This window comes from Pseudarthrobacter sp. NPDC055928, assembly GCF_042270935.1.
GTDB lineage: Bacteria > Actinomycetota > Actinomycetes > Actinomycetales > Micrococcaceae > Arthrobacter.
Genome location: NZ_JBHJZH010000019.1, coordinates 1 through 57,671, shown reverse-complemented (window position 1 = coordinate 57,671; position 57,671 = coordinate 1). Strand labels below are relative to the sequence as shown.

Below are 57,671 nucleotides of genomic sequence, written 5' to 3'. Positions count from 1 at the left end.
CTGCGCCGGCCAGCACGGTTGAGAGCCGGCGGAGGTCGCGGCGGCCCAGGTCAGGGCGGTCGTAGATGCCGGTATATGCGGAGCCGACGGCGACATCCAGGACAGCAGGTCCGGAACCGTTTGAAGGCGTGCGGGCCGTCCAGCTGCTTCCCACCACGTTTTCCGCGAGTTTGGCCTTGCGCGGGCTCTTGAGCATTCGCCCGATGTCCAGCTGGTCGCCGGGCTGTACGCCCAGTGCCGTGGTCGCATCCGCGTGGGGATCGAGGTCCACCACCAATGTGGGGATGCCCGCGGCAAGCGCCGCAGACGCCAATCCTGTGGTGACGGAAGTCTTGCCGACTCCGCCCTTGAGGCTGCTGATGCTGACTACTTGCACTTGAGAGACCAAAACCTAACGCCGGCTGCCGTGTTGGGGGTAATGTTTGCTCCGGCAGTGCCGAAGCCGGACGGCTCCTGCCGCCCTACTCATCATATGTGGATGCGCCGGCGATTCCTGCTTTATCGGGCGTCGGCATGGCACCTCGGCATGATGGCAACAGCTGGGCCCGGCGATCCCGGTCAAAGCTCCCGGGACATGACGGTAAGTTCTGTGATGGTGGCCACAATGATTTGTATTTCTAAGCGCGGGTCTTAGACACTGTGACCACTTACCGATACACCCGCAATGATGCAGGAGAAGTATGTTTTCCAAGATTCTGGTGGCCAACCGCGGCGAAATCGCGATCAGGGCATTCCGCGCCGGCTACGAGCTGGGCGCCAAGACCGTTGCTGTTTTTCCGAACGAGGACCGTAACTCGATCCACCGCCAGAAGGCCGATGAGGCTTATCTGATCGGTGAGGAAGGCCATCCGGTCAGGGCTTACCTTGACGTGGCCGAAGTGGTCCGTGTGGCCAAGGAGTCCGGTGCTGACGCCATCTACCCTGGCTACGGATTCCTCTCCGAGAACCCGGACCTTGCCCGTGCCGCGAAGGAAGCGGGCATTACGTTCGTTGGTCCGCCGGCTGAAGTCCTGGAGCTCGCAGGCAACAAGGTTGCCGCCCTGGAAGCTGCCCGGAAGGCCGGCGTCCCGGTCCTGAAGTCCAGCCAGCCGTCCAAGGACCTCGATGAGCTCATCGCCGCGGCCGACGAAATCGGGTTCCCCATCTTCGCCAAGGCGGTCGCCGGCGGCGGCGGGCGCGGCATGCGCCGGGTGGACACGCGCGAAGCCCTTCCGGAAGCCCTGCAGTCCGCCATGCGCGAAGCGGATGCGGCGTTCGGTGATCCCACCATGTTCCTGGAGCAGGCCGTCCTGCGGCCGCGGCACATCGAGGTCCAGATCCTCGCCGATGCCGAGGGCAACGTCATGCACCTCTTTGAGCGTGACTGTTCCATCCAGCGCCGCCACCAGAAGGTTATTGAGATCGCCCCCGCGCCCAACCTGGACGAGGGGATCCGCCAGGCCCTGTACCGGGATGCGGTCAAGTTCGCGAAGGCACTGAACTACGTCAACGCCGGTACTGTCGAGTTCCTGGTCGATACCGTCGGCGAACGGGCCGGCCAGCACGTGTTCATTGAGATGAACCCGCGCATCCAGGTGGAGCACACTGTTACCGAAGAAGTCACGGACGTGGACCTGGTGCAGGCGCAGCTGCGGATCGCCTCCGGCGAAACGCTCGCGGACCTGGGACTCTCCCAGGAGACGGTCCAGCTCAAGGGCGCAGCCCTGCAGTGCCGCATCACCACCGAGGACCCTGCCAACGGGTTCCGGCCGGACGTCGGGAAGATCACCGGCTACCGCTCTGCCGGCGGCGCCGGTGTAAGGCTCGACGGCGGCACCGTGTACTCAGGTGCCGAAATCAGCCCGCACTTCGACTCCATGCTGGTGAAGCTCAGCTGCCGCGGCCGCGATTACCCTGCCGCCGTGGCCCGCGCCCGCCGTGCCCTTGCCGAGTTCCGAATCCGTGGCGTCTCCACCAACATTTCGTTCCTGCAGGCGGTCCTGGACGACCCCGACTTTATTGCCGGCAACGTGGCGACCAACTTCATCGACGAACGCCCCCAGCTCCTGAAAGCCCGGGTTTCCGCTGACCGCGGCACCAAGCTGCTGACCTGGCTGGCCGAGGTCACGGTGAACAAGCCGAACGGCGAGCTCACCGTCCACTCCAACCCCGCAGCCAAGCTGCCTTCGGTTGCAGGCACGCAACCTCAGCCGGGATCCCGCCAGCGGCTCCTGGAACTGGGCCCGGAGGGCTTCGCCAAGGCTCTTCGTGAGCAGACAGCGGTGGCTGTCACAGACACCACCTTCCGCGACGCCCACCAGTCCCTGCTCGCTACCAGGGTCCGGACCCGCGACCTGGTAGCTGCGGGCCCGGCCGTCACTGCCCTGCTCCCGGAATTGCTCTCCGTTGAGGCCTGGGGCGGCGCCACCTACGACGTCGCGCTGCGCTTCCTCGGCGAGGACCCGTGGGACCGCCTTGCCGCGCTCCGGAAGGCGCTGCCGAACGTCTGCCTGCAGATGCTGCTCCGTGGCCGGAACACCGTGGGCTACACCCCGTACCCCGAAGAGGTCACGGAGGCGTTTGTCAATGAGGCAGCCGCCACCGGCATCGACATCTTCCGGATTTTCGACGCCCTGAACGACGTCAACCAGATGGCCCCCGCAATCCGTGCAGTCCGGGCCACCGGCACCGCGGTCGCCGAGGTGGCCCTCTGCTACACGGGCGACCTCCTGAACCCGGATGAGAAGCTGTACACGCTCGAGTACTACCTCGAGCTGGCCCAGCGGATTGTGGACGCCGGCGCTCACATCCTTGCCATCAAGGACATGGCCGGCCTGCTCCGTCCAGCTGCCGCCGCGAAACTGGTGGCCGCACTCCGTGAGCGGTTCGACCTTCCGGTCCACCTGCACACCCACGACACCGCCGGAGGCCAACTGGCAACCCTGCTGGCAGCCGTGGACGCTGGTGTGGATGCGGTAGACGTGGCATCCGCCTCGCTGGCCGGAACCACCAGCCAGCCCTCGGCGTCGGCCCTGGTGGCGGCGCTGGCGCACACCCCGCGTGACACCGGGCTGAGCCTGGCAGCCGTGAGCTCCCTGGAGCCCTACTGGGAGGCTGTGCGGCGCGTCTATGCGCCGTTCGAATCGGGCCTGCCGGGCCCCACCGGCCGGGTTTACCAGCACGAAATCCCGGGCGGCCAGCTCTCCAACCTCCGCCAGCAGGCCATGGCACTGGGCCTGGGGGAGCGCTTCGAAGCCATCGAGGACATGTACACCGCGGCGGACCGTATCCTGGGCCGCCTGGTGAAGGTCACGCCCTCTTCGAAGGTGGTGGGCGACCTCGCGCTCCACCTCGTCGGGCTCAACGCCGACCCCGCGGACTTTAACGAGAACCCGCAGAACTACGACATCCCCGACTCCGTCATCGGCTTCCTGTCCGGTGAACTCGGCGACCCGCCCGGAGGCTGGCCGGAACCGTTCCGGACCAAGGCCCTCCAGGGCCGCAGCATCAAGGTCCGCGACGTGGAGCTCAGCCCCGAGGACAGCGCCGCACTGCAGGGCGATTCCAAGACCCGCCAGCACACGCTGAACCGGCTGCTCTTCGACGGTCCCACCAAGGACTACCTCAAGAGCGTGGAAACGTATGGCAACATCTCTGTGCTGGACACCAGGGATTACCTCTACGGCCTGCAGCGCGGGCAGGAGCACGAGATCCAGCTGGAAAAGGGCGTTCGCCTGATCGCCTCGCTGGAAGCAGTGTCCGAGCCGGACGAAAAGGGCATGCGCACGGTCATGTGCACGCTCAACGGGCAGTCCCGCCCTGTCGTCGTCCGTGACCGTTCAGTGGTAAGCAACGTCAAAGCCGCCGAGAAGGCGGACCCGGCCCAGCCTGGCCACGTCGCCGCGCCGTTCGCCGGTGCGGTGACTGTCACCGTCAAGGCCGGCGATACGGTCAACGCCGGTGACACCGTTGCCACTATCGAAGCGATGAAGATGGAAGCCTCGATTACGACGCCGGTGGGCGGCAAGGTTTCACGCCTCGCCATCTCCACTGTTGAGCAGGTCCAGGGCGGGGATCTGCTCCTGGTGGTCGAGTAACTGCCAGGGCTGAGGTTCCGCAGCAACCGCATTAACTGAAAAGGTCCTCCCGGCTCACGCCGGGAGGACCTTTTCAGTTTCGGTCAGTTTCGCATCAGTGCCGGGGCGCGGCGTACATCTCTTCGATGACGGTTTCGAAGTCCTTCATCACCTGGGCCCGCTTGACCTTCATGGACGGGGTCAGGTGGCCCGACGCTTCAGTGAAGTCGGCGGCAACGATCCGGAAGGACTTGATGGCCTCAGCCTGGGAAACAGAGTTGTTCGCGTGGGTGATGAGGTCCTGCACAGCGGCCTTGACTACGGGATTGTCCGCTGCCTCCTCAAGCGTTGTGGTGGCCGGCAGCCCGTGGCGCTGCAGCCATCCCGGCAATGCCTCCTGGTCCAGAGTCACCAGGGCACCGATGAATGGCCGGTTGTCTCCCACCACCAGGACCTGGGAAACCAGGGCATCGGCGCGGATCTGGTCCTCCAGCAGGGCGGGTATGACGTTCTTGCCGCCTGCGGTGACGATAATCTCCTTCTTACGGCCGGTGATCCAGACGAAGCCGTCTTCGTCGAGGCGGCCGATGTCGCCGGTGCGGAACCATCCGTCGGCAAAAGTCTCCGCCGTGAGGTCCTCCCGCTTGTAGTAGCCGCGCATCACGCAGACGCCCTTGGCCAGGATCTCGCCGTCCTCGGCAATCTTGACTGCGTTCCCCGGCAGCGGTTTGCCCACAGATCCGATCTTGATCAGCGAAGGTGTGTTGACCGAGATCGGGGCTGTTGTTTCGGTCAGGCCGTAGCCTTCGAGAACCTGCAGGCCGATGCCTTGGAAGAAGTGGCCCAGGCGCTCACCCAGCGGGCCGCCGCCAGATACTGCGTGGGCAACCTGGCCGCCCATGGCAGCCCGCAGTTTGCTGTACACCAGCTTGTCGAAGAGGGCATGCCGTAGCTTCAGGCCGAGGCCTACGCGCCCATTCTGGCGTGCCTTGGAGAAAGCTATGGCGGTGTCAGCGGCCTTGTGGAAGATGGCTCCCTTGCCGCCGTCCTCCGCTTTGGTCAGGGCTGAGTTGTAAACCTTTTCGAAGACACGGGGCACGGCGAGGATGAACGTGGGTTCGTAGCTCTGCAGGTCCGCCAGGAGCTTCTTGATGTCCGGAGTGTGGGCAACGGTGGTACCAGCTGCCATGGCAAGGACGGAGATAAAGCGCGCAAAAACGTGTGCCAAGGGCAGGAACATAATGGTCTTGGCGTTCTCATGGACGATCTCGCCGATGATCTCGAGGGCGTTCTCCGAGAGTTCGACAAAGTTCCCGTGGGTGAGTTCGCAGCCCTTGGGCCGGCCCGTGGTCCCTGACGTGTAGATAATCGTGGCGGTGTCGTCCAGATTGGCGGAACTGCGTCGGGTCTCGAGGTCGGCGTCGCTGACGTCCCGGCCTGCTTCACGGAGGGCGTCCAGGCCGTTGCCTTCGAGCTGCCACACATGCTGCAGGGCTGTCAGCCCTTCCGAGGTGGCCGCTTGCCGGATGATGTCCTCGTGGTGGGCGGCTTCGCCGAACGCGGCCACCGCGCCGGAGTCGCCAAGGTTCCAGGCAACCTGTGACGGGGACGAGGTCTCGTAAATGGGGACCGACACACCACCGGCGAACCAAATGGCAAAGTCCACCAAAGCCCACTCGTAACGGGTGCGGGACATGATTCCAACCCTGTCCCCGGCGTTGACACCGCTGGCCATTAGGCCTTTGGCCAGCGCCTGGACGTCAGCCAGGAAATCCTTTGCGGACACATCCTGCCAGGCGCCTGCTGCGTCCAGCCGCGAGAAAAGCGAGGGGTTGCTCGGCTTGGCTGCCTGTCGCAGCACAAGGTCTGTGATGTTGGTTTCAGGGGGGACAACAACCAGCGGCGGAACGCTGAATTCGCGCACTATAGCTCCTTTGATATCCGTAGGCCCGGACAGGGTATGTCTAACACTAGTACGCCTGTACCCGGCAGTGCAGTAATAAACCTACTGGCCAGTAACTTACGCGTCAACGCGAGGCGTTCCGTGGACCGTAGGGATAGCCGGGAGGGCGTGTCCATCGGCCTAGAATGAGGAACTATGTATGAACCGCCCCCCGGCGCCCAGGCCGGCCCCCTCCGACGCCCGGCACCCTGGAAGCGGCGGCCGCCCACGCTTCCAGCCCGGTCCCGGCCAGGGGCAACGTTCCGTGAGCACCTCCGGCTGGGCCGGAAGGGACTTGCCATCGGAATCGATATCGGCGGGACCAAGGTTGCTGCCGGCGTGGTGGATGCTGACGGCAGGATCCTGAGCGAAGCCCGGCGCTCAACCCCCGGCAGTGATCCCAGGGCTGTGGAGCGCGTCATCGTCGAACTTGTTGAAGAGCTGGGGGCGGGGCACCGCATCTGGTCGGTGGGGATCGGCGCGGCAGGATGGATGGACCTCGACGGCGGCACCGTCCTGTTCAGCCCCCACCTCGCCTGGCGCAACGAGCCGTTAAGGGAAAACCTCCAGCGACTCCTCCGCAGGCCGGTCCTGCTCACTAACGACGCCGATGCGGCGGCCTGGGCGGAATGGCGCTTTGGTGCCGGTCAGGGCGAGAGCAGGCTCGTCTGCATCACGCTGGGGACCGGCATCGGCGGCGCCATGGTGCTTGACGGACGGGTTGAGCGCGGACGTTTTGGCGTGGCAGGGGAGTTTGGCCACCAGATCATCATGCCCGGCGGCCACCGGTGCGAGTGCGGAAACCGCGGTTGCTGGGAACAGTATGCCTCCGGCAACGCCTTGGGGCGGGAAGCCCGGATTCTCGCGCAGGCAAATTCGCCCGTAGCACAGGAGCTAATCGCGGCCGTTGACGGACACCCCGGGGCTATCACCGGGGCGATCGTCACGGACCTTGCCCTGGCCGGCGACGCCGCGTCCCGGGAACTGCTTGACGAAGTCGGTGAATGGCTGGGGCTGGGACTTGCCAACCTGGCAGCGGCCCTGGATCCCGGCCTGTTTGTTATTGGTGGCGGCCTATGCTCTGCCGGAGACCTCTTGGTGGAGCCAGCGAGGAAGGCGTTCGCCAGGAACCTCACCGGCCGGGGTTTCCGCCCGGCGGCCGGCATTGAGCTTGCCGCGCTGGGACCCAACGCGGGGCTGATTGGGGCGGCAGACCTGTCCCGGGTCAGCAGCCGGATGCGCAGCTGAGGGCCCCTAAGGCCTAGACCCGGGCGCCGTCGTCGTTCTCATCCTTTTCCTGGGGGAGTTTCATGATCAGGTAGACCACCGCCAGGACAAACACTGCCACAATCCCCAGGATGGCCAGCAGCGGGGCAGAGCGCCAGAACATGGCGGAAAGGAGCAGCGCGACCGGTCCGCCCACCGCGCCCAGCCACGCGAGCATGGTCAGAGGGTCCGTCCCGGCCAGGCTGGGGGGTTCCTCCGGTACGAAGCTGCCGTCGTCGTCCTCCGCAGTGTAGTCCCGCGGGCCCTGCGCGGAGTCCTCACCGCTCTCCGGACTTCCAGGCGATGCGGCAGACAGCCGCTCTGCTGCCGACAGCTCGGCAGGGGCGGACGGTGCCAGCCCTAACGGGTCAAAATCCCGGAAGCTGGCCGAACCGCCAGGCTTTCCCGCGCCCTCCGTGCCGGAAGCTGGCCTTTCTGTGGAACGTTCTTCAGCCGCTTCCTCAGGTGCAGCGGCTTCGACCGGCCGGATTGGCACATCGGGGCCTGCCGGAGAACCTTCCAGGCGTGCCACCAGATCCAGCCATACGGCGTCGTCCTGGTTGGCGCTCGGGTCCGGGGAACCGGGATCGGGCCTAGTCATGGGCGGTGCCCTCCTGGCTGGCAGCCACCTGGTGGTCGGGTGCTGCGTGAGTGTTGCCGGCCGGCGCCGACGCCGGGATGATCGAACGGATGAACTCCACAGAACCCTCGAAGATCTGTTCGGCGTCGTTGTCCAGGGTTGCCACGTGGTAGCTGTTCTCGAGGCGGGTCAGCTGCAACGGCGCGTGCGTGAGGCCACGGCGTAAAGCGACGATGCTTGAGTCGGACACCACGTGGTCCACGCTGGAACGGAAAACACGCACTGGCGCGGTGACCCGGGGGAGCAGCCGGATGGTGTCCTTGAATAACTTGTTGAGTTCGTGGGCGGCAGCCACCGGGGTTCGGGGGTAGGCGCCCTCATCCATGCCGGGTTTCAGGATGTCGTTGGCGATGGCCGGCGTGCTTTTGAGCACCAGCTTCAGGATGCCGGCCAAGGGCGCACGTGGATCGTCGATGACCAGTCCCGGGTTGACCAGGATGACTCCGGCAACGGGTCTCGTGGCCGCTACGCGCAATGCCAAGGCACCACCCATGCTCAGGCCCGCAGAAAAGACGTGATCGCACTCTGCGTCCAGCTCCAGGTAAGCGTCGTCCAGGGCGCCGTACCATTGGGGCCAGCGTGTCCGCGCCAGTTCCTGCCAGGTGGTGCCGTGCCCGGGCAGCAGCGGCATCCGCACGGCGAAGCCTGCCTCAGCCAGGGCCGCGGCCCAGGCCCGCAGCCCATGAGGGCTGCCGGTGAAGCCATGGGAAAGCACCACGCCGATGCGTGGTCCGTCACCGCGGAAGGCACTGCGGAACGGGCTGTGGTCCGGAAGCGCTGTCATGAAGTCTCCGACGTAATGGGGCGGGTGGCGTGCTCAAGGAAGAACGCTGTGGATTTGGCAAGAATTTCGGGGGCGTCGGCATCCAGGGTAGCCACATGGCTGCTGTTCTGCAGGTCGACTACTTCCACCAGATGTCCGCCCAGCCGGCGCCTCAGCATGGCCAGCGACGATGGCGGAACGACGGCGTCCGTTGTTGATTTGAATACCTGTACGGGCGCAGATACCCGCGGAAGGCCCCGAATGGCAGCGCCGAAGAGTTTTTTCAGCTCGTGAACGGCGGCCAGGGGAGTCCGGGAATAGTCTCCGTCGTCTGTGACGGCGGCTGTGGACTGGTCCTCCTGGATGGGCAGCGTGGTCTGCTGGAAGTACTTCAGCACTCCGATGACCCGCACCCGGCGGTCATAGAAGCTCAGGCCGGGGTTGACCACGGAGACTCCTGCCACGGGGTGCCTGGAAGCAGTCAGGAGGGCGATGGCCCCGCCCATGGAGAGGCCTGCCACGAAGCAGGTGTCAGTGCGGGCGGCGAGGTCCACGTAAGCCGCTTCAAACGAGCGATGCCAGTCATGCCAGTTGCAGCGCGCCAGCTGCCTCCAGTCGGTCCCATGCCCTGGAAGAAGCGGCACGGAAACGGCGAAGCCCTGGGACGCGAGATGTTCAGCCCACGGCAGGACACTGAGGGGGCTCCCCGTGAAACCGTGGCAGATGGCGATTCCGGTCTTCGCATTTGGCCCGTGGCCGGGGTAGCTGAAAGCGGCAGGCCGGGGCGGGATGCTGCTTTCTGTCATGAGTCCATCGTGTCACTGTTCGGGACAAATCTCACTAGAGTAGGGTTGCAGTGGAATGCCGGCCCTGCCCGATTCAGTGCTAGCAGATTGAGTGCTGGCTGCCTTCCGGAGAGGTTAGTCACGTGTTCTATTGGGTCATGAAAAGGATCTTCCTGGGTCCGGTGCTGCGGCTCCTGTTCCGCCCTTGGGTCAAAGGCCTGGACAACGTTCCGGCGGAGGGCGCAGCCATCCTCGCCTCCAACCACCTGTCATTTTCCGATTCAATCTTTATGCCGCTCATGGTGCCCCGCCCGGTGATCTTCCTGGCCAAGTCCGAGTACTTCACCGGCACCGGACTCAAAGGCCGGCTCACGGCCCTGTTCTTCCGGCTGACCAACCAGCTCCCCATGGACAGGTCCGGCGGTGCCGCGTCGGCTGTTTCCCTCAACGCCGGCATGGACGTCCTGACCGGTGGCGGTCTGCTCGGGATCTACCCCGAAGGCACCCGCAGCCCGGACGCCCGCCTCTACAGGGGCAAGGTCGGTGTGGCAAAGCTTGCCCTGCAGGCCGGGGTTCCCGTTATTCCCGTGGCCATGATCGGGACGGACAAGGTCCAGCCCATCGGCAAGCGCCTGCCCCACATCCGCCGGATCGGTATGATCTTCGGCGAACCGCTGGACTTCAGCAGGTACCAGGGGCAAGCGGAAGACCGCGCGGTGCAACGCAAAGTGACCGACGAGATCATGTTCGAGCTGATGCGGCTTTCGGGCCAGGAGTACGTGGACGAATACGCCGCGGTGGTGAAGCTGCAGCTCGCGGGCAAGCAGTCCGAGCCGGCGGGCGACGCCGACACCGGCCCCGCCGAAAAGCCTGGTACCGGCCCCGGCGGCCCGTCTAATCCCGGGCCGCGGGACGACGACGGGACCCCTGCCGCGGGATGATGTGACGCCGGCCGCCCCCGCGCGTGACGGCCGGGTGTCCGGATGAGCCTCAGGGACACTAGTCTTAGAGGGTGACTGAGCTATCCGCAAAACCCGCCTTCTCGCTGTCCAGTACCGCCCAGAGCGGCGCCGCCAACTATCCGGGATTGGATGACTGGCGCGACCTCCCGATCTCCCAGCAGCCCAGCTGGCAGGACAAGGACGTATTCGACGCTTCGGTCAAGGAGCTGTCCGTGCTGCCGCCGCTGGTTTTCGCCGGCGAGGTGGACATCCTTCGCGAGCGGCTGGCAGCCGCGGCCCAGGGCAAAGCCTTCCTGCTTCAGGGCGGGGACTGCGCAGAGACCTTTGAAGCGGCTACGGCGGACAAGATCAGCGCCCGCGTCAAAACCATCCTCCAAATGGCCGTGGTACTCACCTACGGTGCAGCCATGCCCGTCATCAAGATGGGCCGGATGGCCGGCCAGTTTGCCAAGCCCCGCTCCTCGAATGATGAAACCCGCGACGGCGTGACGCTTCCCGCCTACCGCGGCGACATCGTCAACGGCTACGATTTCACGCCGGAATCCCGCGGCCACGACGCCTCCCGGATGCTGCGGGCCTACCACACCTCGGCATCCACCCTGAATCTCATCAGGGCCTTTACCCAGGGCGGGTTCGCGGACCTGCGTTCAGTGCATCAGTGGAACAAGGGCTTCACCGAAAACCCCGCCCATGCCCGCTACGAGTCCTTGGCCCGCGATATCGACCGTGCCATCAAGTTCATGGCCTCCTGCGGCGCCGACTTCGAAGCGCTCAAGCGAGTGGAGTTCTTCGCCAGCCATGAAGCCTTGCTCCTGGACTACGAGCGCGCGCTGACGCGCATCGACTCCCGCACAGGGTTCCCCTACGACACTTCGGCCCACTTCCTGTGGATCGGGGAGCGCACGCGCGAGCTGGACCACGCGCACATCGACTTCCTGTCCCGGGTGCGGAATCCGATTGGCGTGAAGCTCGGCCCCTCCACCACCGGCGATGACGCGCTGCGCCTCATCGACAAGCTGGACCCGGAGCGTGAGCCCGGACGGCTCACCTTCATCACGCGCATGGGTGCGAAGAACATCCGGGAGAAGCTCCCCGCCGTCGTCGAGAAAGTCACTGCCTCCGGCGCCCAGGTCCTGTGGGTAACCGATCCGATGCACGGCAACACCGTCACGTCGCCCAATGGCTACAAGACGCGCAACTTCGACGACGTCATTGACGAGGTCCGTGGATTCTTTGAAGTCCACCACGCCCTGGGCACGGTTCCTGGCGGCCTGCATGTTGAGATGACCGGTGACGACGTCGCCGAGTGCCTTGGCGGCGCCGATCCCATTGACCAGGAGGCGTTCCTGGACCGCTACGAGTCCGTCTGCGATCCGCGCCTGAACCACATGCAGTCGCTCGAAATGGCGTTCCTGGTCGCAGGGGCACTCGCCAAGCACTAGGCGCTCCACCCGCGCTTCAGCTGAAAAGGATGCCTCCCGGACTTTGAGTCACGGGAGGCATCCTTTTGCGTTTCCTGGAGCTGGGGGGCCGCGGATTCCAGGCGATGTTGCCACTGGGCGCAGCCGAACTGCGTGACGCTACACCACGGTCAGGGTGATGACGGAGCCCTCTGGAACCTCTTTATTAACCGGATCCTGGTCCCGGACGGTTCCGAAGAAGCCGCCAAGGATGTTGTTGACTTTCACGTCGAAGCCGAGCTGACGCAGTGCCTGTTCGGCTTCCTTGGCCTGTTTGCCCACGTAACTGGGAACCTTCACCATCTTCGGACCGTCGGAGATGGTGAGCGTGACTGTACCGCCGCGGGTGAGGGTGCCGTTGGGTGGCGACTGGGCGGCAACCGAACCTTTGGGCACGTTGCGGTCGTTGACCTTGTCCTTGGCGACGTCTGCCTTGAGGCCTGCCGCTTCGATGGCGTCAACGGCGTCGTCCTCATCCATCCCGACGACGGACGGAACCGGAATGGGCTCCGGTCCCTTGGAAACGGTCAAGGCCACTGGCGTTCCGTGCCGCGCCGGGGTCCCGGAGGCAGGGTCCTGAGCCAGGACCATGCCGGCAGCGATGCCTTCGTCGAATTTCTCGGTAACGGTGCCCAAGGCCATCTCTGCCTTGTTGAGCTCGGATTTGGCTTCGTCCAGTGTCATACCGGTCAGTTTCGGCAGTTCAAACAGCTGGGGGCCCTTGGAGACAAACAATGCCACCGGCTGAAATTTCCGGGTCTCCGTTCCGGCTACAGGATCCGTTCCCACTACAAGGCCGGACGGAACGTCGTCGTCGAAGACGTCGCGGGTGCTGGACTGGAACCCTGCCTCATTCAGCAGCTGCTGCGCCTGTGCCACCGTTTTGTTGGCGACCGCCGGGATTGTCCCTGGCGACCCCGGACCCATGCCGAAGAACCAGCCGGCTCCGGTGGCCAAGAGCGCGGCGATGATCAGGATGACCACCCACAGGGCACCGCGACGCCTGGGGTTGCCTTCGTGCAGGGACCGGAGCGGGGTTGCCGCGGCCCGCGACCTGGCCTTCTCGGCGTCCCTCTCTGCTTTGCGCCGGGCGCGCTTGGTCAGGGGAGCCGGCGAGGTATCCGGATAGGGGACATACGCGGCGGGAGGGGATGGGGCGGCGGGAACGACCGACGTGGCGTTGTCCCCGAACGAGGGGGGCGGAAACCGTGGCGGCCTTTCCGGAGGCGCAAGCGGTGACATCACTGTTGTGGGGTTGTTGGTACGGGCGATGACCTCAGTAGGGTTCTGGAGGCCGGCCTCCAGCGCCGCAGGCGGCTGCAGGTCCAGTTCGCGGTCGGTGAGGTTGGTCCGGATGTGGCGGAGTTCCTGGAGCAGGGCCATACCGTCCACGGGCCGGTTCTCGGGGTCGTTGGCGGTACACCACTGCACGAGCTCATCGACTTCCGCGGCAAGGCCCGGCACCAGCGCCGACGGCGGCCCCACTGTCCCGTTGACATGCTGGTACGCCACCTGGATGGGAACATCGCCGTCGAAAGGCTGCCGGCCGGTAAGCATTTCATACAGCATGATCCCGACAGAGTAGATGTCGCTCCGGGCATCGGCCTGCTTGCCCAGCACCAGTTCGGGGGAGAGATAGGCCACGGTGCCAATGAGTGCACCCGTACTGGTGGACGTGGTGACGGCCCGGGCGAGGCCGAAGTCGCCCACTTTGATCCTGCCGTCGTCGGCGATCAGGACGTTTTCGGGTTTGATGTCGCGGTGGATCATGCCGGCGGCGTGTGCCGCTCCGAGCCCCTCGACGACGGGATCAATGAGTGCGAGGGCGAGCCTGGGTGGCAACGCGCCCTTGGACGTGATGACGTCCCGCAGTGTGTGGCCTTTGATGTACTCCATCACGAGGTAGGCCGTCTGGCCGTCATTGCCTTGGTCGAGGACACCAACCACATGCGAATGGGAAAGCCTGGCCGCTGCCTTTGCCTCGCGGCCCAGCCTGCCGAGGAAGGTGTCGTCGCTGGCAAGGTGCGGGTGCAGTACTTTGAGGGCAACTTCGCGCTCAAGCCTGAGGTCTGTAGCGAGGTAGACGGTGGACATTCCGCCGCGCGCGAGCTTGGACTGGACGGCGTAGCGGTTGTCCACCAGCGTTCCAACAAGTCGGTCAGACACGTATTCCTGCACCCTACGATCCTAATCCCGCAATGAAACGGGCCCGAATCAACATGCGATCCGGACCCGTATCGTTATCCCGCCCGCCCTGGTCCCACCGGGACCGGGCTGGGCGTGGTGGTCTAGCCGAGGTTCTTTTCGTGCGCCTTGATCGCCTCCACGTAGGACTTGGTGTCGTCGTACATGCCGTACTTGCTCACTGAATACTGACCCTGGTAGTAGCCGGCGATTGCAGTGTCGCGGTCCTTGCTCGTGGCGATCAACTGGCGGATGATCGCCACACCAGCGGTGGCGTTGTCGTACGGATCCAGCAGGTTGAGTTTGCGCCCTACGAGGTCCGAGGCCCACTGGCCGGAGGAGGGAATCACCTGCATGGTGCCGATGGCGTTCGCCGGTGAAACGGCACGCTGGTCGAAGCCGGATTCCTGGTAGGCAAAAGCCAAGGCCAGTGCCGGTTCCACACCCATACGCCGTGCAGTATCCGCAACGATGGCCCGCATCTGGTCACGGGAGGGCACAGGGGAGGCGTTGAGCAGGGCCTTGTTCTCGTTGGCCGAGCTGACGACCGCCGCGGGGTAGGTGAATCCAAGGAAAGAGCTGGGCACCAGGGGAGTGACGTTTGCGGCGGGTTCGCTTGAGGCGGGCTGTATGGCAGCGCCCGGGATGACCAGTTTGTTGCCGGGGTAAATGATGCTGGACAGGCTCAGCTGGTTGGCGGAAAGGACGTCCGAGAGCTTGACGCCATGCTTGGAGGCAATCGCGCTGAGGGTGTCGCCGGCCTTGACGGTGTAGGAACCGCCAGGGGCGGCGGCAGGGGCCGGCGCCGCAGGGGCTGGTGCTGCGGGGGCGGAAGTCGGCTGCAGTGCAGTGGCAGGAGCTGCCGCAGGTGCGGTTCCGCCGTCGTTCACTTTGATCTTCTGGCCGGGGTAAATGATGGAACGCATATTCAAACCGTTCCAGCCGAAGATTTCCGACAATCCCACTCCGTGCCGGGAGGCAATGGCGCTGAGCGTGTCGCCCGCTTTGACAGTGTAGGTCGCTCCGGAGGTGGTTGCGGGAGCCGGTGGAGTAGCCGCGGGGGCTGCAACAGGAGCACTGCTGGAGCCTGAAAGCTTGATCTTCTGCCCGGGATAGATGATGGTGTTCGGCTGGAGGTTGTTCAGCTTAAGGACTTCGGAGGTGTCCAGGCCGTGCCTGCCGGCGATGCTGCTGATGGTGTCGCCTCGCGCGATGGTGTATTCGGCGGGTACAGACGGCTGCGTCGGCCGGAAGGCGGACGGGATGGTCGTCGAAACCGAGGCGGCCGGAATAACGGTTGCGGTTGCAGCTGCTGCTTGTGCCTTCATGGCCGCTGCGAGCGTGGCAGGGACGGCCCGGACAGGGGCAACAGCTGCAGCCGGTTGGGCGAGGGCCAGTGACGACAGGACAACCGCAGGCAGCGCCGCCGTGGTAGCGGCAATCATGGGCAGGCTCGGCCTGGGTGGTTGCTGTGGCGAGCGGGACGTCGTCATGGAAGGAATCCTCTTCTCAACTGCGAGTGCGGTGGCTGTTGCCTGTGTTAATGCTGCTACTAGTGTTACTTAAGTTATTGCTGTTACCAATGTGATCTATGTGAATCTCTCATGGATTGTCAATTAGCACAAGAATTCTTGAAAAGCTGCCAAGACTAATTTCGTGGAGTGTCGCCGCATATCGCCCCTGCGGCAAAAGCGGCGACTAGGCGTCAGGGTGCCGGTCATGGCAACCTTGATCCGTGAGTAACGTAGAAAGCCTTGTTGGCGAGTGGCTGCCCCTGCCTGATGTCGCCCAGTTGTTGGACGTTTCAATTACGAAAGTCCACAGTCTCCTTGATGAGCGTGCTTTGGCCGCGCTGCGGGTTGGAGAACGGCGGATCCGGTGCGTCCCTGCGGAATTTATCCAGGACGGACACGTGGTGGACAGCCTGAAGGGCACCATTGTGGTGCTCTCAGATGCCGGCTATTCCGACGAGGACCTGATTGTTTGGCTTTTCACCGCAGACGAATCACTGCGTGGGCGGCCCATTGATGCGCTCCGCGAAGGCCGCAAAACGGAGATCCGGCGCCGCGCCCAAACCCTGGCCTGGTAACCGGAATTTTCAGGACGCGCGGCTGACGGTGGCCTCGGCCAACCTGCGGAGCGCCGTTTTTGGCAATTCGTCGAGTTCCAGTTGGTCCAGGGCATCAAACGCCGCTGCTCCGAATTCGCCGATGAGGACCTCCGTTGCCTGAAGGGCTCCGGATTCCTCGATAATGCGGCGGATCTCGGTGATGTCTTTGTCGCCGAGATCGGGGCTGCCAAGCTTTGCGTCGATGAATGCCGATTCGTCCGCCGTCGCCTGGTCCAGCGCCAGCGCCACCAGAACGGTCCGCTTTCCTTCCCGGAGGTCGTCGCCAGCGGGCTTTCCCGTGGTGACCGGGTCCCCAAAGACGCCCAGGACGTCGTCGCGCAGTTGGAAGGCTTCACCCAGCGGAAGGGCGAAGGCCGAATAGCCGCGGAGAAGCTCGTTTGACGCTCCCGCCAGCGCGCCACCGAGGGCCAGCGGATGTTCCGTGGAGTATTTGGCGGACTTGAAACGGATGATGGACTGCGCCCTGGAAACAGCGCCGGCCCTGTCCCTGACCGGCCCGGCGACCTCTTCGAGGATGTCGAGGTACTGCCCGGCCATGACCTCGGCCCGCATGAGGTTGAAGATGAGCCGCGCTCGGCTGCCTGACGCGGCTTTTTCGCCGATGTCCGTGAACGCCTCTTCGCTGAAGGACAGGCACAGGTCGCCGGTCAGGATGGCGGCGGCGTGGCCGAAGCGTTCACTATCGAGAGCCCAGCCTTGGGCTGTGTGCAGCTGGCTGAAGCGGCGGTGGACGCTGGGCCCGCCGCGCCGGGTGTCGGAGCGGTCGATGATGTCGTCATGGATGAGCGCCGCGGCCTGGAAGAGCTCCAGCGCCGAGCCTGCAGCCACGATCTGCCTGGCTCCGGAATCACCGCCAGCGCCGCGCCACCCCCAGTAGCACATCAGGGCACGGAGCCGTTTGCCGCCGGTGACCAGGTTGGAGATGGAACCCATGATGGGATCGATGTCCGGGGAGATAGCCGACATCACCGCCTGACGCTCGGTCAGGAAGTCCGTCAGCTCGCCCGCGACGGCCGCCACGTATCCGGTCTGTTCAAGCCGCAGCTGCTCCGCGACCGTCACTTGGCTGACTCAGCTGCCACATTGGCGCCGATAGTGAACGTGGAAACGCCCGCAGCTTCCACGACCGCAAGGTTGACGGTCTCGTTGTCGCCCCGGACGAAGTCCTTTGATGCGACGGCGCCGACGGACTCTCCCGGCACGGCCTTGAAGCCCTGGGCTTCAAGGGCCTTGGTATAGAACTCGACGACGGCGCCGGGCTGGCCTGTGATGCTTGCCACCAAGGCGACTGTTGCCGGCGTCGCCGACTTGTCGAAGCTGCTGGAAACTACTGTGGCTCCCGGCATGAGCGGGAGAAGCTGCTGCGGGAAGCCGGCGACCAGCGCCCCGACGGTAGCCGAGGTGCCCGGTGACGCTGAGGGACTGGCAGACGCCGTAGCTGTGGGCTGGCCCGTGGACTGCGAGGAGGTGGCGGAGGACGGCGTGGTTACTCCTGGCGCCGCCGGGCTGCAGGCGGCGAGTGCCAGCGCTGCGACGGCCACGAGGGCGGCCGATCCTGCTGGCTTAAGATTTCCAATGACCGTCACAGGGACTTTCCTCCTGGTATTGATGCCGGATTCAGCCTCCAGTTTAGTCAGTACCAGCGGATAGGATTGTTTCGTGGGGGCCGGACGGGATGTAGACGGGATGAATCAGCACACCGAAGCGGGTCTTCGGGAGTTCCGGCGCACCCCCATCCTGCACGTGGATATGGACGCGTTCTTTGTATCGGTTGAGTTGCGTACACGACCAGAGCTTCGCGGCAAACCCGTCATTGTGGGCTATCCGGCAGACCGTTCCGTGGTGCTCTCGGCCTCTTATGAGGCCCGGAAATTTGGTGTGAAGTCCGCCATGCCCATGGTGGTTGCAGCACGGATGTGTCCCAGTGCGGTCATCATCGAACCGCGGCACAAGCTGTATTACGAGGTCTCGGCGCAGCTTATGGGAATTTTTGAATCCGTCACCGAACTGGTGGAGCCCCTGAGCGTGGACGAAGCCTTCCTTGATGTCGGCGGTGCCATCCGCCGGTTGGGCCCGCCCCAAGACATCGGCGAACTATTGAGGCGCCGCGTTGCCGCCGAGCTGGGCATCACCGCCTCCGTGGGCATCGCCGCGAGCAAGTTTGTGGCCAAGATCGCATCCACGCGGTGCAAGCCTGACGGACTGCTCCTGATTCGGCCGGAAGACACCGTCCCGTACTTGCACAGCCTGCCGGTTGGAGCTCTCTGGGGTGTGGGTGCCAAGACCACCGAGGTCTTGGCACGGATGGGGATCAGGACGGTGGCCGACCTCGCCGCCACGCCCTTGCCCACGCTGAAACGGACCCTTGGCGCCACGGGCGAGCACGTCTACCGGCTGTCCTGGGGGATCGACCCCCGACCCGTAACGCCGGTGCGGCTGGAGAAGAGCATCGGAGCCGAGGAAACCTTTGCCGTTGATACCGCCGACAACGCCGTCCTTCACCGGGAATTGCTGCGTCTGTCGCACCGTACGGCGGAGAGGCTGCGCAGTTCCGGAATGGTGGCCAGGACCGTGGCGTTGAAGCTGCGTTACGCGGACTTCTCCACCATCACCCGGAGCCGGACCGTTCACACGCCGGTGGACAGCACTCAGTTGATCTACGCCGTCGTCCTCCAGCTCCTGGAGTCACTCGGCGATCGAAGCATGACCGTAAGGCTGGTGGGAGTCCGTGCCGAACAGCTGGAAGAGGCGGCACAAACGTCCCTCCAGCTGAGCCTGGACCGCAGGGACGACAACTGGCGGGCAGCCGAGTTGGCGTTGGACAAAGTCAGCCGCAAATTTGGCAACAAATCAGTACTCCCGGCCCGCCTGCTGGATTCCGGAAAAAAATCCGGCTAGCCCGCAGTCACCTCTGTCTGCCGCGGCCGGAGGGCCTTGTGGAAAGTCATTGCTGTCTTTCAGAACGGCCCGCGACAAACTATCCTTATATATACATAGTTTTCGAACGACTGGACATAACGCTCCCGCCCGCCATCGTCGGTGGGGCGGGAACTTGAGCGGCATGCCGGTCGTTATCGGAGCAGAAGTACTGACTGGGCGCAGCCCGGACGTTGGCCTACTTAAGGAGGTCGTGATGCCGCTCTCGGAGCACGAACAGAAGCTGCTTGAACAGTTGGAAAAGCAGCTGCACGAGGACGATCCAAAATTCGCGAATTCCATGGGCTCGGATCCCGGACGCTCATGGTCCACGCGGCATGTGGTGATCGGGGTGCTGTGCGCCCTCGCCGGGATTTTCCTCCTGCTGGTTGGCGTCACGCTTCAAAACATCTTCGTCGGCGTTCTGGGCTTTGTGGTGATGGGAGCCGGGGTGTACTTCGCAACGATGCGCAGCTCGGCACCTGGCAAGTCCCGCAGCGGCCGTCCGGGTAAGCCAGGCAAGTCCAGGAGTTCCTTCATGAGCAATCTGGAAGAACGCTGGGACGAGAGGCGCCGCGGCGACTCCTGACGCAGCCGGACAACAGGCGCCGAAGCCCTCCATTCTGCACCACAGCATTCCACCGCGCGGGTTTTATCCCGTCCGTAAGTAATTTGTCACCAGGTATCCAGGCATAAAGACCCGCTACGGCGGGTCTTCTGCTTTTAACGGTCACCCTCGAAAAACCGCAACGCCCTCCCGGCGTCAAAAGCCCTCCACTTTCCACCACCGGCCGATTCGCCGGTTTTACGGGCCTCATTCCCTGAAGTGGGGGGAATCCGGCCTCATCCTGCGTTGACTGTGGGGGAAAGTGGAGTAATGTGGAGGACATAAGAGGGTAGTTGCAACACAGGGGATGTGCAGTTCCTGACAGCAGACAGGCGGTGGGCCAGTGTTTCTTGGCACCCACTCGCCGCGTTTGGATGAAAAGGGACGAATTATCCTCCCCGCGAAGTTCCGCGAGGAACTAGCCGGCGGCCTGGTACTCACGAGGGGCCAGGAGCGTTGCATCTACGTCTTCAGTGAGCAGGAATTTGCACGTGTGCACGAGCAAATGCGGGAGGCGCCCATTTCCTCCAAGCAGGCCCGGGACTACATTCGCGTCTTTCTCTCTGGAGCCTCGGATGAGGTACCTGACAAGCAGGGGCGCGTAACCATTCCGGCAGCGCTCCGGGAGTATGCAGGCCTCGGCAGGGAGCTGGCCGTCATCGGCGCAGGAACCCGGGCCGAGATCTGGGACGCCCAAGCCTGGAACGAGTACCTGGCAGAGAAGGAAACAGCCTTCTCTGAGACCGACGACGCCATTCCGGGGATTCTGTAATCACCGGTATGGAACAGGCGGAGAGCTTCTTGGACGAGATCTCCAGCCGCCCATCGGCCGGCCAACCTGGCTCACTTCCCCGGAGCCAGGCGGGCAGGACGACAGGCGCGGATGGGGATCTGGCTCAAGAAGCACAACCACGGCAACCACGGCAGGAAAGGACGACGGCATGAACGATCACCCGAAGCCGACGTCCGAACGCCATGTACCGGTCCTGCGGGACCGGTGCATCAATTTGTTGGCCCCGGGCTTCGAAGCAGCCAGGCTCAGGGGCGAAACTCCCATAGCCATCGATGCCACGCTCGGCATGGGCGGCCATTCCGAAGCGATGCTCCAGCGCTTTCCGGACCTGCACCTGATCGGCATCGACCGCGACGAGGAAGCGCTCGCCCTGGCCGGAGAACGGCTGGCGCCCTTCTCTGCACGGACTGACCTGGTCCACGCCGTCTACGACGAAATCGCTGACGTCCTTGAAGACCTCGGCATCAGCGAAGTCCACGGAATCCTGATGGATCTGGGCGTTTCCTCCCTGCAGCTGGACGAACGCGAACGCGGGTTCGCCTATTCCTTCGACGCCCCGCTGGACATGCGGATGGACACCAGCCGAGGGCAGACCGCCGCAGATGTTGTCAACAACTACTCCGAAGAGGACCTCGTTCGGATCATCCGCAAATGGGGCGAAGAGAAGTTTGCCGGACGCATCGCCAACAGAATTGTTGCCGCCCGCGCCCAGAAGCCTTTCGCCACCACCGGGGAACTCGTTGAACAGATCCGCGCAGTAGTTCCGGCCGCCGCCGCCAAGTCCGGCGGCCACCCCGCCAAACGGACTTTCCAGGCGCTCCGGATCGAGGTCAACGAAGAGCTTGATGTCCTGGAACGGGCTGTTCCGGCCGCGGTCAGGGCAACTTCCCTCGGTGGGCGGATTGTGGTCATGTCCTACCACTCGCTGGAGGACAAGATAGTCAAGAGCGTGTTCCAGGCAGGCTCAAAGTCTTCAGCCCCCCTCGGCTTCCCTGTCGAACTCGAGGAACACAAGGCCGAACTCAAGACCCTCACGAAGGGCACGGAGGTGCCCACCGCCGTCGAGATCGCAGAGAATCCGCGCGCTGCCTCAGCAAGGCTGCGGGCTGTGGAACGCATTAGAACCAGGAGAGCCGTATGAGCACCGCCGCCGTCAAGAACTTTCCTGTCGTCTCCGGCAGTGCCGCGCCCGCAATTGGACTTCCGGCGGGAACTCCGGGCCCCGGACGCAAAGCCCGCACGCCGCTTTCGGTAGTCCGATCCGCACCCAGGAAGCGCCGCGCGCCGTTCGTTGTCCTCTGCTTCACGCTGCTCGCCGTCGCGCTGGTTGCTGTCCTGGTGTTGAACATCTCGGTGTCCACGGCCCAGTACCAGCTCGTGGAACTCCGGGGCAAGCAAAGCACGCTGACCAAGCAGAACCAGGATCTGACACAGCAGGTTCAAAACTTCGAAGCTCCGCAGAACTTGGCAGCAAAGGCTACAGACTTGGGAATGGTGGCGTCCACGGTGAAAGGCCAGATCGACCTTTCAACCCTGGCAGTCACCGGCAAGGCGACACCGGCCGTTAAGGGCGGCGCTGCCGGGGCCGTCATCCCGGCACCGGCAGTTGCCGGACAGTTGAGCGTGGTCCCGCCCGCAAGCACCGGGGAGCCGCTGGCCAGCCGAAAGCCGGTGACTGAGGAGCCGGCAGCTGCAACGCCGCCGGCCGCCGCTGCGGCGGCTGTTGCTGCAGAGGCACCGGCCGCAGCCCCCGCCCCGGCTGTGGAATTGCACGGAGGCTCCGTGCCCGCACCGTTACAGAGGACGCCCGGGCAGTAACTGCCAGGACCTGACAGGCAACACAGCGAACAGCAAGGAAATCACGGTGGCGCAGAGGACCGGCAAGGCGAAGAGCGGCAAGGTACCCAACGCCACGAGGCGCCTGCGCCTTGGCCTGGGCATCATGCTCACCCTTCTCCTGGTGGTGGGCGGCAAGCTTTTCCTCGTTCAGGGCCTGGACGTTGGCGGCATGGCCGAGGCTGCGCTGAACAAGCGGATGACCCAGACTGTCCTGCCGGCCGAACGTGGCAGCATCCTGGACTCCAACGGCGTTGTGCTGGCCAACAGCCTCATCCGCTACAACTTGGTGGTGGATCAGGTAACGAACACAAAAACAGAGAAGTTTTGGCGCCTGGTGGAGGGTCAGGACAAGCTGGTGGAAGTCACCCGTGATCAGGGCATTAGCGAACTCGCCCTTGTCCTGGGGATGGACGCCGACGAACTCCGGAAGGCCGTCACCGGTGAATCCAAGTACTACATCGTGGCCAAGGACCTGAAGCCGGACGTAGAGGACCGGATCTCCAAGCTGCAGATTCCCGGCATCGTCACCGAAGGCGTCAGCAAGCGCGTCTATCCAAACGGTTCGGTGGCAGGCGGCATTATTGGCTTCCTCCAGGACGGGTACACAGGCCAGGCCGGAATTGAACAGACGCAGGATGAACTGCTCAAGGGCGCAGACGGCAAAAGGCTCTTCGAAATCGGTGCGGACGGCCTTCGAATCCCTGTTGGGCTGGACGAGCTCACCCCACCGCAAGACGGCAAGGATGTCAGGCTCACCCTCAATTCCGACCTCCAGTATTTCGCCCAACAGGCCATCCAGAGCCAGTCGGACAAGCTGGGCGCCGAGTGGGGAATCATTATCGTGATGGATGCCAAGACCGGCAACCTCATCGCCATGGCCGACACTAATTCCCCTGATCCCAACGACCCCGGCCTGGTGGCCGCCAAGGACCGCGGGGTCCGCTCCGTGACGGCTGCCTACGAACCGGGCTCGGTGGAAAAGATGATCACGGCGGCGGCTCTTATTGAGGAAGGAAAGTCCAGCCCGCTGGACACGTTCACCCTGCCGCCGTCCTACACAGTGGACGGTCAGACCTTCAGCGACTCGTTTGCCCATGGCACGGAGGAACGGACCCTCGCCGGCATCCTTGGCTGGTCCATGAACACCGGAACTGTCATGGCTGGCCAGCGACTCAGCAAGGAGCAGAGATTCGACTGGCTGCAGAAGTTCGGCATCGGGGAGGCTCCGGACGTCGGCCTGCCTGCTACCGCTTCGGGCATCCTGACGCCGGCGGACCAGTGGGACGACAGACAGGAGTACACGGTGCTGTTCGGGCAGGGTGTATCGCAGTCCACGCTCCAGACGGTGCGGGCCTTCCAAACAATCGCCAACAATGGCGTCATGCTCCAGCCGCGCCTGATCGATTCCTACATCTCACCGGACGGGACTGAAGAGAAGGTCGCTCCGCAGCCTTCGCGGCAGGTGGTCTCAGACAACACTGCGCAGCAGGTCCAGGACATCCTCGAAAGCGCGGTCACCGAAGGGCAGATTAAGGACGCCGCCATCGACGGCTACCGTGTGGGCGCCAAGACCGGAACGTCGGAGTCGCCCTGCGACGACGGCAAGTCAGGATTCTGCGGGTATACAGCTTCCATCGTTGGCATGGCGCCGATGGATGATCCGCGGTTTATTGTTGAGGTGGTGCTGCAGCGGCCCAAGGGCAGCATCTATGGCATTACGCAGGGGCCGGTCTTCCGGTCAGTCATGAGCCAGGCGCTGCGCACCTACAACGTCCAGCCGTCCACCGGTGAACCGGCGCGGCTGCCGCAATACGCCAAGTAGTACTGCCGCACGCCCCAGCACGGCCCGCTGACTGAGCACGTCCGGCGGGTTTGATCCACTAGCACTTTCGGAGATCCTCTTGTCAGATCACAATGCCCCCGGCAGCCATAAAGTTCCGGCCGGGGGATCCGCCACGGGGCGGTTCAGGCCCACGTCCGTTTCCGCAGTGAGCCTGGCGGGCATCGGCGAATCCATCGGTGTGTCCGTTCCGGGCCCGTCGGCGTCGGTGACCATCACCGGGATCTCCTTGAACTCGCGCACCATTGAGCCGGGAGACCTCTATGTCGCGCTCCCGGGAGCCTCGCGGCACGGAGCGGACTTCGCAGCTCAGGCAATAGGCGCCGGGGCGGCGGCGGTGTTGACGGACGACGCCGGTGCTCGCCTCCTGGCGCTGTCGGCAGACACCTCCGTGCCGGTGTTGGTGGTTGAGAGCCCGCGCAACGTGGTGGGACCGCTTTCGGCCATGATCTACCGCAGCCAGCCTGCCGATGGCGGCGCGCCGACGCTGTTCGGCGTCACAGGGACTAACGGAAAAACGACCACCACCTATTTCATCAACGCGCTGCTTCGTTCCCTTGGCCTCAAGACAGGCCTTATCGGGACTATTGAAATCAAGGCAGGCGGCGATGCCATTCCCAGCCTGCTGACCACGCCCGAGTCAACGGATGTCCACGCCTTGCTGGCATTGATGCGGGAGCGGGGGCTGGACGCCGCCTCCATGGAGGTCTCCTCCCACGCGGTCTCGTTCCAGCGCGTGGACGGGGTGGTCTTCGACGTGGCGGGCTTCACCAACCTCACGCAGGACCACCTGGACCTGCACGGAACCATGGATGACTACTTCCAGACCAAGGCAGAACTCTTTACTCCCCGGCGCGCCCGCCGTGCCGTGGTAACGGTCGACGACGACTGGGGCCGCCGGCTCGCCGACGCCGTGGAGATCCCTGTCACCACCCTCGCGGCCACACCGGCAAGTACTGCCGACTGGACGGTTACGTCGGCTACTGCGCGTGGATTGGGCACGGATTTCACACTGACGGGCCCGAGTGGCGCCTCGTTGAGGGTCCACACGGGGCTCCCTGGCAGCTTCAACGTGGCCAATGCGGCGCTGGCAGCCGTGATGGTCCTGGCCAGTGGAGTGGGCGTGGCGACAGTACAGGCTGCCCTGGATGAGCACGATCCCTTCACTGTCGCCGTTCCGGGCCGCATGCAGTTGGTCTCCGAGTCGCCCGCCGCAGTGGTTGATTTTGCCCACAATACGGACGCTCTGGCCAGGGCGCTGGAAGCCGTCCGGTCACCGCAGCCAGGGTCCAGGCTGATTGTGGTGTTTGGGGCAACCGGGCAGCGGGACCAAGGGAAACGTCCTGCAATGGGAGCCATCGCGGCGACTCTTGCCGACACCGTCATTGTCACCGATGACGACCCCCATGACGAGGACGCTGCCGCGATCCGCGCCGACGTGCTGGCGGGAGCGCTGGAAGCGCAGCAGCGGGGTTCGCTTGAGTGCCGCATCCTGGAAGTCTTCCCGCGCGATGAAGCCATCCGCCAGGCCGTTGAACTCGCCGGACCCCAGGACACTATTCTCGTGGCTGGCCGCGGCCACGAAGTCTGGCAGGAAGTGAAAGGCGTCAACGTTGCCCTGGACGACAGGGTGGAACTCCGCGACGCCTTGACAGCAAAGGGATTCACCGTTCTCCAAGACGACCGGATAGAGTCCTAGACCGAGATGATTGCATTTACTGCGGCGGAAATCGCCGAAATCACAAACGGGCGCCTGGACGCCGATCCGGAGATCACGCCTCTTTCGGTGGTCACGGATTCCCGCGAAGCCACGCCCGGATCGCTGTACGTCGCGAAACCGGGAGAGTATGCGGACGGCCACGACTTCGTTGGCGCCGCCTTTGGCAACGGTTCAACGCTGGCGCTCATGGAACGGCCGGTTGCCGGCCCGGACGGCGAGAACTACCCCGCAGTGGTGGTCGACGATGCGGTGCTGGCCATGGGCGCCCTCGCCGCGGAGGCGGTCCGCCGCATTCGTGCAGCCCGCCAGGCAGCCGGTGAACAGTTCACGGTTGTGGGCATCACGGGCTCGGCAGGCAAGACCACCACCAAGGACCTCCTCGCCGGCGTCCTGGCCACCCAGGGTGCCACCGTTGCGCCACAGGGCTCCTACAACGGTGAGATCGGTGTCCCGCTGACGGTCTTCAGCGCGGACAGCAGCACCCGGTACCTGGTCATTGAAATGGGAGCAACGGGCATCGGCCACATCCGCTACTTGGCAGACATGGTCAAGCCCGACATCGGCGTAGTACTCGGCGTGGGGACCGCCCACGCCGGTGAATTCGGGGGAGTCGGGAACATCGCCCGGGCCAAGGGTGAACTGGTCGAAGGACTTTCCGCCACCGGTACTGCGATCCTCAACCTCGACGATGAACGCGTCGCCGCCATGCGGGACCGTACCCAGGCCACAGTGCTCGGATTCTCCGCTGAAGGCCGCACTGGCGCCGGAGTCCAGGCAGTCAAGCCCGACACCAACCCGGCCGGAAACCCTGAGTTTGACCTCGTCCTGCCGTCGGGCGAACCGGACCTGCACGTGAGCAGCAAACTGATCGGGTCCCATCACGTGGGCAACCTGCTCGCCGCAGCTGCGGCCTCACACGCCGCCGGTGTCGCCGGACGGGACATCGCAGCCTCACTCAGCACACAGACGGCAGCCAGCCGCTGGCGCATGGAACGTACCGAAAGGGCCGACGGCGTCACCATCATCAACGACGCCTACAATGCCAACCCGGAATCCATGCGGGCCGCCCTGCGGACCCTCGCCGACCTCGGCCGCGGCCGCCGTACCTGGGCTGTCCTGGGCGCCATGCTGGAACTCGGACCCGAATCCATCCGTGAACACACCGTGGTGGGCACACAGGTTGTCCGGCTTAATATCTCCCGCCTGGTGGTGGTGGGCCGGGAGGCCCGGCCGCTCTACGTCTCCGCCGTGCAGGAGGGGTCCTGGGGTGATGAATGCAGCTTCGCCGAAACGATCGAAGACGCCTACGAACTGCTCAACGCCGAACTTGAACCCGGCGACCTCGTCCTGTTCAAGTCCTCCAACAGCGTTGGGCTGCGGCATTTAGGCGATCGGATAGCATTACCCCCACAAGCCCCCGTACCTGCCAGTGAAGGGAGCGAACAGCTGTGATTGCACTTTTGATCGGCGCTGGCCTTGCCCTATTGTGCGCCCTGGTGGGAACCCCGCTCTTTATCCGCCTGCTGGTCCGCAAAAGCTACGGCCAGTTCATCAGGGATGACGGACCGACGTCCCACCACACCAAGCGCGGGACGCCCACCATGGGTGGAACCGTGGTGGTGGCTGCCGTCCTGCTGAGTTATGGACTGACGCACTTGATCATGTGGATGATGAATCCAGCGTCTCCGGGTCCTTCAGCGTCGGCTTTGATCCTGCTGTTCCTCATGGTGGGGATGGGTCTGGTTGGCTTCCTCGATGACTTCATCAAGATCTCAAGACAGCGAAGCCTGGGGCTGAACGCCAAAGCCAAGCTCATCGGCCAGGGAACTGTGGGAGTCGCGTTCGCCATCCTTGCCCTGAATTTCCCGGATGCAGACGGCGTTACGCCCGCGTCCACCAAAATCTCGCTGGTCCGCGATCTTCCGTGGCTGGACCTGGCCTTCGGCGGTACCGTCCTGGGCGCCATACTGTTCGTCGTGTGGTCCAACCTGATTGTCACCGCGGCAACCAACGGGGTGAACCTGACGGACGGCCTGGACGGCCTCGCTGCAGGTGCTTCCGTCATGGTTTTCGGCGCTTACACCTTGATGGGCATCTGGCAAAGCAACCAGGCCTGCGGCTCCCCGCGGGAAGCCGGCAGCGGCTGCTACTCGGTCCGCGACCCCCTCGACCTCGCCCTTCTGGCCGCCATCATGAGTGCAGCCCTCGTTGGATTCCTCTGGTGGAATACTTCTCCTGCCAAGCTTTTTATGGGAGACACCGGATCCCTCGCGATTGGCGGCGCAATCGCTGGTTTCGCCATCCTGTCCCGCACCGAACTGCTCCTGGGCATCATCGGCGGGCTTTTTGTCCTCATCACCCTGTCCGTCATCATCCAGGTGGGCTACTTCAAGGCCACCGGTGGTAAACGCTTCTTCAAGATGGCCCCGTTGCAGCACCACTTTGAGCTCAAGGGGTGGGCCGAGGTTACCGTGGTAGTCCGATTCTGGATCCTCGGAGGGCTTTTCGTAGCCGTTGGCCTGGGGATCTTCTACGCTGAATGGGTTGTGCTCCTGTGACAGTTTCCTCCCGCCTCACTCACCTCACCAGTTGGGACTCGGACTGGGCGGGCCTGCGCGTCGTGGTCACCGGCATCGGCGTGTCCGGCTTCGCCGCGGCCGATACCCTCATCGAACTGGGTGCCCGCGTCGTGGTGGTTGACGCAGCCACGTCCGAGACAGCAAAGGCCCACGCTGAAACACTGAAGATCGTCGGTGCCGCCGACGTTCTCCTGGGGGATGAAGCGGTCAGCAGGATCCCAAAAATCGATGGGTCCCTGCCCGAACTCATCGTGACGTCACCGGGCTGGCGCCCGGACCAAGCCCTCCTGGCATCCGCCGCACGCGCCCACATCCCCGTTTGGGGCGACGTCGAACTTGCCTGGCGGCTGCGCATCCGGGAAGGGCACAAGACAGCTGACTGGCTGACCATCACCGGAACAAACGGCAAAACCACCACGGTTGGCCTGACCGAAGCGATGCTGCAGGCCGCAGGACTGAAGGCCATCGCCGTCGGAAACGTGGGAACTCCCATCCTTGACGCCCTCCGCGATCCCGTTCAATACGACGTCTTCGCCGTCGAACTTTCCAGCTTCCAGCTGCACTGGGCTGAATCGCTTTCGCCCGTGGCAAGTGTGTGCCTGAACGTGGCTGAGGACCACGTGGACTGGCACGGATCGTACACGTCCTACCTCGCGGACAAGGCCAAAGTCTACGAACGCACCCAGAAGGCCTGCATATTCAACGCAGAGCAGATCGAGACCGAGCGGATGGTGGAGAACGCCGACGTCGTGGAAGGGTGCCGGGCCGTGGGCTTTACCACCCTTACCCCCGCGATCAGCATGCTGGGAGTGGTGGAGGGGCTCCTCGTTGACCGCGCCTTTATCCCCGAGCGCAAGGACAGCGCGGCTGAGCTCGCCTCAATGTCCGACCTCGGAGAATTCGCCCCGCGGCACATGGTGGCCAACGCCCTGGCCGCGGGAGCACTGGTGCGGGCCTACGGCGTTGACGCCAAGGCTGTCCGCCAAGGCATCCGTGACTACGTCCCCGGCAATCACCGGATCCAGCCGGTAGCCCGGCAGAACGGCGTCCTCTGGATCAACGACTCCAAAGCCACCAACCCGCACGCTGCGTCGGCGTCGCTGGCCACCTTCGAGAAGGTGGTCTGGATCGCCGGCGGCCTGTCCAAGGGCGTCAGCTACGACGACCTGGTCCGGGACCACGCAGCGCGGCTCAAGGCCGTGGTGCTGATCGGCACGGACACCGAGGCCCTGGTTCAGGCCCTCGAACGACACGCACCGGATGTCCCGGTGATCGGACCGCCCGCGGGCGACACTGAAAAGATGCAGACTGCCGCAGAGGGCGGGGCCGTCGCAGGCAGCCCGTCGGAGTCCGGCGGGACCGTGATGTCCCGCGCCGTTGCGGCAGCGGCTCAGCTTGCCGCGCCGGGTGACACAGTTCTGATGGCGCCGGCAGCTGCATCCATGGATCAGTTCTCTTCCTACGCTCACCGTGGCGACGCCTTTATCGAAGCTGTCCGCGAGCTGGTGGAAGGGCAGGCCCAGACCGGCGAGGAGTAACAATGGTCAGCACGCCCACCCGGCCGCCGGCAGCAACGCCGCGCCCGGGAAAAACCGCAGCTCCTGCCGGTTCCCGGCCCTCCTTGCCTGTGCGGATCCGCAACGGGTACCGCCGTTTTTGGTCAGCTCTGGAAGGGACCGGAACCTCGCGGAACGGTTCCACCTACTACCTCATCCTGGGCTCCACCCTCGCCCTGACCGCCATCGGCATCATGATGGTGCTCTCTGCTTCCAGCGTGGAATCCATCGCGGCCGGCAAGTCCCCGTATGGTGACGCCCTGAAACAGGGCATGTTTGCCGCCATTGGAATCTTCACCATGTTCGTCCTGTCGCGCATCAACGTTGTCTGGCTGAAGCGCCTTGCCTGGCCCGGCCTGGGCATCGCACTGGTACTCCTGGCACTGGTCCAGGTCATCGGCGATGAAGTCAACGGCAACAAGAACTGGATCGACATCGGCGGCATCACGTTCCAGCCGTCCGAGGCGTCAAAGCTGGCCCTGGCCCTGTGGATGGCCACAGTCCTGGCGAGGAAGGGCAAGCTCCTGCGCCGGTGGCAGCACGCGCTGATCCCCGCTGTTCCCGCGGCTGGCCTTGTCATCGGCCTCGTCGTCCTGGGAAATGACCTGGGCACCGCGATGATCATCATGATGATCACCGCGGCCGCGCTCTTTTTCGCCGGCGTGCCGTTGTATCTGTTCGGCTTCGCCGCGCTGATCGGCGCCGCGGGAACTGCCGCCATGGCCATCACGAGCTCCAACCGCATGTGCCGCATCACCTCCTGGTGGACGGGAAAGTCCTGTGCCGACGGCATCGATGCGAACTACCAAGCCACGAACGGGATCTACGGACTGGCGTCCGGCGGCTGGTTCGGCGTCGGACTTGGCCAAAGCAGACAGAAGTACAGCTGGATCCCGGAAGCCCACAACGACTTCATCTTCGCCATCATCGGTGAGGAGCTGGGGCTGGTGGGCACCGTCGTCGTCCTGGTCCTGTTCGCCATCCTGGGGGCCGCGATCTACCGCGTCGTGGTGGCGCAGGAGGACATGTTCCACCGGGTCCTGGCGGGCACCATCATGGTCTGGCTCCTCGGCCAGGCCACAGTCAACATGTCCGTGGTCACCGGGCTGATGCCCGTGATCGGCGTCCCTTTGCCGTTCATCTCCTACGGCGGCTCGGCACTCATGATGTCGCTGTGCGCCGTCGGCGTCGTGCTGTCACTCGCCAGGGAACAGATGGCCCCGGCAATACGGCCCAAGCGGATGCTGAAGTTCGGCAACAGGCCCTCCCGGGGATCCACCGGCCCAAAGAAAACCGCCAGAAAGCGTACCTAGCACCAGATGACTTCCCAAACTCTCTCCATCGTCCTGGCCGGAGGCGGTACTGCGGGGCACATCAGCCCCCTCCTTGCCATCGCCGCCGCCATCCGGACCGCCGCTCCTGAAGCCAGGCTCCTCGCCGTCGGAACACCGTCGGGCATGGAAACCCGGCTGGTGCCTGCCGCGGGACTGGAGCTTGCCACCATCGACCGTGTGCCTTTGCCGCGCAGGCCGTCCATGGACCTGCTCAGGCTGCCCGGCCGCCTGGCCGGGGCCGTACGGCAAGCCGGCCGGATCCTGGATGAACATGACGCCGACGTGCTCGTCGGCGTGGGCGGGTACGTCTGCACTCCCATGTACCTGGCTGCCCGGCGCCGCCGGATCCCCATAGTGATCCATGAAGCAAACGCGCGTCCCGGCCTTGCCAACCGTGTCGGTGCCATGCTGACCAAGTACGTAGCCGTCGCCTTCGACACCACGCGGCTCCGCCATGCCCGGCACGTCGGGATGCCCATGCGCACTGAGATTTCAGGCCTGGAACGGGCTGCGTCCCGGGCTGCTGCCCGCGAAGCCCTGGGCCTGCACCCGACGCAGCCTACGCTGATTGTTACCGGCGGTTCCTCAGGTGCCCAGAGCATCAACCGCACTGTCGCGGCGGCCGTCGAGGACCTGGCTGCCGCGGGCATCCAGACACTGCACATCACCGGACGCGGCAAGGCACTGCTGAATGCCAACGGCGGCACGCTTACGGCCCCCGGCTACCGGCAGGTGGAGTACGTGGACGGCATGGAGTTGGCTTACGCCGCCGCCGACGTGCTCGTGGCCAGGTCCGGCGCTGCGACAGTCTGCGAAGCGGCCGCCGTGGGCGTGCCCGCCGTTTTTATCCCGCTGCCCATCGGCAACGGCGAACAGGCGCTCAACGCTGCGGGGCTGGTCAAAGCTGAGGGGGCGCTCCTCGTCCAGGACCGGGACTTCTCCGTCCAATGGGTCAGGGACCATCTCATCCCGCTGGTGACTGACCCAGTCCGGTTGGCCGCCATGGCCGCCAACTCCCAGCGCCTTGGAATCAGAAATGCCGACCAGCGCATGGCTGGTCTTGTCCTGGAAGCGGTATCCGAATGAGCCCTGCCAACATCCACAGCCAGGAATCCCTGGGCCGCGTCCACTTCATCGGGATCGGCGGTGTTGGGATGTCCGCCGTTGCCCGGATCATGGTTGCCCGCGGGCTGGTGGTCAGCGGATCCGACGCCAAGGACCTCCCTGTCATGGCCGACCTCGCGGCCGCAGGTGCCAGGGTAGCTGTGGGATACGATGCCGCGAACCTCGGCGACGCCCAGACCGTGGTGGCGGGCTCCGCGATCCGTGCAGACAACCCAGAACTAGTGGCTGCCCGAGAGGCGGGGCTGCCAGTGCTGCACCGGTCTGAGGCGCTGGCGGCCACCATGGGCGAGGACATTGTGGTCACGGTGGCAGGAACGCACGGCAAGTCCACCACGACGTCGATGATCACTGTGCTGCTGCAGGGCGCCGGGCTGGATCCCTCGTTTGCAATCGGGGCCAACGTTCCTGCGCTCGGCGTCAACGCAGCACATGGCGCGTCCGGGATTTTTGTGGCCGAGGCCGACGAATCGGACGGCTCGTTTCTGAACTATCGGCCCCGGATAGCCGTCGTCACCAATGTGGAGCCGGACCACCTTGACCACTACGGAACCGCGGAGGCTGTCTACGCATCCTTTGACCAGTTCACGGAACTCCTGCCCGCGGACGGCGTCCTGGTCGCCTGCGCCGATGACGCCGGCGCCCTGGCCCTTGCACGCCGCACCTTTGAGCGCGGTAACACCCGCGTACTCCTGTACGGCACCTCGGATGAAGCGGACCTGGTGCTGCACGACGGCGGCCCGGGAGACGTTTCGGTGTCCACCACTGCAGGCCGCTTCGGCCTGCAGCTGCAGGTTCCGGGCCGGCACAACGCCCTGAACGCCGCTGCCGCCTTTGCGGTGGCACTGGAACTGGGGGTTGAACCAGGCGCCGCCGCCGCGGCCCTGGGCAACTTTTCCGGCGCGTCACGCCGTTTTGAACTGAAAGGGGAGGCCGGCGGCGTCCGGGTCTTCGACGACTACGCCCACCACCCCACCGAAGTGCGTGCCGCCCTCGCTGCAGCCCGGTCAGTTGCCGGTGACCACCGGGTCCATGTCCTCTTCCAGCCGCACCTCTTTTCCCGGACCCGGGAGTTCGCCCGCGAGTTCGCCGAGGCCCTGAACCTGGCCGACACCGCCTTGGTCCTGGATATCTATCCGGCCCGCGAGGATCCTATCCCCGGGGTCACCAGCCAGTTGATCGCCGACCACCTTGGCGCCGGTGGACGCCTGGTGGATGGAAACGCCGCGGTAGCGGAACTTGTTGGCGCTGCGGACGCTGGCGACATTGTCCTGACCGCGGGAGCCGGCGATGTGACCGCCTACGGCCCGAAGATCGTGCAGGCACTGCGTGGCTAGTGCCCGGCGCCCCACCTACACCTCGCCGGGACGCGCCCAACAGGGGAGGAACAGGTCCGGCGATCCTTCCGGCGGCCCGTCCGGCACCCCCGCGCCCGGCCAGGCGGAGGAGCCGGAGGTCATCTCCGCTTCCAAGACCGCTCCGGGGCCGGAAGTGGCCCCGGCAAGGGCCAAACAGCCCAAGGGCGCCAAATCCAAGGAGAAGCAGGCCAGGGAAGGGCAGTCCAGCGGGGCAGCTGCAGGCGCGAACGTCCTGGCTTTCCCGGAGCCCAAAGGCAGGCGGCTGAAGCGAAACATCATCATCGCGGCCAGCACCCTTGCCGCGGTGGTAGCAGGGATCCTCGCAGCAGCCATCTTTTCGCCGCTGCTGGCGGTCAGCACTATCTCCGTATCCGGCACCAGGCTCCTGACTGCTGATCAGGTCCAGGCCGCCCTGGAACCGCTGAAGGGCAAACCCCTGCCGCAAATCACCGACGAGGAGGTGGACCGGCTCCTGGAACCACTCATCCAGATCAAATCAGTGAAAACGCAGGCACGGCCTCCGTCGGACCTGGTTGTCGAAGTCCGGGAACGCGTCCCGGTGGCCCTGGTGAAGCAGGGGGAGCAGTACCAGCAAGTTGACGTTGACGGGGTGCAGCTGGCGGCCACCACGGATCCAGCCTCCGTGGCGCTGCCAGTGATCGACGGCGGCGCAGGCACCATCGGCAAGGATCTGTTCCAGGCGACGGCGGCGGTCCTTGGCGCCCTTCCTCCCGAGGTCCTGGCGAAGCTTTCCAATGCCTCAGCACAGTCTGTCGATGCCGTGGAACTCAAGCTCGTGGACGGGCAGACCATCGTCTGGGGCAACGCGTCGGAGAGGGAACTCAAAGCCAAGGTCCTGGAGGCATTGCTGAAGGTTCCCGCCGATCCGAAGAACCCCGTGCGTGTCTATGACGTCAGTGTGCCCAGGCATCCTGTGACGCGCTAAATCTCTGTATTTCCCGGGAATAGCACGACACGCGGCCTGCGGTTATTGAATGTGCGAACCATAGGAAATACCGTCACAGACATGAGTTACTTGACATAACTATAACCTTCAACTCGAAGGTTAAGGTTCAAAGCTTCAAGCTCGACTCCATCAGTTTTCGCAATAGGACACGAACAAGGGACACGTAACGTGGCAGCTCCGCAGAATTACTTGGCCGTCATCAAGGTCGTCGGCATCGGCGGCGGTGGCGTGAACGCAGTCAACCGCATGATCGAAGTCGGTCTTCGCGGTGTCGAATTCATCGCAATCAACACCGATGCCCAGGCCCTGCTGATGAGCGATGCCGACGTCAAGCTTGACGTTGGGCGGGAGCTGACACGCGGGCTTGGCGCAGGCGCCAACCCGGAGGTGGGCAAGCAGGCAGCTGAGGACCACGCGGACGAGATCGAAGAGGTCATCCGCGGCGCAGACATGGTCTTCGTGACCGCCGGTGAAGGCGGCGGAACGGGTACTGGCGGCGCTCCCGTCGTGGCACGTATCGCACGTTCGCTCGGCGCGCTGACCATCGGCGTAGTCACCCGCCCGTTTACCTTCGAAGGCCGGCGCCGTGCCGGCTCTGCCGAGGCGGGCATCGACGCCCTGCGCGACGAAGTGGACACCCTGATCGTCATCCCGAACGACAGGCTCCTGTCCATCAGCGACCGCAACGTCTCCGTCCTGGACGCTTTCCGCTCTGCTGACCAGGTCCTGCTGTCCGGTGTCCAGGGCATCACTGACCTCATCACCACGCCCGGCCTGATCAACCTTGACTTCGCGGACGTGAAGTCCGTCATGCAGGGCGCAGGCTCGGCACTGATGGGCATCGGTTCAGCCCGCGGTGAGGACCGTGCCGTGAAGGCTGCGGAACTTGCTATCGCCTCGCCGCTGCTTGAGGCTTCCATCGACGGCGCCCACGGTGTCCTGCTGTCCATCCAGGGCGGCTCCGACCTCGGCCTCTTCGAGATCAACGAAGCGGCGCGGCTGGTCCAGGAAGTGGCCCACCCGGAAGCGAACATCATCTTCGGCGCGGTCATCGACGACGCCCTTGGCGACGAGGCCCGCGTGACCGTCATTGCCGCGGGCTTCGACGACGTCAAGGCAACCTCGCCGTCCATGGACCAGTCCCAGCCCCAGGTAGCCCCCCAGCGCCCCGCCGCGCCCGCGCCCGCCCCGGCCCAGGCGCCGTCGGGCGGAAGCCACCAGATGAACGTACAGCCGGTCCACGCCGGAGTCGGTGCGTCCGGCCTGAGCAACTGGGGCCAGCAGCGCCCGTCGGCGGTGCCCGCGGACTCCGGTTTCGACGTCGACCTTCCCTCGGTCGTGGAGCCGGACCTCTCCGGCAGCCGCTCCGATGACCTGGATGTCCCCGACTTCCTGAAGTAGGGCGCAGCTTGTTCCTTTGGAAGGCGGAAGTCCTCCCCGGTGTGACCGTGGCATTCACGGACACACGCGCCGGCAACCTGGCGTTGCATGTGGGGGACAACGCGGACGATGTCCGGGTACGCAGGGCAGAACTGGAGCTCAATGCCGCCATGGTGCCGGGTTCCCTGCGGTTCATGAACCAGGTGCATGGAACTGCCGTGGCGGTCATGGAGGCCGGCAGTGCCGATCCTGAGGCAGATGCCATGGTTTCCAGGGGCGTGCCGCTGGCGGTCATGGTGGCTGATTGCATCCCCGCGGTGCTGGTCGGCCAGGCCCTTGGCGGCCCTGTGCTTGGTGCTGTCCACGCCGGCCGGCCGGGGCTGGCGGCGGGGGTCATTCCCGCCGCGGTCGAACGTATGCGGGCCATGGGGGCCGTCAACATCCAGGCATGGCTCGGTCCGTCAATTTGCGGCAGCTGCTACGAGGTTCCGGCCGGGCTGCGGGCCGACGTAGCGGCAGCAGTTCCTGCGGCGTGGTCCACCACCAGCTGGGGGACTCCCGGCCTTGACCTGCCTGCCGGCGCGCGGAGCCAGCTGGAGGCGGCAGGCGTGGACGTCATGTACTGCGGGCCTTGCACGCTTGAGAACCAGGATCTATTCTCCTACCGCCGTAACAAAGACACTGGCCGGTTTGCCGGATTGGTCTGGACGCATGACTGAGGCCACGAACCCTGCAGCGCGCACTGCCGAATTGGAAAATGGCCTGGCCGCCGTGAGGAGCCGCATCGTCGCTGCCACAAAGGCATCAGGCCGGGCGGATGAGCCGGCGCTAATCGTCGTCACCAAGTTCCACCCGGCGGACGACATCCGCCGGCTCGCCGCCCTGGGCGTCAAGGACGTCGGAGAGAACAGGGATCAGGAGGCCTCTGCGAAAGCTGAAGCCCTGCACGACCTCGGGCTCAACTGGCATTTCGTGGGCCAACTCCAAAGCAAAAAAGCCAAATCCGTTGTCCGCTATGCCCATGCCGTCCACTCCGTGGACCGGCCGCAGCTCGTTGACGGGCTCGCCCGGGCCATGGCTACCGAACAGGACCGGTCAGGGCGGGCTGCGCTGGAATGCTTCATCCAAGTCAGCCTGGACGACGACGCCGGTGCACACCGCGGCGGGGCCGCTCCCGCCGAGGTCCCGTCCCTCGCAGAGCAACTGGCTTCCGCCGGCGGGCTGGTCCTGGCCGGCGTCATGGCTGTGGCGCCACTTGGATCCCCGCCAGAAGCGGCCTTCGAGAAGCTAGCCGCCATCTCTGCCCGGCTCACCGCGGACCATCCGGGCGCCACGGGCATTTCGGCCGGTATGAGCCAGGACCTCGAGGTGGCCATCCGCTTCGGAGCGACACACCTGCGGATCGGTTCGGATATTCTCGGATCGCGTCCCGCCGTGGGGTAGCGTCAAAGCATTGGAAGTGAATGGCGGGGATTTCCAGTGCTGTCAAATCATTGGTCGGCCCGCCTACGGACACGATTAGGAGTCGACCATGGCCGGCGCTCTGCGCAAGACAATGATCTATCTTGGGCTCGCCGATGGCGATGAACATTACGAGTCCGAGCACCACACCACACGTAAGGATGAGGACGAATCCATGGAAGTTGACCGCGAGGAACGCCGTGCACCCGCACCCGTCCGCGAGGTCAGCCGTGAGGCGTCCTATGTCCCCGAAGAGGAATACCGCGCACCAGTGACCCCCATCAAGCGTGCGGCATCCAGCCGCGAAGAGTCTTCCGGCCTCCGGCAGATCACCACCATCCATCCGCGGTCCTACAACGACGCGAAGCTTATCGGCGAGAGTTTCCGTGACGGCATCCCGGTCATCATGAATGTCACCGACATGGGCGAGGCCGATGCCAAGCGCCTTGTGGACTTTTCCGCAGGGCTCGTGTTCGGACTCCGGGGCAGCATCGAGCGTGTCACCAACAAGGTCTTCCTCCTGTCGCCGTCGTACATCGAGGTCATCGGCGATGACAAGAAGGTCAGCGAGACCCAGGCGAGCTTCTTCAATCAAAGCTAGCCATTAGGCTCATTGTGGATGCCAGGCAGGTGGACCTGTCTGGCATCTGTGCTGAAATAGATAAGAAACATTGGCAGGACGCTGCGGTATCCGGAATGGACATGGAGATATGAGTTAAGTCATGGGAATTGTTTTCGGACTTGTCTATATCGCCCTTTTACTGTTCCTTGTGGCACTCATCGTGCGGCTGGTGTTCGACTGGGTCCAGATGTTTGCCCGGGAGTGGCGCCCCCGTGGGCCGGCCCTCGTGGTGGCCCACGCAGTGTATTCGGTCACGGACCCGCCACTGAAGGTCCTGCGGAGACTGATCCCGCCTCTGCGGCTTGGCGGCATCAGTCTGGACCTGGGGTTCCTGATTTTGTTCATCGCTGTCAGCGTGGCGATGGGTATCACCAGGAGTTTCGCGTAAATTTCCATTAGACCTAGCTGTTCAGGCTCAGATCCGCAGGGAACTGTCACTTGCAACGCGAAGAAACTCCGGTTTGACACCACGGTGTTGAATTAGAGGAACCAGTCCATATTTAGGTACCGTAGTTTTGACGGCCGGAAGGCCACTGACTAACTAGACCAGTGAGGTGACCAGATGGCTTTGACGCCAGAAGACGTTGTCAACAAGCGCTTTCAGCCGACCAAGTTCCGCGAAGGCTACGACCAGGATGAAGTAGATGACTTCCTGGACGAAATCGTCGTTGAACTCCGGCGCCTGAACCAGGAGAACGACGAGCTGCGCAAGAAGCTCGCCGAGGGCGGTTCGGCCGTTCCTGCCAGCTCCGCCGCTGCGGCACCGGTGGTCGAGAAGGTCCCCGCGCCCGTCAAGGCCGAGAAGGACGACTCCCGCGCCAAGGCCGAGGCCGACGCCAAAGCAGCCGAAGCAAGCAAGAAGAAGGAAGCTGAGCAGGCTGCTCCGGCTGCTGCTGTTGCAGCTGCCGCTCCTTCCCAGGCTGCCGGCAGCACAGTTTCTGCCGAATCGGCTGCCGGACTGCTGGCCATGGCGCAGCAGATGCATGACCGCCACGTCGCTGACGGCCAGGCCCAGAAGGACAAGATCATCGCTGAAGCGCAGATCGAAGCCAGCAGCCTCGTCAACGATGCTCAGGAGAAGTCCCGCAAGATCCTTGGTGCCCTTGAGCAGCAGCGCTCCGTGCTCGAACGCAAGGTGGAGCAGCTGCGTGGCTTCGAGCGCGATTACCGCTCACGCCTGAAGGCCTACATCGAAGGCCAGCTGCGCGACCTTGACGCCCGTGGCTCCGTGGCCGCGCCCGAGGTCGAAGCCAACTAGCAAGGTCGAACCAAACTCGATTGTTAAGCACGTATTCTGAAAGCCGGTGGCTGAGGATTCCTCGGCCGCCGGCTTTTGTGATTAACATCGGTATCCGAATGAAAGCACCATGACAGACGAACTTGCCGCTGACGCTGCACTCCCTCTTCCGCCCACGCCGCGGCGCCCTCGCCGCCGGATCCTGCTGTCCATTTTTGCTGGATTCGCGGTCTTCGCCTACGCGCTGGACCAGCTGACCAAACTCTGGGTTACTTCCAGCATGGTTGAGGGCGAGCGTATCCCTGTCCTGCCACCAGTGCTGCACTGGTACTTCATCCGGAACTCCGGCGCAGCCTTCTCCATCGGAGAAAACGTCACGTGGGTGTTTTCGATCATCATGGCAGCGGTTTCCATTGCCATCCTGTTCCAGGTGCGCAAGCTTGGGTCCGCCTGGTGGTCGCTGGCCTTGGGCCTACTCCTGGGCGGTGCACTGGGCAACCTCACAGACCGGCTGTTCCGCGAGCCTTCGTTCGGGATGGGGCACGTGGTGGACTTCATCCAGCTACCCAATTTCGCCATTTTCAACATTGCCGATTCCGCGGTGGTCTCGGCAGTGGCCATTATTTGCATCCTGACGCTCCGCGGGATCTCCCTGGACGGGTCCCGGCATGTGGCGGCTCCGCGGGAGAAGGCCACGCCGAAGGAAGAACCCGGCGATGCCTGAGCGCATTGTGGTGGCCGATGAATTCGGCGGAACACGGGCGGACGCAGGACTGGCAAAGCTCATGGGGATTTCACGCTCCCTGGCCGCGACGCTTATTGCCGAAGGCAACGTCATCAGCCGGGGCAAAGCGGTAGGCAAATCAGCAAAGCTGATTGCAGGGGACGTCCTTGACGTCACGGTGCCCGAACGGCGGGACCCGCTCGAAGTGGTGGAGGAAGTTGTGGAAGGCCTGAAGATCCTGCTCGATGACGACGATTTCGTCGTCGTCGACAAGCCCGTGGGCGTTGCTGCCCATCCATCACCGGGCTGGGTCGGGCCCACCGTAGTGGGCGGCCTCGCAGGAGCCGGGTACCGCATCTCCACCTCCGGTTCCCCCGAACGTGCAGGCATCGTCCACCGGCTCGACGTCGGCACGTCCGGTGTGATGGTCGTGGCGAAGACCGAGCGCGCCTACACAGCCCTGAAGAGGGCGTTCAAGGAGCGCAGCGTGGACAAGGTCTACCACGCTGTGGTCCAGGGCCTGCCGGACCCCTTGGAGGGCACCATCGACGCGCCGATTGGGCGCCATCCGGGCCATGACTGGCGCTTTGCCGTGATCGAGGACGGCAGGCCTTCAATTACGCATTACGAGGTATTAGAGGCCTTCGGCAAGGCCACACTGGTGGAAGTTCATCTTGAAACTGGCCGCACACACCAGATACGCGTCCACTTTTCCGCCCTCCGGCACCCCTGTGCCGGTGACCTAACGTACGGTGCGGACCCGCGGCTCGCCGCCACGCTGGGACTCACACGGCAGTGGCTGCACGCCCGCCAGCTCGGCTTCGACCACCCGGTGACGGGGGAACGGGTCACCGTCACCAGCGATTACCCGCAGGATCTCTCCTTTGCCCTGGAAGTGCTCGAATCCGGGCAGGCCTGACCACTCAGGAGCCGGGCGGCGCATAGAATAGTGCGGTGACTTCCAGCAATGCCTCGTTCGTCCACCTGCACAACCACACCGAGTACTCCATGTTGGACGGCGCCGCCCGCTTGGGGGAGCTTTTCGACGAGACTGAACGCTTGGGCATGCCTGCCCTCGCCACTACCGACCACGGGTACCTTTTCGGCGCCTTCGACTTCTGGAAACGCGCCACGGACCAGGGCATCAAGCCCATTATCGGCGTCGAGGCCTACGTAACACCGGGGACGGCACGGACGGATAAGAGCCGTGTCCGCTGGGGCGAGGAACATCAGCGCAAGGATGACATCTCGGGCGGTGGGTCATACACCCATATGACGCTGCTGAGTTACAACAACGCAGGCATGCGCAACCTCTTCCGGGCCTCGTCCATCGCTTCCCTGGACGCCGTGTTCGGCAAGTGGCCGAGGCTGGACCGCGAACTCCTGAACACGTATTCGGAAGGCCTGATCGCCACCACCGGCTGCCCGTCGGGAGAAGTCCAGACCCGTCTGCGGCTGGGCCAGTACCGTGAGGCCCTGGAAGCAGCCTCCGAGTTTCGCGACATCTTCGGGGCGGAAAACTACTTCTGCGAACTGATGGACCATGGCCTCGACATCGAGCGCCGGGTTACCGGGGACCTGCTGCGGCTCGCCAAAGAACTGAAGCTGCCGTTGGTGGCAACCAACGACCTGCACTATACGCACGAGCACGACGCCAAGGCCCACGAGGCACTGCTGGCCATCCAGTCAGGTTCCACCCTGCTGGAACCCACCTATGACAACGGCGGCTCCCGGTTCGCGTTCTCCGGCAGCGGCTACTACCTCAAATCGCCCCAGGAAATGCGTGAACTGTTCAGGGACCACCCGGACGCGTGTGACAACACCCTGCTGATCGCCGAACGCTGCGAAGTTTCGTTCAATACCGGGGCCAACTACATGCCGCGGTTCCCCTGCCCGCCGGGCGAGGACGAGACGTCCTGGCTGGTTAAGGAAGTTGCCGCCGGGCTGGAGTACCGTTACCCCGGCGGTGTCCCGGACAAGGTCCGCACCCAGGCTGACTACGAGCTGGAGGTCATCACCTCCATGGGGTTCCCCGGGTACTTCCTGGTGGTGGCTGACTTCATCAACTGGGCGAAGAACAACGGCATCCGCGTGGGACCCGGACGTGGTTCCGGCGCCGGTTCGATGGTGGCCTACGCCATGCGCATCACGGACCTCGACCCGCTGCACCACGGCCTGATTTTCGAGCGCTTCCTCAACCCCGACCGTGTTTCCATGCCTGACTTCGACGTCGACTTCGATGACCGTCGCCGCTCTGAGGTCATCGACTACGTGACCCGCAAATACGGCGACGAGCGCGTGGCCATGATCGTTACGTACGGCACCATCAAAACCAAGCAGGCGCTGAAAGACTCCTCGCGTGTGCTCGGGTACCCATTCAGCATGGGGGAGCAGCTGACCAAGGCTCTCCCGCCGGCCGTTATGGCCAAGGACATTCCGCTGGCGGACATCCAGAACAAGGACTCCAAGCGCTACAGCGAGGCCGGTGACTTCCGGCAGCTGATCGCCACGGATCCCGAGGCCGCCAAGGTCTTCGAAACGGCGCTGGGCATCGAGGGGCTGAAACGGCAGTGGGGTGTGCACGCTGCCGGCGTCATCATGTCCTCGGACCCCATCATCGATGTCATCCCCATCATGAGGCGCATCCAGGACGGCCAGGTGATCACGCAGTTCGATTACCCCACCTGCGAAGGCCTGGGCCTGATCAAGATGGACTTCCTGGGCCTGCGGAACCTCACGATCATTTCCGACGCCCTGGAGAACATCAAGCTCAACCGGGGCCACGAACTGGACCTCGACAGCCTCGCCCTTGACGACGCCGCCTCCTACGAGCTGCTGGCCAGGGGTGACACATTGGGCGTATTCCAGCTCGATGGCGGTCCCATGCGGTCCCTGCTCAAGCTGATGAAGCCTGACAACTTCGAAGACATCTCCGCCGTCCTGGCCCTCTACCGGCCGGGGCCGATGGGCGCCAACGCGCATACCGACTACGCCCTGCGCAAGAACGGGATCCAGGAAGTCATTCCGATCCACCCTGAGCTCAAGGAACCGCTCGCCGAAATCCTCGGCGGGACGTACGGCCTGATCGTGTACCAGGAACAGGTTATGGCCGTCGCGCAGAAGCTCGCCGGATATTCCCTCGGCCAGGCCGACATCCTCCGCCGCGCCATGGGCAAAAAGAAGAAATCAGAACTGGACAAACAGTTTGCCGGCTTCTCGCAGGGCATGCAGGACAACGGCTACTCCATGGAGGCCGTCAAGACCCTCTGGGACATCCTGCTGCCGTTCTCCGACTACGCATTCAACAAGGCACACTCGGCCGCCTATGGTGTCATTTCGTACTGGACCGCCTACCTGAAGGCCCACTACGCGCCGGAGTACATGGCAGCCTTGCTGACGTCAGTGGGAGACGACAAGGACAAGTCCGCGATCTACCTCAACGAGTGCCGCCGCATGGGCATAACCGTGCTTCCGCCCGATGTCAACGAGTCCTCGCTGAACTTCACGCCGGTGGGGAACGACATCCGTTTCGGCATGGGTGCCATCCGCAACGTCGGATCCAACGTGGTCCAGGCCATGGTGGCCGCCCGGGAGAGCGAGGGGGCATACTCCTCCTTCAAGGACTTCCTGATGAAAGTCCCTGCCGTGGTCTGCAACAAGCGGACCATCGAATCCCTGATCAAAGCCGGCGCATTCGACTCCCTCAACCACCACCGCCGCGCCCTGGTGATGATCCACGAAGAGGCCATCGATTCGGTCATCACCCTCAAACGGAACGAGGCAATCGGCCAGTTCGACCTCTTCGCCGGGTTTGAAGAGGCCGAATCGGAGGCGTCCCTGAGCATCGAGATCCCGGAACTTCCCGAGTGGGAGAAGAAGGACAAGCTGTCGTTTGAACGGGACATGCTGGGACTCTATGTCTCGGACCACCCACTGCAGGGCCTCGAAGGGGTGCTCAGCCAGCACGCGGACCAGTCCATCACCTCGGTCATTGCCGAAGACGGTCCGCACGACGGCGCCATCATCACCATCTCCGGGATGATCACCTCGCTGAGCCGCCGCATCGCCAAGGCCAGCGGCAACGCCTACGCACGTGCCGAGATCGAGGACCTTGGCGGCTCCATGGAGGTCATGTTCTTCGGGCAGGTTTATGGTCCCATCGCCTCAGTCCTCGCCGAGGACCTGATCGTTGTGGTCAAAGGCAGGCTGCAGCGGCGCGACGACGGCGCCGTGACACTGAACTGCATGGAACTCTCCGTTCCCGACCTCAGCGAGGGCACCAACGGTCCGCTGCTGATCTCCATGCCCACTCACAAGGCCACTGAAGCCGTGGTCACCGAACTAGGGGACGTCCTGCGCAACCATCGGGGAAACTCGGAAGTGCGCGTCCACCTGCACGGCGATTCACGGGTGGAGGTGATGGGCCTGCCGGTCCATATGCGGGTGAATCCCAATCCCTCGCTGTTTGGCGACCTCAAGGTACTCCTCGGGCCGGCCTGCCTTGACGTCTAGCACCTAGATTTCGTAGTCCAGGGGTACCGGCTGGCTGTAGCCGCCGGCATGGTAGAGCAGGGGCGAGCCGTCCTCGCCCACTTGGCCGTCGACGACCTCCACCACCACCACGGCGTTGTTCTCGAAAGAGAGCCGCATCTGGATCTTGCCGATCAGCCAGCCGGCTACGTCCTTGAGAACCGGAACATCGTGCGGGCCAAGCTCCCAGTGGTCGCCGCCAAAGCGGTCCCTGGTGCGGGCAAAACGGTCGGCGAGTTCCTGGTTCTCGAGCCCCAGCATGTGCACGCCGATGTGGGTGGTGTTTGCTACGGCGGGCCAGGAGCTCGAACTCCGGGCCATGTTGAACGTGAAGCGCGGTGGCCGGGCTGACAGCGAGGCGACGGACGTGGCGGTGAAACCGTAGGGCTGGCCGTTGTAGTTGACGGTGATGATCGCCACGCCGGCCGCATGACGGCGGAACATTTCCTTGAACGTACGCTCGAACGGCACGCGATCTTCGGTCACTATGAAAAACTCCCTGGATTACCCTGAACGGGACTTGGCTCTCTTTCAAGGGTATGGCTCACGTGGCACCCCAGGGAAACTGTTTACCCGCACGTCCCCCGGTTGAGGGGCCTGAACATTTGTTAAGGTTTGTTTCATGACACAACGCATGCCGCGGCGCTCCTCCGGGCTTCAGTGGGCCTGGTTCGCCGCCGCCACAGCAGGAGGGATCCCGGTTGGCCTGCTGTGGTGGCTGCTTGCACCTGGTGGCCTGAACCTCATCACCAGGGATCCCGCACTGGGGGAGGGCACCAACCCGCTGGTATGGCTGCCCAGGGACCTGACGCTCGCTGGCCTGCTTGTTTTTGCCGGCTGCCTGCTGGCCGTGTTTATCACTGACAAATCCAGGCGCTCCCGGCAGGAGGACCTGGTGCTTGCCCTTGCCGGCAGCCTTGCAGGGGCCGTTGTCGCATGGCAAACAGGCATGTTCGCAGCCCAGCTGTGGGGAGCCCCGGCGGACACCTCCATCAATGCCAGTGTGGCCTTCTCGCTGCGGTCATTGCCGGTGCTGCTGCTCTGGCCGGCGGCCACGGCCATCGGCACCTTCGCCTTCAGCCTCCTTACGCTCCTGAGGCAGGGACCGGAGGGGACCGCCGGCCCTGTCGGCAGGGACGCTGCTTCCGGCGCGTAAAATGAACCGGTGACCATTACTCCTGAGTTTCCCGCCACCCCCACTGCTCCTGCCGTCAGCTTCCGCACGGTCGACCTCCGTGGCAAGGGCCTGACGCTGGCCGGACTGCGGGCAGCCGTTCCGCGTGCCCAGCACCAGACAGTGGCGGATGCCGAACAGAAAGTCCTGGACATCATCGGGGATGTCCGGCGGCGCGGCTACGCGGCACTCACCGAGTACGCCCAACGTTTCGACGGCGTGGAACAGGACCACCCCCTCGTGCCGGCTGCGGAATTGGCGCGCGCTCTGGCAGAACTGGATCCGGCCGTGCGGAAGGCCCTGGAAGAGTCCATTAGCCGCGCCCGGCGGTTCGCGGACAGCCAGCGGCCGCGGAATATCGACGTCGAACTCGGCGACGGTGCCATCGTGAGCCAGAACTGGGTCCCGGTTGCCAGGGTTGGGCTTTATGTCCCGGGCGGCCTTGCCGTGTACCCCTCGTCGGTCATCATGAACGTCGTTCCCGCCCTTGCCGCGGGAGTAGCCTCCATCGCCCTGGCATCGCCCCCGCAGAAGGACTTCGGCGGTCTTCCCCACCCCACCATCCTCGCCGCCGCGGCCTTGCTCGGGATCAACGAGGTCTACGCCATCGGCGGGGCGCAGGCCATCGCGGCGTTTGCTTATGGCGTGGACGCCACAACGGCCGGGCCCACGCTGGAGCCCGTGGACGTTGTCACGGGACCCGGAAACATCTTCGTGGCCACCGCCAAGCGGCTGGTCAAGGGAGTCGTGGGCATCGACTCGGAAGCCGGCACCACCGAAATCGCGATCCTGGCGGACTCCACGGCCCAGCCGCGCTTGGTGGCCGCCGACCTCATCAGCCAGGCCGAGCACGATCCCAAAGCGGCCTCGGTCCTGATTACGGATTCGGAGGACCTCGCCGCTGCCGTGCAGATTGAGCTCAACACCCAGGCAGCAGCAACCAAGCACTCCGAACGGGTGCGTGAGGCGCTCTCCGGGCCCCAGTCCGGCGTGGTGCTGGTGGAGGATCTCGAACAGGGCGTCGCCGCGTGCGACGCGTATGCGGCCGAACACCTTGAGATCATGACGGCGAACGCGGCAGCCGTGGCAGCACGCATCCGGAACGCCGGTGCCATCTTCGTGGGGGACTACAGTCCCGTCAGCCTGGGGGATTATTGTGCCGGTTCCAACCATGTCCTGCCCACCAGCGGAACCGCGGCTTTCTCCTCCGGCCTGAACGTGACCACCTTCCTGCGCGCGATCCAGGTGATCAACTACACCGAGGGTGCCCTGCAGGAAGTCAGTGGGCACATCGTCAGCCTCGCCGGGGCAGAAGACCTCCCCGCCCATGGTCAGGCCGTGACAGCCCGCTTCGGCAAACCTGCCTGACGTTACCGCGGCCTGGCAGGGAAGCACTACATGTAGTAATTACAAGCTTGTTATTACGCAAGATGTAGTCGTAGACTGGTAGCTGGACACCGGCCAGCCGGTGGGCATTAAACTGACGCCGAGAGAGCGAGAGAGGGACGCCATGTACTGTCCGTTCTGCCGCAATCCGGATTCCCGTGTGGTGGACAGCCGCATGGCAGACGACGGATCCGCCATCCGGCGCCGCAGGCAGTGCCCAGAATGCGGCCGCCGGTTCACAACGGTGGAGACCACCAGTCTTTCGGTTATCAAGCGCTCAGGCGTCGGCGAACCCTTCAGCCGCAGCAAGGTGATCAACGGTGTTCGCAAGGCGTGCCAGGGCAGGCCCGTCAGCGAAGACGACCTCGCCCTTCTGGCACAGGAGGTCGAGGAACAGATCCGGGCCTCGGGGGCAGCCGAAATCGACGCCCACGAAGTAGGGCTTGTCATCCTTGGTCCGCTGCAGAAGCTGGACAAGGTGGCCTACCTTCGTTTTGCGAGCGTGTACCAGGCCTTCGAATCCCTTGAGGACTTTGAAACGGCCATCTCCCTGCTCCGCCACGAGTCGGAACAGGAAGCCAAAATCGCCGTGACTGAGACAGCCAAGGGCGCGCCGAGCTCCGAGAAGAGCTCCCTCTAGATTCCGGTGGTGGCAGCGGAGGGGAAGCCGCAGTCACCACCGGCACCCTGGCGTTCGAGCGCAGTGAACCGTTGGCCGCTACCTGCCGCCTGAGACCGGCAGCACGGCGCCGGTGATGTAGCCCGCCTCGTCCGACATCAGCCACATCACGGCCGCCGCCACCTCGTCCGGTTCCGCACCGCGGCCCATCGGAATAGTCGGATTCAGGCGTTCGACGCGATCGGGCATTCCTGCGGCCGCATGCAGCCCGGTATTGGTGCTCCCTGGGGCCACGCAGTTGACCCGGATCCCCCAAGAGGCCACCTCGGCGGCGAGTCCCGCCGTCAGGACGTCAACTGCACCCTTCGAGGCCGCGTAGTGGGCCCAGGTGCCGGGCGAGCCCGCCTTCGTGGCCGTCGATGAGATGTTCACGATAGACCCGCCGGTACCGGCACCGGCGGGCCCAAGCCTGCGGACGGCCTCTTGGCAGACATAGATCAGGCCGGTGACATTGACGTCCACCACCCGCCGGACGGTCTCAGCAGGCACGTTGGCGAGGTCGCCGATCAGGTTCCCCGTGATTCCTGCGTTGTTCACCACTGCCGTGAGCGGGCCGAGCCGGGCCGCGGCGTCGAACATCTCCCGGACGGCCACGGGATCGCTGACGTCCGCCTGCACGGCCGTTGCTGATCCACCGTCGTCGGTAATGGACCGGACCACTGAGCGGGCCCCGGAGCCGTCCGTCGAATAGTTAACCACGACGGCGTGCCCGGCACGGGCCGCGCGGCGGGCAATGGCCGCGCCGATGCCGCGGCTCGCGCCGGTGACGATCATAACGCCAGGAGCATCCCCGGCAGGCAGCCCCAAGGTTACTTGGAGAGCTTGTGCTTCAGTGCGATTTCGATGGCGGCGCCAACGATTCCCGCCTCGTTCTTCAGTTCCGCGGGCACGATCGGCGTGCGGAGCTTCATGTGGGGAAGGTATTCATCGGCCCGCTTGGAGATGCCGCCGCCCACGATGAACAGCTCTGGGGAGAAGAGGAACTCCACGTGGGAGAAATAGCGCTGCAGCAGCACGCTGTATTCCTCCCAGCTCAGGCCGTCCCGTTCACGGGCCACGGCGGATGCCTTGCTTTCGGCGTCAAAGCCGTCGATCTCGAGGTGCCCCAGCTCCGCGTTGGGGACCAGGCGGCCATCGAAAATGAAGGCGGAGCCGATTCCGGTGCCCAGCGTGATCACCAGGACGGTTCCCTCCACGCCCTTGCCGGCGCCGAAACGTGCTTCGGCGAGGCCGGCGGCGTCGGCGTCGTTGATGACCTCCACCGGGCGGCCAAGCCGTGCGGTGAGCAGCGCGTCGATGTCGGTGTTGAGCCAGCTCTTGTCCACGTTGGCTGCCGAATGGACCACGCCGTGCTGGATGATGCCGGGGAAAGTGACGCCAACAGGGGACCCGGCGGCCGGTGCGTCGGGCCGCGCCGAGAGCTCAGCCACTACCTGCGCCACGACTTCCGCCACGGCTTCCGGCGTGGCGGGCTGGGGCGTGGGAACGCGGAACCTCTCACCGAGGAGCTTGCCCTTCTTCAGGTCGACAATGCCGCCCTTGATTCCCGTGCCGCCGATGTCGATGCCGATCAGCGGGGCGTTCTTGTGCGACTTCTCGTCCTTCTTGGCCAATGTGATTCCGTTCGTGGCAGTGGGCGGGCAGGGGCGGTCGGCCCGGGGGCTGACCTCAAAACAGGGGTGGGTCAGGGCAGGGTGAGGATTTCGGCGCCGGACTCGGTCACCAGGAGCGTGTGTTCGAACTGGGCCGTCCGTTTGCGGTCACGGGTGACCACGGTCCAGTCGTCCGGCCACATGTCCCACTCCACGGTCCCGAGGGTCAGCATGGGCTCAATGGTGAAGACCATGCCGGCCTCGATCACGGTGCTGTAGGCGGGGGCGGCGTCGTAGTGCGGGATGATCAGGCCGGTGTGGAACGCTTCCCCCACGCCGTGGCCGGTAAAGTCCCGGACCACACCGTAGCCGAAACGCTTGGCATAGGACTGGATGGCGCGGCCGATCACGTTGATCTCGCGGCCCGGGGCCACAGCCTTGATGGCCCGGTTCAGCGACTCCTGCGTACGCTCGACGAGCAACCGCGATTCCTCATCCACCTCACCTACCAGGAACGTGTAGTTCGTGTCGCCGTGGACTCCGTTGATGAAGGCGGTGATGTCAATGTTGATGATGTCGCCGTCCTGGACCACGGTACTGTCCGGGATGCCATGGCAGATGACTTCATTCAGCGACGAGCACAGGGACTTGGGGAACCCCCGGTAGCCAAGCGTGGACGGGTAGGCCTTGTGGTCCAGCAGGAATTCATGCCCTACTTTGTCCAAGTGGTCGGTAGTTACTCCGGGCCTGATGTGCTTGCCAACCTCAACGATGGCCTGCGCGGCGATCCTGGACGCAATCCGGATCTTCTCCACGGTCTCGGCAGACTTGACCTCCGAGCCGGTGAACTTTGCCGGACCGGGCTTGCCGACGTACTCGGGGCGCGGGATCGACGCCGGTACGGGGAGCTGCGGGCTGACGGTTCCCGGGGTGAGGGTGCCGGTGGGTGCAGTCGAGGCTAGGGAAGGCATAGATTGATCATATAAGGCACCGCAGAAGGCCTAGTAACTGGAGGCCGCATCGGGCCCGCGTACGCGTTACGTTACGTGGGTCACGTGGGCGGCAGCCGCAGCCCGAACAATGCCGTCGGAACGAGGAGCACCATGACTGAGTACTGGTACAACGTAAACACCCACGAGGTGGAGGAAGACGCACTCTCGGACTGGAGCCAGCTGATCGGCCCCTACAAGACACGCGAAGAAGCCGAACACGCACTGGATAAAGTCAGGGCACGGAACGAGGCGTGGGAAAAGGGCGACGACGACGACTGACGCCCGCCTGCCCGGAGGGTTCGCGGCGCAGGCAGTTGGACTGGTCCGCTAAGGAAACCTAGAAGGAGTGCTCCGGGCCGGGGAACTGGCCCGAACGGACATCCTCGCCATAGGCCTTCGCGGCATCGCTGAGTGTGCTGCGGAGATCTGCGTACTGTTTGACGAACTTGGCCATTTTTCCACCACGGAGACCGGCCATATCCTGCCACACCAGCACCTGGCCCGTTGTCTCCTTGCCCGCGCCAATGCCAACAGTGGGGACGCTGACCGCAGCGTCGACAGCGGCGGCCGTACCGGCGGGAACCATTTCCATCAGGATGCTGAACGCACCAGCCTCGGCCAGCGCCACGGCGTCGTCAATCAGCCGCCGGGCGTCGTCGCCGCGGCCCTGTACCCGATAACCGCCCAACGCGTGTTCGCTCTGCGGCGTAAAACCAATGTGGGCCATCACGGGGATCCCGGCCTGGACCATGGCCCGCACCGTCTCTGCGTAAAATGCACCGCCCTCGATTTTCACTGCGTGGGCCAGCCCTTCCTTGAGGAACCTGACACCGGTGGCCACCGCCTGCTGCGGGGACACCTCGTAACTGCCAAACGGGAGGTCTGCCACCACCAGCGCACGTTTGGCGGACCGCGCCACAGCCCGGCATAGCGGAAGGAGTTCCTCGACTGTGACGGGCAGGCTGGTCTCATTACCAAACACGTTGTTGGACGCGGAGTCACCCACCAGCAGCACTTCGATCCCGGCCTGGTCGAAAATCTCCGCCGTGTACTGTTCGTAGGCGGTCAGCATTGCGAAGCGGGTTCCGTCCCGCTTTGCTTGCTGGAGGTGGTGGATGCGGACCTTCGCAGCAGGCTTGGGAGCGGCGTCCGACGACGGCGACGAGGCCGTCGAGGGCCCGTTTCCGTACGGTGCGGGTACTTCAGCGGACGCGCGTGAGTCAGAGCTATTGCTTGAGGCCATGGCAAGAGCGTAGTGCGGGACCCGCCGCCGTAGCTACCGGCCAAGAGCGCCGGGCGGGTGATTCGCGTCATATTGGGCCGCCCTTCGGAGCCGCCAGCAGCGGACGCAACCGGCGCTCCTGCCCGTGCAGCAGTGTTAACGCTGTGTTACGCGGGGGCAGGCTCCCGCATTGGCGCCAATTGCTTAGTAAAGTGTTTGTGAACTGCTGCCGGCTTCCTGAACTGCGGACCCGGGGCATGGACGTTGACCGGAGAAGAGGCCATCATGGACCGCCAGCAAGAGTTTGTCCTGCGCACTATCGAAGAGCGCGACGTACGGTTTGTACGCCTGTGGTTCACCGACGTCGTGGGTTCACTCAAATCGGTGGCACTTGCCCCCGCCGAGGTTGAAGGCGCCTTTGAGGAGGGCCTCGGCTTTGATGGTTCGGCCATTGAGGGCCTTGCCCGCGTGTTCGAATCCGACATGCTGGCCCAGCCGGACCCTTCCACATTCCAGATCCTGCCTTGGCGCGGTGAGACAGAACAGACATCCAGGATGTTTTGCGACATCCTCACTCCGGACGGTGAGCCGTCCGCCGCGGACCCCCGCAACGTCCTCAAGCGCACGCTGGCCAAGGCTGCGGACATGGGCTTCACCTGCTACACCCACCCGGAGATCGAGTTCTACCTCCTCAAGTCCCAGGAACCCGGCCCTGACGGCTCGCCGGTACCCGTTGACGAAGGAGGCTATTTCGACCACGTTCCGGGCGGCGTGGCGCAGGACTTCCGGCGTACTGCCGTGACCATGCTTGAATCCGTGGGCATCTCCGTGGAGTTCAGCCACCACGAGGCCGGTCCAGGCCAGAACGAAATCGACCTCCGGTACGCGGATGCGCTGCAGACGGCGGACAACATCATGACGTTCCGCACCGTCATCAAGGAGGTAGCTCTCCAGCAGGGCACCTACGCCACGTTTATGCCCAAGCCCTTCACGGCCCACCCCGGTTCCGGCATGCACACCCACTTCTCGCTGTTCGAGGGCGACACCAACGCATTCTATGAAGCGGGCGCTGAATTCCAGCTGTCCAAGACGGCGCGCCAGTTCATCGCCGGCGTCCTCAAGCACGCCCCCGAGTTCACGGCGGTGACCAACCAGTTCGTCAACTCCTACAAGCGGCTCTGGGGCGGCGGAGAAGCGCCGAGCTACCTCAGCTGGGGCCACAACAACCGTTCGGCCCTGGTCCGGGTTCCGCTGTACAAGCCCGGCAAGGGCCAGTCCGCCCGCATCGAATACCGGGGCATCGACTCTGCGGCCAACCCCTACCTCGCCTACGCGGTCCTCCTGGGTGCCGGCCTGAAGGGAATCGAAGAGGGTTACGACCTGCCCGCGGCTGCCGAGGATGATGTCTGGTCACTGAGCTCTGCCGAACGCCGTGCCATGGGCCACGACCCCCTGCCCGCCAGCCTGCACGACGCCATCCGCTCTATGGAAGAGTCCGAACTGATGCCGCAGATCCTCGGTGAACAGGTCTTTGAACACTTCCTGCGGAACAAGCGCGCGGAGTGGCAGGACTACCGGCTCCAGGTGACGCCCTACGAACTGCAGCGCAACCTCGGCATCCTCTAGGCCGGCGCGGTGAGCCTTGCCCGCCGCCTGATCTCGGCCGGCTTCAGTGACCTGGAGAAGGGCGAGCGGTTCCTCGCTGCCCGCGAACTTGAGGGCCTGGACCAGGACAAGCTGTTCGCCGGCCTGCAGCTGGCAGCGAACCCTGACACCGCCCTGCAGTCCCTGGTCCGCCTGATTGAGAAGCATCCCGACCTCCGGGTGCTGGCCGCGGCCGATCCTGAGACCAGCGAACCGCTGTATCGGGTTCTGGGTGCCTCCGAGGCCCTTGGCGAGTTCCTCATCCGGCATCCGGAGCATCTTGATGCCTTTGAAGTCAGGGCAAGTCCGGAACCGTTGCAGGCGGATCCTGGCCAGCTCCGGGCAGCCCTGCTGAAGTCCGTCCGGGCAGATCCGAAGTCGGCGAGGCCGGTTGCGGCGCTGACGGGAACTGAAGCCTACGTGTCCCTGCGCACTGCCTACCGCCGTGGGGTGGTGGATCTTGCCGTGAAAGACCTGTGCGCTGCGGACCCCCTGGACTTCATGCCTGCTGTCGGGGCTGAACTGGCTGACCTTGCCGGTGCCGCCATCGAGGCTGCCTTGGCCGTATCCCGGGCCGAGGCAGCCGAGCAGTTTGGCGCCGAGGACGTCGCTGACGTCGGTTTGGCCGTCATCGGAATGGGCAAATGCGGCGCGCGCGAGCTTAACTACATTTCCGACGTCGACGTCATCTACGTGATCGATGCCCCCGGCCTCGACGACGCGCGGGCCAACACCATCGGCACTGCCCTTGCCAGCGGAATCTCACGGGCCATTTCCTCGATCGCCCGGGAGCCGGGGTTGTGGGAAGTGGACGCCAACCTGCGGCCGGAAGGCAAGTCCGGGCCCCTGGTGCGGACGCTGCCTTCGCATGAAAGCTACTACGCCCGCTGGGCGGAAAGCTGGGAGTTCCAGGCGCTCCTGAAGGCCCGCACCATTGCCGGCGACGCGGACCTCGGACGGCGCTACGAGAAGGCCATCGAACCGCTGATCTGGAATTCCGCTGGACGGGATGGATTTGTGGAGTCCGTGCAGGCCATGCGCCGCCGGGTCACCGAGCACATTCCCGCCGCCGAGGAACAACGGCAGATCAAGCTGGGGCGCGGCGGCCTCCGTGATGTCGAGTTCACCGTTCAACTCCTTCAGCTGGTCCACGGCAAGTCCGACGAATCACTCAGGTGCCGGGACACCACCTCAGCCATTGCGGCACTCTCGGCCGGAGGATACATCGGCCGCTCCGACGCCGCCGGATTCGACCACGCCTACCGCTACCTTCGCCTCCTGGAACACCGGATCCAGCTGTTCCAGCTCCGGCGGACCCACCTCATGCCGGTCAGCGAGGCAGCGCTGCGGGCGCTGGCCAAGGCCGTGCTGGGCCCGTTTTCCAACGAACGGCCGCATCCCGACGCGCTGCTTTCCGCCTGGCAGAAGACCAAACGTTCTGTACGTGAGCTCCACGAACGCATCTTCTACCGGCCCCTGCTCAACACCGCGGCCAAGCTCAGCAGCGAGGATGCCAGGCTCACACCAGAAGCCGCCCAGGGCCGGCTTGCCGCGCTGGGCTATGGCGACCCGAAGGGCGCCATGCGGCATATCGAGGCGCTCACCGCCGGGGTGAGCAGGCGGGCCGCCCTGCAGCGGCAGCTGCTGCCCATCCTGCTGGACTGGCTGGCCGAAGGCGTGGATCCCGACGCCGGCCTGCTCGCCTTCCGCCGGGTCAGCGAGACCCTGGGCACCACGCACTGGTATCTCGGCATGCTGCGCGACTCCACGGCTGCGGCCGAGCGGCTGTGTCACGTCCTGTCCAACTCGCGGCTGATCGCCGACCTGCTGGAGGTCTCGCCCGAATCTGTGGCGTGGCTGGGTCACGACAAGGACCTTGCGCCGCTGAGCTTCGAGGCCCAGTGGCAGGAAATCACCTCCAAGATGTCGCGGCATGCGGACCCTGAAAACGCCATGCGGCTCATACGCCTGATCCGGCGCCGGGAGATCCTCAGGATCGCCATCGCCGACTCCGCCGGGCTGCTGGGCCAGGAGCAGGTGGGCGCCGCGCTGGCGGACACTGACCGGGCGGCTGTGCTCGGGGCCCTGCGTGTGGCCGAGGCCATCGTCTCCGCGAAGTCCCCGCTCAAGACCGCTGTGCTGATAGTGGCGATGGGGCGGCAGGGCGGCCGCGAGATCGGCTACGGCTCCGACGCCGACGTGATGTACGTCCACCGGGCGTTGCCCGGCTACACGGAGGAGGAAGCCCAGGAACAGGCGGCCCGGATTGTTTCCAAGGTCTCCAGCCTGCTCACCCAGCCGCTGAAGCCCGCCATCATGGCCGAGCGCGTCCTGCAGGTCGACGCAGACCTCCGGCCGGAGGGGAAAAGCGGCGCGATGGTCCGTTCGCTGGATTCCTTCGCCGAGTATTACCGCCGATGGTCCCTCATCTGGGAAGCGCAGGCCCTGCTTCGTGCCCGGCCGATGGCAGGCGATGACGAGCTCGCCAAGGACTTCCTGGAACTGATCGACCCCATCCGGTACCCGGAATCGATCTCCGAGCAGGACGTCCGGGAAATCCGGCGCGTCAAGGCGCGGGTCGAATCGGAGCGGTTGCCCCGCGGGGCCGATCCCGCCCGCCACCTGAAACTGGGCCGCGGTGGCCTCAGCGACGTCGAGTGGCTGGTCCAGCTGATCCAGCTCCAGCACGCGGGCAAGCATCCGGAACTGCGGACCACCTCAACAGTTGAGGCCCTGCACGCCTCTGCCGCACTGGGCCTCCTGGAGAAAAGCGATGCCGAGCTGCTGGCCGCCGCCTGGCGCCTTGCCAGCCGGATCCGGTCCGCCAACGTCATCTGGAGCGGCCGGGCATCGGACCTGCTGCCGTCCTCCCGGCGCGACCTGGAAGCGGTGGCCCGCTGGTGCGGGTACGAGCCCGGCCAGGCAGGCACGCTTGAGGAGGATTACCTTCGCCTCAGCCGGCGTGCCCGGGCGGTCTTCGAGAAGGTCTTCTACGGCCATTAGCGGTAGTGCTACGTTGGGGCCCATGGCTAAGCAAATCTACGTGAATCTGCCCGTGAAGGATTTGAGGAGGTCGGTCGAATTCTTCACCGCCCTTGGCTTTTCCTTCAACCCGGACTACACCGATGAAAATGCCACCTGCATGATCATCAACGAGAACGCCTTTGTGATGCTCCTTGTTGAGGGCTTTTTCAAAACCTTCACCGCCAAGGACATCACCGATGCCACCAGATCCACCGAGGCCATCATGGCGTTCTCGGTAGACAGCAAGGAAGCCGTGGACGAAACCGTCCGCAAGGCCATCGCTGCCGGCGGCACCCCCTCGCAGGAAATGCAGGACTACGGCTTTATGTACAACCACAGCTTCCAAGATCCTGACGGGCACCTCTGGGAGGTTATGTGGATGGACCCCGCGGGCCCGCCGGCGGAGGGCGCACCGGCGGGGGACACCGAAACGCCAGGCACCTGAACGGCGAAGCGCAGTCAGTCTGGCTCATTGCCCTCGACGACCTGGGGCCGGATGCGTGCGCAATCCAGCTCGGCGCGGTGGCCCTGCTGGAACTGGCACCGGGGCAGCTTGATTTCGTGGGCGATCCGCTGCGGATGGCACTGGCCGGCCTCGCGGAGCAGTCCAGGCGGCCTTATGTCATCGAGGCCGGCGGGGAGGCGGTTGGCGTGCTGACCCTCCAGGCAGGGGCTGCCCGCCTCGCAGGGTGGCCTGACGACCACTCCGCGTGGCTCCTGAGGGGCTTCCTGATAGACAGGCGGCACCAAGGCTTGGGCCTCGGCCGGCTCGCTGCGGCAGCGGCTGTGGAAGCCGCTGCGAAACTCACGGCGAGACAGGGAAGCGGCGAGGCCGGCGTCGTGCTTTCCGTCAACGAGCGCAATCCGGCGGGGCTGGCCGCGTACCTCAACGCCGGGTTCGTGGACCACGGACAGTACTTGGGCGGAGGGTCCGGGCCGCAGCGGACGATGTTCCGCAGTTTCAGCCAGCAGTCGCCCGGCGGTTTGCCATTGCTTCAGGCCCCACATTGACAGATCATGTGGATTGGCGGTGTTCTTCAAACCTTGTTGGGGGGAAGGCTTGAAAAGTCTTCGTCTCGGGGAGCACATGCCAGGGGGCTGGCTCCCGGTCTCAGCACGTCTGGAGTCAGCCTCCACCTTCGGGCCACAAAAGAGTCCGCCCGGGCCGCCAGCGCAATGCTGGCC

General features: G+C 64.6%; 50 protein-coding genes (1 of these 50 running past the window's edge). 36 read left to right on the top strand and 14 right to left on the bottom strand.

Annotated features, from left to right (window positions below; all coding sequences use genetic code 11):
• Positions 1 to 376 carry the beginning of a ParA family protein gene (locus tag ACFC25_RS19580; protein WP_337347726.1) on the bottom strand. It extends 446 nt beyond the left edge of the window, so the window shows 376 of its 822 coding nt (coding positions 1–376); it begins with the start codon at positions 374 to 376; its stop codon lies off the left edge, out of view.
• Positions 377 to 680: 304 nt separating this feature from the next.
• Between ACFC25_RS19580 and ACFC25_RS19575 the strand changes: the two genes are divergently transcribed.
• Positions 681 to 4,076 carry a pyruvate carboxylase gene (locus tag ACFC25_RS19575; protein WP_337351496.1) on the top strand — a complete coding sequence of 1,132 codons (3,396 nt, stop codon included), beginning with the start codon at positions 681 to 683 and terminating at the stop codon, positions 4,074 to 4,076.
• A 94-nt stretch (positions 4,077 to 4,170) separates the two neighbouring features.
• On the opposite strand, the gene ACFC25_RS19570 is transcribed toward ACFC25_RS19575, so the two are convergent.
• Positions 4,171 to 5,979, bottom strand: coding sequence for an AMP-dependent synthetase/ligase (locus tag ACFC25_RS19570; RefSeq protein WP_376048259.1), 1,809 nt, complete (start codon positions 5,977 to 5,979; stop codon positions 4,171 to 4,173).
• A 174-nt stretch (positions 5,980 to 6,153) separates the two neighbouring features.
• Between ACFC25_RS19570 and ACFC25_RS19565 the strand changes: the two genes are divergently transcribed.
• The gene (locus ACFC25_RS19565) at positions 6,154 to 7,245 is read left to right on the top strand and encodes an ROK family glucokinase (protein WP_337347729.1); all 1,092 of its coding nucleotides are present in this window, start codon (positions 6,154 to 6,156) and stop codon (positions 7,243 to 7,245) included.
• Between the two features lie 13 nt (positions 7,246 to 7,258).
• Here ACFC25_RS19565 and ACFC25_RS19560 read toward each other — a convergent pair whose 3' ends face one another.
• From ACFC25_RS19560 to ACFC25_RS19550, 3 genes are read right to left on the bottom strand one after another with little or no spacing between them, the layout of a single operon-like run.
• Complete coding sequence (locus ACFC25_RS19560; RefSeq protein ID WP_337347730.1) at positions 7,259 to 7,864, bottom strand: hypothetical protein; 606 nt, start codon at positions 7,862 to 7,864, stop codon at positions 7,259 to 7,261.
• Positions 7,857 to 8,687 (bottom strand): alpha/beta fold hydrolase, encoded by an 831-nt coding sequence (locus ACFC25_RS19555; protein WP_337347731.1) that lies wholly within the window; start codon positions 8,685 to 8,687, stop codon positions 7,857 to 7,859. The genes ACFC25_RS19560 and ACFC25_RS19555 overlap by 8 nt, the downstream gene beginning before the upstream one ends.
• Positions 8,684 to 9,472, bottom strand: a complete 789-nt coding sequence (locus tag ACFC25_RS19550; protein ID WP_337347732.1) for an alpha/beta fold hydrolase — start codon at positions 9,470 to 9,472, stop codon at positions 8,684 to 8,686. The genes ACFC25_RS19555 and ACFC25_RS19550 overlap by 4 nt, the downstream gene beginning before the upstream one ends.
• 122 nt (positions 9,473 to 9,594) lie before the next feature.
• Here ACFC25_RS19550 and ACFC25_RS19545 point away from each other — a divergent pair, with 122 nt between their 5' ends.
• Both ACFC25_RS19545 and ACFC25_RS19540 read left to right on the top strand, forming a co-directional pair.
• The gene (locus tag ACFC25_RS19545) at positions 9,595 to 10,392 is read left to right on the top strand and encodes a lysophospholipid acyltransferase family protein (protein WP_376048255.1); all 798 of its coding nucleotides are present in this window, start codon (positions 9,595 to 9,597) and stop codon (positions 10,390 to 10,392) included.
• Between the two features lie 71 nt (positions 10,393 to 10,463).
• The gene (locus tag ACFC25_RS19540; RefSeq protein ID WP_337347734.1) at positions 10,464 to 11,855 is read left to right on the top strand and encodes a class II 3-deoxy-7-phosphoheptulonate synthase; all 1,392 of its coding nucleotides are present in this window, start codon (positions 10,464 to 10,466) and stop codon (positions 11,853 to 11,855) included.
• A gap of 138 nt (positions 11,856 to 11,993) precedes the next feature.
• Here the strand turns inward: ACFC25_RS19540 and pknB are convergent, their stop codons facing one another.
• Positions 11,994 to 14,051: a Stk1 family PASTA domain-containing Ser/Thr kinase gene (gene pknB, locus ACFC25_RS19535; RefSeq protein ID WP_376048252.1), complete on the bottom strand. Its 2,058-nt coding sequence runs from the start codon at positions 14,049 to 14,051 to the stop codon at positions 11,994 to 11,996.
• Positions 14,052 to 14,161: 110 nt separating this feature from the next.
• Positions 14,162 to 15,550: a LysM peptidoglycan-binding domain-containing protein gene (locus tag ACFC25_RS19530; RefSeq protein WP_376048249.1), complete on the bottom strand. Its 1,389-nt coding sequence runs from the start codon at positions 15,548 to 15,550 to the stop codon at positions 14,162 to 14,164.
• 242 nt (positions 15,551 to 15,792) lie between these two features.
• Between ACFC25_RS19530 and ACFC25_RS19525 the strand changes: the two genes are divergently transcribed.
• Positions 15,793 to 16,146, top strand: a complete 354-nt coding sequence (locus tag ACFC25_RS19525) for an Rv2175c family DNA-binding protein (protein ID WP_131134989.1) — start codon at positions 15,793 to 15,795, stop codon at positions 16,144 to 16,146.
• 9 nt (positions 16,147 to 16,155) lie between these two features.
• Here ACFC25_RS19525 and ACFC25_RS19520 read toward each other — a convergent pair whose 3' ends face one another.
• Both ACFC25_RS19520 and ACFC25_RS19515 read right to left on the bottom strand, forming a co-directional pair.
• Complete coding sequence (locus ACFC25_RS19520; RefSeq protein ID WP_376048246.1) at positions 16,156 to 17,250, bottom strand: polyprenyl synthetase family protein; 1,095 nt, start codon at positions 17,248 to 17,250, stop codon at positions 16,156 to 16,158.
• Entirely contained in the window at positions 17,247 to 17,774 is a 528-nt protein-coding gene (locus ACFC25_RS19515) for a hypothetical protein (RefSeq protein WP_337347738.1), read from the bottom strand. The genes ACFC25_RS19520 and ACFC25_RS19515 overlap by 4 nt, the downstream gene beginning before the upstream one ends.
• A 100-nt stretch (positions 17,775 to 17,874) precedes the next feature.
• Between ACFC25_RS19515 and dinB the strand changes: the two genes are divergently transcribed.
• From dinB to dnaE, 23 genes are all read left to right on the top strand, one after another.
• The gene (gene dinB / locus ACFC25_RS19510) at positions 17,875 to 19,086 is read left to right on the top strand and encodes a DNA polymerase IV (RefSeq protein WP_376048242.1); all 1,212 of its coding nucleotides are present in this window, start codon (positions 17,875 to 17,877) and stop codon (positions 19,084 to 19,086) included.
• Positions 19,087 to 19,321: 235 nt separating this feature from the next.
• Positions 19,322 to 19,693 (top strand): DUF3040 domain-containing protein, encoded by a 372-nt coding sequence (locus tag ACFC25_RS19505; RefSeq protein ID WP_337351485.1) that lies wholly within the window; start codon positions 19,322 to 19,324, stop codon positions 19,691 to 19,693.
• 361 nt (positions 19,694 to 20,054) lie between these two features.
• Complete coding sequence (gene mraZ, locus ACFC25_RS19500) at positions 20,055 to 20,483, top strand: division/cell wall cluster transcriptional repressor MraZ (protein WP_066285792.1); 429 nt, start codon at positions 20,055 to 20,057, stop codon at positions 20,481 to 20,483.
• 169 nt (positions 20,484 to 20,652) lie between these two features.
• Positions 20,653 to 21,645, top strand: coding sequence for a 16S rRNA (cytosine(1402)-N(4))-methyltransferase RsmH (gene rsmH / locus ACFC25_RS19495; RefSeq protein WP_376048237.1), 993 nt, complete (start codon positions 20,653 to 20,655; stop codon positions 21,643 to 21,645).
• Positions 21,642 to 22,322 carry a hypothetical protein gene (locus tag ACFC25_RS19490; protein ID WP_337347742.1) on the top strand — a complete coding sequence of 227 codons (681 nt, stop codon included), beginning with the start codon at positions 21,642 to 21,644 and terminating at the stop codon, positions 22,320 to 22,322. Before rsmH ends, ACFC25_RS19490 begins: the two co-directional genes overlap by 4 nt.
• A 46-nt stretch (positions 22,323 to 22,368) precedes the next feature.
• The gene (locus tag ACFC25_RS19485; RefSeq protein WP_337347743.1) at positions 22,369 to 24,165 is read left to right on the top strand and encodes a penicillin-binding protein 2; all 1,797 of its coding nucleotides are present in this window, start codon (positions 22,369 to 22,371) and stop codon (positions 24,163 to 24,165) included.
• A 79-nt stretch (positions 24,166 to 24,244) separates the two neighbouring features.
• Positions 24,245 to 25,882 (top strand): UDP-N-acetylmuramoyl-L-alanyl-D-glutamate--2,6-diaminopimelate ligase, encoded by a 1,638-nt coding sequence (locus tag ACFC25_RS19480; protein WP_376048233.1) that lies wholly within the window; start codon positions 24,245 to 24,247, stop codon positions 25,880 to 25,882.
• Positions 25,883 to 25,888: 6 nt separating this feature from the next.
• On the top strand, positions 25,889 to 27,355 hold the full coding sequence (gene murF, locus ACFC25_RS19475) for a UDP-N-acetylmuramoyl-tripeptide--D-alanyl-D-alanine ligase (RefSeq protein ID WP_337347745.1): 1,467 nt from the start codon (positions 25,889 to 25,891) through the stop codon (positions 27,353 to 27,355).
• A complete protein-coding gene (mraY, locus tag ACFC25_RS19470; RefSeq protein WP_337347746.1) occupies positions 27,352 to 28,461 on the top strand; it encodes a phospho-N-acetylmuramoyl-pentapeptide-transferase in 1,110 nt (369 codons plus the stop codon). Before murF ends, mraY begins: the two co-directional genes overlap by 4 nt.
• Positions 28,443 to 30,020, top strand: a complete 1,578-nt coding sequence (gene murD, locus ACFC25_RS19465; RefSeq protein WP_376048229.1) for a UDP-N-acetylmuramoyl-L-alanine--D-glutamate ligase — start codon at positions 28,443 to 28,445, stop codon at positions 30,018 to 30,020. Before mraY ends, murD begins: the two co-directional genes overlap by 19 nt.
• A gap of 2 nt (positions 30,021 to 30,022) precedes the next feature.
• Positions 30,023 to 31,351 carry a putative lipid II flippase FtsW gene (gene ftsW / locus ACFC25_RS19460; RefSeq protein WP_337347748.1) on the top strand — a complete coding sequence of 443 codons (1,329 nt, stop codon included), beginning with the start codon at positions 30,023 to 30,025 and terminating at the stop codon, positions 31,349 to 31,351.
• Between the two features lie 6 nt (positions 31,352 to 31,357).
• Complete coding sequence (gene murG / locus ACFC25_RS19455) at positions 31,358 to 32,458, top strand: undecaprenyldiphospho-muramoylpentapeptide beta-N-acetylglucosaminyltransferase (protein ID WP_376048225.1); 1,101 nt, start codon at positions 31,358 to 31,360, stop codon at positions 32,456 to 32,458.
• A complete protein-coding gene (gene murC / locus ACFC25_RS19450) occupies positions 32,455 to 33,831 on the top strand; it encodes a UDP-N-acetylmuramate--L-alanine ligase (RefSeq protein ID WP_376048222.1) in 1,377 nt (458 codons plus the stop codon). The genes murG and murC overlap by 4 nt, the downstream gene beginning before the upstream one ends.
• Positions 33,824 to 34,798 carry a cell division protein FtsQ/DivIB gene (locus ACFC25_RS19445; protein WP_376048220.1) on the top strand — a complete coding sequence of 325 codons (975 nt, stop codon included), beginning with the start codon at positions 33,824 to 33,826 and terminating at the stop codon, positions 34,796 to 34,798. Before murC ends, ACFC25_RS19445 begins: the two co-directional genes overlap by 8 nt.
• A gap of 189 nt (positions 34,799 to 34,987) precedes the next feature.
• Positions 34,988 to 36,220 (top strand): cell division protein FtsZ, encoded by a 1,233-nt coding sequence (gene ftsZ / locus ACFC25_RS19440; RefSeq protein WP_066285766.1) that lies wholly within the window; start codon positions 34,988 to 34,990, stop codon positions 36,218 to 36,220.
• Between the two features lie 8 nt (positions 36,221 to 36,228).
• Positions 36,229 to 36,918, top strand: coding sequence for a polyphenol oxidase family protein (locus ACFC25_RS19435; RefSeq protein ID WP_376048217.1), 690 nt, complete (start codon positions 36,229 to 36,231; stop codon positions 36,916 to 36,918).
• The gene (locus ACFC25_RS19430) at positions 36,911 to 37,642 is read left to right on the top strand and encodes a YggS family pyridoxal phosphate-dependent enzyme (RefSeq protein ID WP_337347753.1); all 732 of its coding nucleotides are present in this window, start codon (positions 36,911 to 36,913) and stop codon (positions 37,640 to 37,642) included. Before ACFC25_RS19435 ends, ACFC25_RS19430 begins: the two co-directional genes overlap by 8 nt.
• 88 nt (positions 37,643 to 37,730) lie before the next feature.
• On the top strand, positions 37,731 to 38,261 hold the full coding sequence (locus tag ACFC25_RS19425; protein ID WP_337347754.1) for a cell division protein SepF: 531 nt from the start codon (positions 37,731 to 37,733) through the stop codon (positions 38,259 to 38,261).
• Positions 38,262 to 38,382: 121 nt separating this feature from the next.
• Positions 38,383 to 38,670, top strand: a complete 288-nt coding sequence (locus ACFC25_RS19420) for a YggT family protein (RefSeq protein ID WP_337347755.1) — start codon at positions 38,383 to 38,385, stop codon at positions 38,668 to 38,670.
• A gap of 174 nt (positions 38,671 to 38,844) precedes the next feature.
• Positions 38,845 to 39,540 carry a DivIVA domain-containing protein gene (locus tag ACFC25_RS19415; protein ID WP_337347756.1) on the top strand — a complete coding sequence of 232 codons (696 nt, stop codon included), beginning with the start codon at positions 38,845 to 38,847 and terminating at the stop codon, positions 39,538 to 39,540.
• Between the two features lie 109 nt (positions 39,541 to 39,649).
• Complete coding sequence (lspA, locus tag ACFC25_RS19410; protein WP_376048213.1) at positions 39,650 to 40,243, top strand: signal peptidase II; 594 nt, start codon at positions 39,650 to 39,652, stop codon at positions 40,241 to 40,243.
• On the top strand, positions 40,236 to 41,162 hold the full coding sequence (locus ACFC25_RS19405; protein ID WP_337347758.1) for an RluA family pseudouridine synthase: 927 nt from the start codon (positions 40,236 to 40,238) through the stop codon (positions 41,160 to 41,162). The genes lspA and ACFC25_RS19405 overlap by 8 nt, the downstream gene beginning before the upstream one ends.
• Before the next feature lie 35 nt (positions 41,163 to 41,197).
• A complete protein-coding gene (gene dnaE, locus ACFC25_RS19400; RefSeq protein WP_337347759.1) occupies positions 41,198 to 44,755 on the top strand; it encodes a DNA polymerase III subunit alpha in 3,558 nt (1,185 codons plus the stop codon).
• 3 nt (positions 44,756 to 44,758) lie between these two features.
• Here dnaE and ACFC25_RS19395 read toward each other — a convergent pair whose 3' ends face one another.
• Positions 44,759 to 45,217 carry a flavin reductase family protein gene (locus ACFC25_RS19395; RefSeq protein ID WP_376048312.1) on the bottom strand — a complete coding sequence of 153 codons (459 nt, stop codon included), beginning with the start codon at positions 45,215 to 45,217 and terminating at the stop codon, positions 44,759 to 44,761.
• Between the two features lie 178 nt (positions 45,218 to 45,395).
• On the opposite strand from ACFC25_RS19395, the gene ACFC25_RS19390 reads away from it, so the two are divergent.
• The 3 genes from ACFC25_RS19390 (at position 45,396) to nrdR (ending at position 47,973) form a co-directional block, all read left to right on the top strand.
• Positions 45,396 to 45,929 (top strand): hypothetical protein, encoded by a 534-nt coding sequence (locus ACFC25_RS19390; RefSeq protein WP_376048210.1) that lies wholly within the window; start codon positions 45,396 to 45,398, stop codon positions 45,927 to 45,929.
• A gap of 9 nt (positions 45,930 to 45,938) precedes the next feature.
• Entirely contained in the window at positions 45,939 to 47,315 is a 1,377-nt protein-coding gene (hisD, locus tag ACFC25_RS19385; RefSeq protein ID WP_376048207.1) for a histidinol dehydrogenase, read from the top strand.
• Between the two features lie 142 nt (positions 47,316 to 47,457).
• Positions 47,458 to 47,973: a transcriptional regulator NrdR gene (gene nrdR / locus ACFC25_RS19380; RefSeq protein WP_337347763.1), complete on the top strand. Its 516-nt coding sequence runs from the start codon at positions 47,458 to 47,460 to the stop codon at positions 47,971 to 47,973.
• 78 nt (positions 47,974 to 48,051) lie between these two features.
• Here nrdR and ACFC25_RS19375 read toward each other — a convergent pair whose 3' ends face one another.
• From ACFC25_RS19375 to map, 3 genes are all read right to left on the bottom strand, one after another.
• Positions 48,052 to 48,786: an SDR family oxidoreductase gene (locus ACFC25_RS19375; protein ID WP_376048204.1), complete on the bottom strand. Its 735-nt coding sequence runs from the start codon at positions 48,784 to 48,786 to the stop codon at positions 48,052 to 48,054.
• 35 nt (positions 48,787 to 48,821) lie between these two features.
• Positions 48,822 to 49,625, bottom strand: coding sequence for a polyphosphate--glucose phosphotransferase (gene ppgK, locus ACFC25_RS19370; RefSeq protein ID WP_337347764.1), 804 nt, complete (start codon positions 49,623 to 49,625; stop codon positions 48,822 to 48,824).
• A 71-nt stretch (positions 49,626 to 49,696) separates the two neighbouring features.
• Positions 49,697 to 50,575 carry a type I methionyl aminopeptidase gene (gene map, locus ACFC25_RS19365; protein ID WP_376048201.1) on the bottom strand — a complete coding sequence of 293 codons (879 nt, stop codon included), beginning with the start codon at positions 50,573 to 50,575 and terminating at the stop codon, positions 49,697 to 49,699.
• 132 nt (positions 50,576 to 50,707) lie between these two features.
• On the opposite strand from map, the gene ACFC25_RS19360 reads away from it, so the two are divergent.
• A complete protein-coding gene (locus tag ACFC25_RS19360; RefSeq protein WP_337351470.1) occupies positions 50,708 to 50,875 on the top strand; it encodes an SPOR domain-containing protein in 168 nt (55 codons plus the stop codon).
• A 58-nt stretch (positions 50,876 to 50,933) separates the two neighbouring features.
• On the opposite strand, the gene panB is transcribed toward ACFC25_RS19360, so the two are convergent.
• Positions 50,934 to 51,839, bottom strand: a complete 906-nt coding sequence (gene panB / locus ACFC25_RS19355; protein ID WP_337347767.1) for a 3-methyl-2-oxobutanoate hydroxymethyltransferase — start codon at positions 51,837 to 51,839, stop codon at positions 50,934 to 50,936.
• Positions 51,840 to 52,103: 264 nt separating this feature from the next.
• Here panB and glnA point away from each other — a divergent pair, with 264 nt between their 5' ends.
• Genes glnA through ACFC25_RS19335 form a run of 4 tightly spaced genes read left to right on the top strand, consistent with a single transcriptional unit; the run spans position 52,104 to position 57,497 of the window.
• Positions 52,104 to 53,444, top strand: coding sequence for a type I glutamate--ammonia ligase (gene glnA / locus ACFC25_RS19350; protein ID WP_337347768.1), 1,341 nt, complete (start codon positions 52,104 to 52,106; stop codon positions 53,442 to 53,444).
• 9 nt (positions 53,445 to 53,453) lie between these two features.
• Positions 53,454 to 56,465 (top strand): bifunctional [glutamine synthetase] adenylyltransferase/[glutamine synthetase]-adenylyl-L-tyrosine phosphorylase, encoded by a 3,012-nt coding sequence (locus tag ACFC25_RS19345; protein ID WP_376048197.1) that lies wholly within the window; start codon positions 53,454 to 53,456, stop codon positions 56,463 to 56,465.
• Positions 56,466 to 56,487: 22 nt separating this feature from the next.
• Positions 56,488 to 56,931: a VOC family protein gene (locus ACFC25_RS19340; protein ID WP_376048194.1), complete on the top strand. Its 444-nt coding sequence runs from the start codon at positions 56,488 to 56,490 to the stop codon at positions 56,929 to 56,931.
• On the top strand, positions 56,928 to 57,497 hold the full coding sequence (locus tag ACFC25_RS19335) for a GNAT family N-acetyltransferase (RefSeq protein WP_376048309.1): 570 nt from the start codon (positions 56,928 to 56,930) through the stop codon (positions 57,495 to 57,497). Before ACFC25_RS19340 ends, ACFC25_RS19335 begins: the two co-directional genes overlap by 4 nt.
• Positions 57,498 to 57,671 lie beyond the last annotated feature (174 nt).

What these genes read in the sequence shown, in the direction of transcription:
- ACFC25_RS19405 (WP_337347758.1), top strand. Translation starts at nt 40,236, where the DNA reads ATGCCTGAGCGCATTGTGGTGGCCGATGAATTCGGCGGAACACGGGCG.
- glnA (WP_337347768.1), top strand. Translation starts at nt 52,104, where the DNA reads ATGGACCGCCAGCAAGAGTTTGTCCTGCGCACTATCGAAGAGCGCGAC.
- ACFC25_RS19425 (WP_337347754.1), top strand. Translation starts at nt 37,731, where the DNA reads ATGGCCGGCGCTCTGCGCAAGACAATGATCTATCTTGGGCTCGCCGAT.
- ACFC25_RS19375 (WP_376048204.1), bottom strand. Translation starts at nt 48,786, where the DNA reads ATGATCGTCACCGGCGCGAGCCGCGGCATCGGCGCGGCCATTGCCCGC.
- ACFC25_RS19420 (WP_337347755.1), top strand. Translation starts at nt 38,383, where the DNA reads ATGGGAATTGTTTTCGGACTTGTCTATATCGCCCTTTTACTGTTCCTT.
- rsmH (WP_376048237.1), top strand. Translation starts at nt 20,653, where the DNA reads ATGAACGATCACCCGAAGCCGACGTCCGAACGCCATGTACCGGTCCTG.
- ACFC25_RS19340 (WP_376048194.1), top strand. Translation starts at nt 56,488, where the DNA reads ATGGCTAAGCAAATCTACGTGAATCTGCCCGTGAAGGATTTGAGGAGG.
- ACFC25_RS19395 (WP_376048312.1), bottom strand. Translation starts at nt 45,217, where the DNA reads ATGTTCCGCCGTCATGCGGCCGGCGTGGCGATCATCACCGTCAACTAC.
- map (WP_376048201.1), bottom strand. Translation starts at nt 50,575, where the DNA reads ATGCCTTCCCTAGCCTCGACTGCACCCACCGGCACCCTCACCCCGGGA.
- ACFC25_RS19390 (WP_376048210.1), top strand. Translation starts at nt 45,396, where the DNA reads ATGACACAACGCATGCCGCGGCGCTCCTCCGGGCTTCAGTGGGCCTGG.
- murD (WP_376048229.1), top strand. Translation starts at nt 28,443, where the DNA reads ATGGGTTGTGCTCCTGTGACAGTTTCCTCCCGCCTCACTCACCTCACC.
- dinB (WP_376048242.1), top strand. Translation starts at nt 17,875, where the DNA reads ATGAATCAGCACACCGAAGCGGGTCTTCGGGAGTTCCGGCGCACCCCC.
- ACFC25_RS19565 (WP_337347729.1), top strand. Translation starts at nt 6,154, where the DNA reads ATGTATGAACCGCCCCCCGGCGCCCAGGCCGGCCCCCTCCGACGCCCG.
- ACFC25_RS19555 (WP_337347731.1), bottom strand. Translation starts at nt 8,687, where the DNA reads ATGACAGCGCTTCCGGACCACAGCCCGTTCCGCAGTGCCTTCCGCGGT.
- ftsW (WP_337347748.1), top strand. Translation starts at nt 30,023, where the DNA reads ATGGTCAGCACGCCCACCCGGCCGCCGGCAGCAACGCCGCGCCCGGGA.
- nrdR (WP_337347763.1), top strand. Translation starts at nt 47,458, where the DNA reads ATGTACTGTCCGTTCTGCCGCAATCCGGATTCCCGTGTGGTGGACAGC.
- ACFC25_RS19575 (WP_337351496.1), top strand. Translation starts at nt 681, where the DNA reads ATGTTTTCCAAGATTCTGGTGGCCAACCGCGGCGAAATCGCGATCAGG.
- ACFC25_RS19560 (WP_337347730.1), bottom strand. Translation starts at nt 7,864, where the DNA reads ATGACTAGGCCCGATCCCGGTTCCCCGGACCCGAGCGCCAACCAGGAC.
- ACFC25_RS19490 (WP_337347742.1), top strand. Translation starts at nt 21,642, where the DNA reads ATGAGCACCGCCGCCGTCAAGAACTTTCCTGTCGTCTCCGGCAGTGCC.
- ACFC25_RS19550 (WP_337347732.1), bottom strand. Translation starts at nt 9,472, where the DNA reads ATGACAGAAAGCAGCATCCCGCCCCGGCCTGCCGCTTTCAGCTACCCC.
- lspA (WP_376048213.1), top strand. Translation starts at nt 39,650, where the DNA reads ATGACAGACGAACTTGCCGCTGACGCTGCACTCCCTCTTCCGCCCACG.
- panB (WP_337347767.1), bottom strand. Translation starts at nt 51,839, where the DNA reads ATGGCCTCAAGCAATAGCTCTGACTCACGCGCGTCCGCTGAAGTACCC.
- ACFC25_RS19415 (WP_337347756.1), top strand. Translation starts at nt 38,845, where the DNA reads ATGGCTTTGACGCCAGAAGACGTTGTCAACAAGCGCTTTCAGCCGACC.
- ACFC25_RS19505 (WP_337351485.1), top strand. Translation starts at nt 19,322, where the DNA reads ATGCCGCTCTCGGAGCACGAACAGAAGCTGCTTGAACAGTTGGAAAAG.
- murC (WP_376048222.1), top strand. Translation starts at nt 32,455, where the DNA reads ATGAGCCCTGCCAACATCCACAGCCAGGAATCCCTGGGCCGCGTCCAC.
- murG (WP_376048225.1), top strand. Translation starts at nt 31,358, where the DNA reads ATGACTTCCCAAACTCTCTCCATCGTCCTGGCCGGAGGCGGTACTGCG.
- ACFC25_RS19360 (WP_337351470.1), top strand. Translation starts at nt 50,708, where the DNA reads ATGACTGAGTACTGGTACAACGTAAACACCCACGAGGTGGAGGAAGAC.
- murF (WP_337347745.1), top strand. Translation starts at nt 25,889, where the DNA reads ATGATTGCATTTACTGCGGCGGAAATCGCCGAAATCACAAACGGGCGC.
- ACFC25_RS19430 (WP_337347753.1), top strand. Translation starts at nt 36,911, where the DNA reads ATGACTGAGGCCACGAACCCTGCAGCGCGCACTGCCGAATTGGAAAAT.
- ACFC25_RS19530 (WP_376048249.1), bottom strand. Translation starts at nt 15,550, where the DNA reads ATGACGACGTCCCGCTCGCCACAGCAACCACCCAGGCCGAGCCTGCCC.